This window comes from Saccharopolyspora sp. NPDC050389 (assembly GCF_040655595.1).
Taxonomy (GTDB): domain Bacteria; phylum Actinomycetota; class Actinomycetes; order Mycobacteriales; family Pseudonocardiaceae; genus Saccharopolyspora.
On sequence record NZ_JBFAKG010000002.1, the window covers coordinates 110872 to 168542 of the forward strand.

Below are 57671 nucleotides of genomic sequence, written 5' to 3' on the forward strand. Positions count from 1 at the left end.
ATCAACACGACCATCGCACCAGCATCGACGCGACGACCCCGTTGCCCGGGCACCCGATCCGCGAACCCGCGCGTGTCGGGAAGCTCACCGCGAACGAACGGCCCGTTCACCTCTTCCAACGAGGCGAACAGGCCGTTCGCTTCAAAACGTGGCGCGCCGCGGCCCGAGGCTCAGGCGTCCACCGTGAACAGGGTGTCGCCCGTGACGACCTGGCCGTCCTCGCGGACGTCGGCCAGGGCATCCGGCGCGATGTCCAGCGCGATGACCGGGCAGATCGACGAGTAGCCGTGCGACTCCACCTCGGACGGGTCCCAGGTGACGATGCGCTGGCCGGCCTCGACGAGGTCGCCCTTGGCCACGTGCAGTTCGAAGCCCTCGCCCTTCAGCTTCACCGTGTCGATGCCCAGGTGCACCAGCACCGCGGCGCCGCCGGGCGAGGCGACCACGAAGGCGTGCGGGTGCAGCGTCGCGATCGTGCCGGCCACCGGCGCGACCGCGTCGGCCCGCCCACCGGACGGCTGCACCGCCGCCCCCGGACCCACCATGGCCTGCGAGAAGACCGGGTCGGGAACCTCGCTGAGCGCGGTGGCCAGGCCCGCCACCGGGCTGCCGACCTCGGTGCTCACCGCAGGTCCTCGATGTCCTCGGCCAGCGTGTCCGCCTCCGGACCCACGACGACCTGCACGACGGAGCCCTGCATCATCACGCCGTGCGCCCCGGCGGCCTTCAGCGCCGCCTCGTCGATCTTCGAACCGTCTTCGACCTCGCAGCGGAGCCGCGTGATGCACGGCTCGATCTCCACCACGTTGTCCCCGCCGCCAAGTGCGGCCAGGATTGCCGCGGCCTTGTCCTGAGCCACCCCGTGCTCCCTTCGTCCTCCGACGACGCAGGCGTTGCGCACCGCGTCGCGACGATCTTGCGCCACTCGGTGTCGATGCGGCAACGAATCACGAGCCGTCTTGACACTCGATCGCATGAAAGCGCATTGTTCGCAACCGACTGGTTTAGACCGGACAGTACCAACTCGGCCGGACCGGTGAACAGCATCGGATCCGATCCCCTCGGATCGTCCGGTGCAGTGTGCCCCTCAGGGCACCGGACGTCGATGTCCAGCAAGACCGATGGAGGCAGAGTGGCCGCACGGCGAACCGTGGACGGCAGTTCCCGCCCTGAGGGCGTGACTGACGTGCTGCGTGACGGCCCGACGCCGAAGCACGCCCAGCTGCGGGAGATCCTGCGCGAGCTGGCGAGCGAAGAACTGCTGCCCGGCTCGCCGGTGCCGTCCGAGCGCGACCTCGCGGAGCGCTACGGCGTCTCCCGGCTGACCGTCCGCGAGGCGGTCGGGCAGCTCGTCGCCGAAGGCCTGCTGGTGCGGGTGCGCGGCAAGGGCACCTTCACCACCCGGCCGCGGGTGGATTCCCAACTGCACCTCGCCTCATTCACCGAGGACATGCGCCGCCGCGGCATGCAGCCGGAGACGGTGCTGCTCGACGCGACCGAGGCGATCCCGCCGACGACCACCGCCGAAGCGTTCGGACTCCGGCCCGGCCAGCCCGCGTACTGGCTGTACCGGCTGCGCAAGGCCGACGGTGCGCCGATGGCGGTGGAACGCGGCTGGTACCACGCCGGGCTGCTGCCCGGCCTGCTCGACCACGACCTGTCCGACTCGCTGTACACCCTTCTCGCCCGCAACTACGAGGTGCAACTGGAAAGCGGCACGCAGACCGTGCTCGCCGAAGGCGCCGACGCCGAGACCGCGCGGCTGCTCGGGGTCCGCACCGGCAGCCCGGTCCTGGTGTTCCGCCGGATCTCCACGGCCCAGGGTCGCCCGATCGAGGACATGACTTCCTGGTACCGCGGCGACCTGTACCAGGTGACGATGCAGCTGGACCGCAACCCGAGCGGTTCCGGCCACCACCGCCCGTCCAGGCGGCCCGGCGGGCCGACCGGACGCGAACATCCCGCCAGACGACCCGGTCTCCACGACACAGGAGGTAACCGATGAGTGCCAACGCCACCGCGGCGAAGGGCAACAGAAAGGGTTTCGCCCTGCTGCAACGGCTCGGCCGGAGCCTGATGCTGCCGATCGCGGTCCTGCCCGCCGCCGCGCTGCTTAACCGCCTCGGCCAGGACGACCTGCTCGGCAAGGAGGGACTCGGCGCGACGCTGCACTGGATGCAGCCCGTGGCCGGGGTGATCGGCGCGGCGGGCAACGCGCTGTTCAACTACCTGCCGCTGCTGTTCGCGATCGGTGTAGCGATCGGCTTCGCCAAGAAGTCCGACGGCTCCACGGCGCTGGCCGGCGCGGTCGGCTACCTGGTGCTCTCGGGCGTGCTCTGGGAGATCACCGGCACCGAGGCGGACAAGGCCTTCAACAAGGGCCCGTACGGCGTGCTCGGCGGCATCGTCGCCGGGTTGACGGCGGCCTGGCTGTGGCAGCGCTACCACCGCATCAAGCTGCCCGCCTACCTGGGCTTCTTCGGCGGCCGGCGATTCGTGCCCATCGTCACGGCGTTCGCCATGGTGATCGCCGGCGTGATCATGGGCCTGCTGTTCCCGATCTTCGACACCGCGCTGACCGCCTTCAGCGACGCGGTCACCCAGAACGCGGTGATCGGCGGCGGCATCTACGGCGTGATCAACCGGCTGCTGCTGCCATTCGGCCTGCACCACATCCCGAACAACGTGGTCTGGTTCCTCTTCGGCGACTACCACGGCGAGAAGGGCGACATCGCCCGGTTCTTCGCCGGTGACCCGACCGCGGGCACCTTCATGACCGGCTTCTTCCCGATCTTCATGTTCGCCCTGCCCGCCGCGGCGCTGGCCATCTGGCAGTGCGCGAAGCCGTCGCAGCGCAAGGTCGTCGGCGGCATCATGATCTCGGTGGCTCTCACCTCGTTCCTCACCGGCATCACCGAGCCGCTGGAGTTCGCGTTCATCTTCGTGGCCTGGCCGCTGCTGCTGGTCCACGCGGTGCTCACCGGCACCTCGATGGCGCTGGTCAACGCCCTGGACATCCACACCGGGTTCGGGTTCTCCGCAGGCGCCATCGACTACCTGCTCAACTTCGGCATCTCGCAGAACTCGCTGTGGCTGATCCCGATCGGCCTGGGCTACGCGGTCATCTACTACTTCGTGTTCCGGTTCGTGATCACGAAGTGGAACATGCGCACCCCGGGGCGTGAGGAGGACGACACGGAAAACGCCGAGGTGAGCACGGATAATGCTGGTGAGGAAGCCAAGCCGGGCCCCGATAAGAGCTGATCCCCGGCCAACGTTTCCCCATTCCCCCGACGAACGGAGAACCATGTTCGAGCGACGGGTCACCGTGGCGAGCAAAGTGGGGCTGCACGCGCGGCCGGCGGCACTGGTGGCCAAGGCCGCCGCAGCGCAGCCCGTGAAGATCACGATCCGCAAGGACGACACGGATCCGGTGGAAGCGGGCAGCATCCTGGGCCTGATGACGCTGGGCGCGGGCCACGGCGACGAGGTGGTGCTCGCGGCCGAGGGCGAGGGCGCGGAGGCGGCGCTGGACCACGTCGCCCAGCTGGTCTCCTCGGACCTCGACAACAACTGACCGGAACAACGCGAGCGGCCCCTCCCACCCCGAGGAGGGGCCGTTCGGCTTTCCGCTGGAAAATGCCCGTGCGTATTTTGTGTCGCTATGGCAGCACAAAGCACACACGGGTCCTGACCTGCAGAGATGCCCTGGATCAGAGCGGGAGCGGGAGTTCGCCACCGGTGGCGTCGGCGAGGGCGTCGCGCATGGCCTCGCGGGGCGCCGAGCGCCCGGTGAACTGCTCGACCTGGCCGAACGCCTGGTGCAGCAGCATGTCCAGCCCGGTGGCGATCCGCCCGCCGGCCGCGGTGACCGCGGCGGCCAGTGGCGTCGGCCACGGGTGGTAGACCACGTCCAGCACGCAAGCCGCCTTCGCCAGCTCCGCCGCTTGCGCGTCCAACGCCCCTGCCGGGAGCGTCGACACCACGACGTCCGCCGCTGCCGCGGCGTCCGCGAGCGCGACGCGGTCCAGCCGCTCCACGCGCACCCGCAGCCCGACCCGCTCCGCGGTCTCGGCCGCGTCGCGCGCTCGCGCGGGCTCGCGCACCGCGAGCGTCGCTTCGCTGAGCCCGAGCTCCGCGAAGGCGGCCAGGGTCGCGGCGGCGGTGCCGCCGGCTCCCAGGATCAGCCCGCTGTGGCCGGTGGTGAATCCGCCCGCGCTGCGCAGCGCTCCGACGACTCCGTCGACGTCGGTGCAGTCCGCGGCCCAGCTGCCGTCGGGCCGGTGCACCAGGGTGTTCGCCGCTCCGACCGCCGCGGCCCGCTCGCTGACCTCGCTCGCGACGCCCAGCGCCGCTCGCTTGCCGGGCATGGTGACCGACAGCCCGGCCCATTCCGGGCCCAGCCCGGCGACGAACTCGACGAGCCGGTCGGCGTCGGCCTCCACTCGCTCGTAGGTCCAGTCGTGCAGGCCGAGCGCGGCGTAGGCGGCGCCGTGCAGCACCGGGGACAGCGAGTGCTCGATCGGCGAGCCGAGCACCGCTGCCCGTCGCGGCTCAGAAGGCGCCACGTGCCCGCGCCTCGTCGATGTAGGCCTCGTGCTCCTGCGGCGTGTTGGCGAAGCAGGAGGTGCCGTCCGGGTAGCACTTGACGAAGTACTTCCAGGTGCCGTCGGCGGGCGTCTCCGCCGCCTGGACGGCTTCCTTGCTGACCGCCGAGATCGGCGTCGGCGGCAGGCCGTAGTTCTTGTAGGTGTTGTACACGCCCGGCAGTTCCCGATCCTCCGGCCTGGTCAGCAGCGACGGCTTGTCCAGCGGGTAGTTGATCGTGGAGTCCAGCCCGAGGTGCATCGCCGGCGGCGCGAGCCGGTTGTGGATCACCCGCGAGATCTGCCCGAAGTCCTTGGTGATGCCTTCGCTCTGCACCAAAGATGCGATCTTGAGCAGCTCGTACGGGCTGTAGCGGGTGCCCTCGGCGGCCTTCGGCAATCCCGCGACGTCGAGCGCCGCCGCGGACCGGGTGACCACGTCGCGCAGCACGTTCTCCGCGGTCTCGCCGGGCTTCACGTCGTAGAGGCCGGGCATGATCAGGCCTTCCAGCCGCCGCTTCGGCTCGGCCTTGGAGGCGTCGGCGATCGCCCACTGCGGCACGCCGAGCGAGGCGAGGTCGGCGGTCGCGGCGACCCGGTGCATCTCCTCGGAGGTGATGCAGTTGGGGTTGGCCCCGGCGCAGCTGGCTTCGGCGAGCTTGGTCAGGACGCCCGGGGTGTGCCCGTTGTCGGGTGCCAGCTGGTCCTCCAGCCGCATGCCGGCGCGGATGTCCACCCGGCCGACCTTCGCCGCCGGCGACAGGATGTGCGCCACGGCGGCCTCGCCGGACATCTTGTTGCGCATCAGGTAGTAGCCCGGCTGGATGGTGTTGATCTGCCGGTTGGGCTCGGCGGCCTTGGTGAACGCCTTGGTGCTGGCCACCACGTCCCGCTCGGCGAGGTTGCGGCCGATGGCGCTGACGGTCTCGCCGGACTTGATCTCGACGACGACGTCGCCGGTGCCCTCGCCCTCGTAGTCCTCGTAGGAACCGATCTGCATGAGCTGGCTGCCCGCGTACAGCACGCCGAAGCCGACCAGCACCAGCACGAACAGGCTGGCCAGCGCGGTCACCAGGCGGCGCCGCTTGCGACGGCGGAACCGCTCCGGGTCGGGGGCGCGCCGTTGCCGCTCGTCGGGCTCGTCCGCGAACAATCCGAGATCGTCGGTCACGAAAGGTCCTCTCGTGTCTTCCCCCGACTGTCCAGGAACGCCTGCAAGATCTCCACCGCGGCCGCCTGGTCGACCACGGCCCGCTGCTTCTTCCCCCGCACTCCGCGTTGCGACAGCATCCGGCTGGCCGTCACGGTGGTCAGCCGCTCGTCGGCGAACCGCACCGGCACCGGCGCGATCCGCTCCGCGAGCGCCGCCCCGTAGGCCTGCGCCGTCTCCGCCGCGATTCCGTGCCGGCCCGCCAGCGTCTTGGGCAGGCCGACCACGACTTCCACCACCTCGTGTTCGGCGACGAGCTCGGCCAGCTGCGCGAGATCGGTGTTGCCGTCGGCATCCCGCCGCAGGGTGACCAGCGGGGTCGCCAGCATCGGGGCGGGGTCGCTGAGCGCGACACCGACCCGGACCGCACCCACGTCGACGCCTAGCCGACGTCCCGGTCCGGGGTCCGCCTGCCGGTGTTCGGTCACCCGCCAGCCACCACCTGGTCCAGCGCCGTGCGCAGTGCCGCGATCGCCGCGGTGATGCCGGCCGGGTTCGAGCCGCCGCCCTGCGCCATGTCCGGCTTGCCGCCGCCACGCCCGCCGACCTCGGCCGCGAAGCCGGGCACCAGCTTGCCCGCCGCGATGCCCTTGTCCCGCGCGGCGTCGTTGACGCCGACCACGAAGCTGACCTTGCCCTCGTCGGCGGAGAACAGCGCCACCACGGACGGGCGGGAGCCGAGCCGGCCGCGGATCTCGCCGGCCAGCGCGCGCAGCGCGTTGCCGTCCACGCCGTCCGGCACCTGCTCGGCCACCAGCGTCACGCCGTGCACGTCGGTGCCCTTGTCGGCGAGCTCGCCCGCGGACTGCAGGACCTGCGCGATGCGCAGCTGCTGCAGCTCCTTCTCCGCGCTGCGCAGCCGGGACACGACGCCCTGGATGCGCTCCGGCAGCTCGTCGGCCGGCACCTTGAACTGCTCGGCGAGCTGGCTGACCAGCAGGTGTTCCTTGCTGATGTGGCGCATCGCGTCCATGCCGACCAGCGCTTCGACTCGGTGCACGCCGGAACCCACGGAGGAGTCGGCGACCAGCTTGACCACGCCGAGGCGGGCGATGCTCGGCACGTGGGTGCCACCGCACAGCTCGCGGGAGTAGTCGCCCATGTCGACGACGCGGACCTGGTCGCCGTACTTCTCGCCGAACAGCGCGACGGCGCCGAGCTCCATGGCCCGGTCCATCGTCGTGGTGTAGGCCTGCACCTCGACGTCGCTCTGCAGGTAGTCGTTGACCTCTTCCTCGACTCCGCTGAGGACGGTGGCCGACACCGCCGACGGGGCGGTGAAGTCGAAGCGCATCCGGCCCGGCGAGTTCAGCGAACCGGCCTGCGCGGCGCGCCTGCCGTAGGCGCTGCGCACCGCCGCGTGCACGAGGTGGGTGGCGGAGTGCGACCGCTCGATCGCGTGGCGACGCGCGACGTCGACCGCGGCCTCCAGCGTGGTGTCCAAGCCGAGCTCGCCCTCGACGATCTTGGCGCGGTGGACGAACAGGCCCGGCACCGCGCGCTGCACGTCGTGCACCTCGACGGCCACGCCGGGGCCGACCAGCCGGCCGGTGTCGGCGATCTGGCCACCGCCCTCGGCGTAGAACGGGGTGCGGTCCAGCACCAGCTCGACCTCGGCGCCGGCCGCGGCGGACTTCACCGGCTGCCCGTCCACCAGCAGGCCCAGCACCCGGCTGTGCGACTGCAGGTCGGTGTAGCCGATGAACTCGGTGGTGCCGTGCTGGTCCAGCAGCGTCCGGTAGGTCGACAGGTCGCCGTGCCCGGTCTTGCGCGCCTTGGCGTCCTCCTTGGCCCGGCGGCGCTGCTCGGACATCAGGTTCCGGAAGCCCTGCTCGTCGACGGTCAGGCCCTGCTCGGAGGCCATCTCCAGCGTCAGGTCGATCGGGAAGCCGTAGGTGTCGTGCAGCTGGAAGGCCTGCTCACCGGCCAGCTGCTTGCCGCCGGCCTTCTTGGTGTCGGCCACCGCCAGGTCGAAGATCTTCGAGCCGGCGGTCAGGGTGGTCAGGAAGGCGTCTTCCTCGTTGCGCATCACCGAGTCGATGCGGTCGAACTCGGTGACCAGCTCCGGGTAGCTCGGTGCCATCGCGTCGCGCACGATCTTGCTGAACTCGCCGAGCACCGGCTCCTGCACACCGAGCAGGCGGGTGGAGCGGATGATCCGGCGCAGCAGCCGCCGCAGCACGTAGCCGCGGGCCTCGTTGCCGGGGGTGACGCCGTCGCCGACCAGCATCACGCCGGAGCGGGCGTGGTCGGCGATGACGCGGAAGCGCACGTCGTCCTCGTGGTTCGCGCCGTAGCGGCGGCCGGAGAGCTCCTCGGCCTTGGCGATCACCGGACGGACCAGGTCGGTCTCGTAGACGTTCTCCACGCCCTGCAGCAGGCACGCCACCCGCTCGACGCCCATGCCGGTGTCGATGTTCTTGGTCGGGAGCGTTCCGATCGGCGGGTGCCCCAGCTTCGGCGACTGCTCGCCCCTGATGTCCTGCATGAACACCAGGTTCCAGATCTCGATGTAGCGGTCCTCGTCGGCGACCGGGCCGCCCTCGCGGCCGTACTTCGGGCCGCGGTCGTAGTAGATCTCCGAGCACGGGCCGCCGGGACCGGGCACACCCATGTCCCAGTAGTTGTCCTTGCCGTCGCGGGTCTGGATCCGCTCGGACGGAACGCCGGCGACCTTCTGCCACAGCTGGGCGGACTCGTCGTCCTTCTCGTAGACAGTCACCCACAGCCGCGCCGGGTCGAAGCCGTAGCCGCCGTCGGCCTGGGACTTGGTGAGCAGCTCCCAGGCGTACTCCATGGCGCCTTCTTTGAAGTAGTCGCCGAAGGAGAAGTTGCCTGCCATCTGGAAGAACGTGTTGTGGCGGGTGGTCTTGCCGACCTCGTCGATGTCGCCGGTGCGCACGCACTTCTGGATGCTGGTGGCGCGCGGGTACGGAGCCGGCGCCTCACCCAGGAAGTAGGGCTTGAACTGCACCATTCCGGCGTTGACGAACAGCAGCGTCGGGTCGTCCAGGATCAGCGACGCGCTGGGCACCACGGTGTGGCCGCGGCCGCGGAAGTGCTCGGTGAACCGGTTGTTGATCTCGTGGGTCTGCACGGTGGGTCCTCGGGAACTCGGGTGACGGTGACGGCTTGGGTACCGGCGAGCGGCTGGCGGCGCGAAGCGCCGGCGTCAGCGGCCCGCCCGGCGAGCTCGCCGACCGCTGGCCGCGCCCTCGTCGGCGACCGGGGCGTCGATCCGGCGGAACTGCACCGTGTCGGCGGCGCTACCGCGCTCGACGACGTCGTGCAGCTCCTGCTCCCGCTCCTGCATTCCCGCGCGCACCTCGGCGCCGAACGAGCCGACGGCTCCGGCCAGCTCCCGGACCGCGCCGCCCAGCTGTTCGGCCATGCCGCTCGGCGTCGCCTTCCGGGCGGTCTCGTTGAGCTTGCGCGCCAACGCGACCCCGGCCGCGACGCCGGCGCCGAACCAGAACAGGCGCCTCACTTGCGCCCCCCTTTGCCCTTGCGGCGGAAGTGCCGTCCGGCGGGCTCCTGCCGCCGCTTCCGGCGGGCCCGCAGCGCCTTGCTGACCCCGTAGGAGAACGCCGCCGTCTTCACCAACGGGCCACCAAGTGTAGCCGTGAACAGCGAAGACAACGCCGAGACGTTGCCGCTGATCGTCTTGGCGTTGGCGGTGATGCCGTCGACCCGCTCCAGCTGGGTGTTGACGTGCGTGATGGTCGAGTTCGCGCCGGTGAACAGCGGATCGGAGTTCTCGTGCGCCTTGCGGATCGCGATGGTCGCCTCGTCCAGCGTGCGGCCGAGTTTGATCAGCGGGATCGCCAGCAGCACGACCAGCAGCACGAACGCTCCGGCGGCGATCAGCGCGGCGATCTGCGTGGGCGTCACGTGCCCTCCCGTATGTCCACGTCATTCGGTGGGACCGAGCTCTCGACCCGGTCCGTTGATCGTGCGTCAGGTTACCGGCCCCGATCCTCACTCCCGCACCCGGTCGGCCCCGCCCGCCGGAGGGCGCCGCCGGGCGGCGCACCCGCCCGCAGACACCCCACCTGGGCTCCGATCGGCGAAGCGAGCGGCGCCCTTTGCCAACCAATTTGACCAAGGGCGCCGCGAACCTCGAACCGATCGTGTTATGCGCGGACCGGGTTGGGCGGTTCGTGGCCGGTGAGGACCGCGGCGGCGTTGCGCGCGGCGAGTTCGGCCATCGCGGTTCGCGTTTCGGTGGTCGCCGAGCCCAGGTGCGGCACCACCACGACGTTGTCGAGGTCGAGCAGCGCGGGCTCCACCTCGGGCTCGCGTTCGAAGACGTCGAGGGCCGCGCCGCCGATCCGCTGCTCGTGGAGGGCCTTCGCCAGCGCGCCCTCGTCGACCACCGGGCCGCGGCTGGTGTTGATCAGGAACGCGGTCGGCTTCATGACCGCGAGCGCCGCCTCGTCGATGAGGTGCCGGGTCTGCTCGGTCAGCGGGCAGTGCAGGGACACCACGTCGGCGGTGCGCAGCAGCTCTTCCTTGGTCAGGAAGCGGGCGTCGAGTTCGGCCTCCACGTCGGCGGCGACGCGGCGGCGGCCGGTGTAGGCGATGTTCATCCCGAACGCGCGGGCCCGCCGGGCCACGGCCTGCCCGATGTCGCCGAGCCCGACGATGCCGAGCGTCTTGCCCTGCAGCCCGGTGCCGAGCATGAAGCCGAGGTGGAAGGTCCACGGCCGGCGAGACCGCAGCAGCCGTTCGCCCTCGCCGAGCCGGCGGGTCGACATCAGCAGCAGCCCGAGCGTCAGATCGGCGGTCGCGTCGACGAGCACGCCGGGCGTGTTGGTGACGGTGACGCCGCGCCCGGTCACCGCCGGGACGTCGACGTTGTCGTAGCCGACCGCCACGTTGGCGACCACTTGCAGCTGCGGGCCGGCGGCTTCGACCAGTTCGGCGTCGACCCGGTCGTGCAGCATCGTCACGATCGCGTGCGCGCCGCGCACCGCCTCGCGCAGCTCGGGCGCGGTCAGCGGCCGGTCCTGCGGGCAGACATGCACGTCCCCGACCTCGCGCAGCACGTCCAGCGCGGGCTCCGGAACCACCCGGCTGACCACGATCCGCTTGTCCACAACGACCTCCTCACGACGAGAACCCCGCCGGAATCTACCTGGAGGTCGGCGCGCCACCAGTGCTCAGCCCGACGCCGGGCCACCGGCCCGGCCGGCCGCCAATACGTCCAGTTTGCGCTGCACCCGCGCGGCCTCGTTGTTCCGCTGGTGCTCCTGGTGACGCCGCTGGCCCAGCGCGGCGAACGGATCGCCGAGGTTGTCCAGCAGGATCGCTTCCCCGTAACTGTTGCCGAGATCCCGGAAGATCTCGATCGCGCGGCCGCAGTTCCGCACGGCGTCGAGGTCGCGCCCGGTGTGGTGCGCGATGTATCCGAGACTGCCCAGCGTCCCGGACTCGCCGTCGCGGTCCTGCTGCTGCCGGAACAGCCCAGATCGAGCGGCAGCTGCCGCGGTGCGGGAGGCGACGACGCCGGTGATCACACCGGCCTGCAGCAATTGATCGACGTGCTGGGCGTGGACCGCTTTGCGCACGGCCGTCTTCTCCCGGTTCGGTGGCGCCGCCGGTCTGCCCCATCGTCACCCCGTTCGGCCGCGCCGAACGATCACCGTGGCGCCGTCACAGGATTCGGGGCGTCAGTCGTCGCCGCGGATGATGCCGCGGAGCTTCGGGACGCGGTCGCTGAGCGTGCGCTCCGCGCCGCGGCCGGTCGGCTGGTAGTAGTCGCGGCCCACCAGTTCGCGGGGCGGGTACTGCTGGGTGAGCACGCCTTCCGGCTTGCTGTGCGGGTACTGGTAGCCCTTGGCGTTGCCGAGCTTCTCCGCCCCGGCGTAATGCCCGTCGCGCAGGTGCGGCGGCACCGGGCCCGCCTTGCCCGCCCGGACGTCGCCCAGCGCCTCGTCGATCGCCATGATCACCGCGTTCGACTTCGGCGCGGTGGCGAGGTGGATCGTGGCCTGCGCCAACGCGATCCGCCCCTCGGGCATGCCGATGAACTGCACCGCGTGCGCCGCCGCGACAGCGGTCTGCAGCGCGGTCGGATCGGCCATGCCGATGTCCTCGCTGGCGTGCACGACGAGCCGGCGGGCGATGAACCGCGGGTCCTCCCCCGCCTCCACCATCCGGGCCAGGTAGTGCAGCGCGGCGTCCACATCGGACCCGCGGATGGACTTGATGAACGCGCTCGCCACGTCGTAGTGCTGGTCGCCGCCCCGGTCGTAGAGCACCGCGGCGCGGTTCACGGTGGCCTCGACCGTCGCCAGATCGATCGCGTCCGCGCCGGTCGAGCTCGCCGACTCCGCCGCCGCCTCCAGCGCGGTCAGCGCCCGCCGCGCGTCGCCGCCGGCGAGCGCGACCAGGTGCGCCTCGGCGTCCTCCTCCAGGCGCAACGCCCCGCCCAGGCCACGCTCCTCGCCGACCGCTCGGCGCAGCAGCGTGCGGATGTCGTCTTCCTCCAGGCTGCGCAGCTGCAGCACCAGCGATCGCGACAGCAGCGGGGCCACCACGGAGAAGTGCGGATTCTCCGTGGTGGCCGCCACCAACAGCACGGTGCGGTCCTCGACCGCGCCCAGCAGCGCGTCCTGCTGGGTCTTGGAAAACCGGTGCACCTCGTCGATGAACAGCACCGTCGCCTCACCGGACCGGCCGAGCCGACGACGCGCCTCCTCGATGACCGCGCGCACCTCCTTGACGCCGGACGACAGCGCGGACAGCGCCGCGAACCGGCGGCCGGTGGCCAACGAGACGAGGTTGGCGAGCGTGGTCTTGCCGGTGCCCGGCGGGCCGTAGAGCAGCACCGATGCCGGTGCCGCGCCTTCGACCAGGCGGCGCAGCGGGGCCCCGGCCCCCAGCAGGTGCTGCTGGCCCACGACCTCGTCCAGCGAGCGGGGCCGCATCCGCACCGCCAACGGCGCGTTCTCGGCCAACTTCTCGCCCGCGCGCATCTCGGTGTCGGCGCCGAACAGCCCTTCGTCGAACAAGCCCTCGCTCACACCCCGACGCTACCGGGCACCCCCGACCGCTCGGCCGACCAGGCGGTTGCTCAGCCCACGCGGGCGGGGAGCGCGACCTCGACGGTGCAGTCGCCGCGGCGGCGCTGCGCCGCCCAGTGCTCGACGGCCTGGTGGCAGGCGCGGTCCAGGTGCCGGACCATCGTCAGGTCCAGGTGCACGTGCTTGCCCGTCGGCAGCCCTTCGAGGTGGTCCAGCAGCCGCGGCAGCCGCAGGAACGTCGCGTTGCCCCCCAGTTCGACCCGCACGTGCTCGTCGCCGTGCTCGGCCCGCACCGACAGCCGGGACACCTCGATCGCGGTCTTGACGATGGCGACCGCCAGCCCGGTCAGGGTGCCGATCAGCAGGTCGGTGGCCACGATCATGCCCGCGGTCAGCACCAGCACGAACGCCTCGGAGCGGTGCTCCCGCACCAGCGCGACGACCTGTCGCAGCTCCAGCAGCTTCCAACCGGCCTGGATCAGCAGGGCCGCGAGCACCGCCGTCGGGATGAAGGCGAGCACGCCCGGCAACAACACCACGAACAGCAGAAGCCAGAACCCGTGCAGCACGCGGGAGAGCTTGGTCTTCGCACCGGCCTGCACGTTCGCGGCGCTGCGCACGATGACCGCGGTCATCGGCAACGCCCCGAGCAGACCGCAGAGCGCGTTGCCCGCGCCCTGCGCGACGAGTTCCTTGTTGTACTGCGTCTTCGGGCGGTCGTGCATGCGGTCCACGGCGGCAGCGCTGAACAGGCTTTCCGCCGAGGCGATCAGCGCGAAGGTCAGGATCGAGCCGAGCACGGCGGGCGTCACGAGCTCGCCCCAGGCCTCGGCGGTGGGCATGTTCAGCGCCGCGAGCAGCGAGCCGACCTCGACCTTGTGCACCGGCATCGCGAAGATCACGGCCACCGCGCTGGTCGCCACGACGGCGATCAGCGCACCGGGCACGAGCCGCACCCGGGCGGGCATCTTCTTCCAGCCGCTCATGATCCCCAGCGCCAGCACGGCGAGCACCAGCCCGCTGATGCCCTCCGAGGTGGTCGTCGCGGCGACCAGCAGGTCCGGGATCTCGGCGAACTTCGCCCAGGTGGACTCGGGCTGCGCGAGCCCGCCCACCGGGTAGATCTGGCCGAGGATGAGCACCAGCCCGATGCCGGCGAGCATCCCCTGCACCACCGACGGCGAGATGGCCCGGAACCAGGTGCCGAGCCGGCTCACGCCGAGGACGATCTGCACCACTCCGGCGCCGAGCACGATCACGCCGAGCGCGGCCAGCCCGTGCTGGTCCACCGCCGAGGCCACCAGCACCGTCAGCCCCGCGGCGGGGCCGCTCACCTGCATCGTGCTGCCGGGCAGCAGGCCGACCACGAGCCCACCGACGATGCCGGTGACGATGCCCAGTTCGGCGGGGACGCCGGAGGCGACGGCAACGCCGACGCACAGCGGCACCGCCACCAGGAACACCACCAGCGAGGCCCCCAGATCGGCGCCGAAGGTGGCCTTCGGCCAGCGCGGCGCGCCGAGCCTCCGGCGCGCCGGGCGAGGCGTTTCGAGTCGAGATATCACGATGCCCTCCAGGGCAGGTCGAAAAGCGGGAAACGGGTATCGCGCCGCGCACCTGGCGGTGCGGGCGTCGACCCGGTGGGCGGAAGTTCGGGCCTGCTTTGTAAGCGGCGGCAGCCGCTTGCGGTGTGGGACTCAGCTCGCACCGCCGCGGGTTCTCAGGGGTCTTCTCGCGAGGACAGCCCCGACGTGGTGAATTGGCATTCATGATGTCGGGGATCCCACAGCGAGAAGGCGACGGTAATTCCCGCAGGGGGGCCGCCACCCGCACCGCCAAGCAGGCCGAGTTTGGAAACTGTCGTTAGAGCGGCAGGAAGTCGGTGACTTCCGGCGTCTGCGGGCAGGCGAAGACGAGGCCGGTGTCGATCTCGTAGAACCAGCCGTGCAACCGCAGTTCGCCAGCGTTGATCCGGTCCTGGATGAACGGGTATTCGCGCAGCGTCTGCAGCTGCGCGTGGATGTGCCGCTTGCTCTCGGCGCGGACGCTGGGATCGTCCGGCTCGACGCCGTCCTGGCCGTCCGTGCCGAGCCAGCCCCGCAGCGCAGGCAGTTCCTCCAGGCCGCGCCCGGCCAGGGTCAACGCCGTCACGGCACCGCAGTGCGAGTGCCCGCAGACGATGATCTCCGGCACGCGCAGCTGCAGCACGGCGTACTCGATGGTGGCCATTTCGCTGGACGCCGAGTCCGGCGCGTATTTCGGCACCACATTGCCGGCGGTCCGCAGTTCGAACAGATTGCCCGGTTCTGCGCCGGTGATCTGCGACGGGACCACCCTCGAATCGGAGCAACCGATGAACAGCGCGGCCGGTTTCTGACCTGCGGCGAGCTGCCGGCGGCGGTCAGCGGAAAGCATGCTCGGGTGTCGCCGAGCGTGTCGCACGAAATGTTCGAAGCTCATTGTCGCCTCTCCTGGTCGTCGGCTCGGAATACGTCGCGAGCTGCCGATCAGTGGCGGATGACCTGGAGTGTGGCGGGGGAATGTTTGAGCTTGGCATATGCATGGTGCGGCTTGCTCCCAGCATTCGGGAGCCGCCCAACCTCGGTCTGATTTTCGATGCGGGCGATGCCCTGCAACCCCCGCGGCAACAGCGGGCGGCGATCCTCCCGCCGTTCGAAGGAGCGGCGGTGCAGCGCGATTCCCGGCATCCGTTCGCGCAGCTTCTCGCCGTCCCGGTGCTCGTTGGTCTCGGACTTCGTTTCCGCAGGTCCGGTGCGCAGTTGCGGGCCTGCTTCGGCGCTCAGCGGGCCCAGCACGGCGAGCACGACCGCGAAGAGCAGGAACAACCCCGCCCTCGTGATCTGCCAAGCCTTGCCGCGCACGAATGCCTCCTGTAATAGAGCAGCCGATCCCCATCCGGCGGCATCGACGGTAGCGGGGAGAAGTAGCGAAACGCTGAACTCAAGGTATCCGACAACGGCAGTACCGGCGCAAGTCGCAGATCCGGTCGAACCGGCCGGGAAACAAATGAAGATGTTCTAATACAACTCTGTTCGACCTGGTAATTCACCCGTATGCCGGGTGGACAGGAGGCCCATCACTGCGTTGCGTAAACGATGTTCACTACGCAAAGTATGCGGGATGTGACCAGAATTACCGCATCGAGTTAGCTTGAAACCTGAAATATGTTCGCCCGCGCAACGTGCCGGAAACAAGAAAGCCTAGCGGACCCGATAGTGGTAGCCGTGCGAGGGGATGAAGCCCAGCGCTTCGTAGCACGACCGCGCGCCGGGATTATCCGCCTCCACCTGGAGGAACAGTCGTGTCGCGCCGGCACCGGTCGCCCACCGAGCACCCGCGCGCAGCACCGCGCTGGCGACGCCGCGACGCCGCCAGTCGGGACTCGTGGCCATGCCGTAGATCCCGCACCAATCCGACGAGACGGCGAACGTCCCGACGCCGACCGGGATCCCGTCGTGCAGCGCGATGGCGAACCGCACCGGCTGCGGGATGCGATCCAGGCTCGGCTCCGGCTTGCGGCCCACCGCCTCGGCGGCGACGAGCCAGGAGGGTTGCGGGCCGGGCTCCAGCCGCACCTCGAATTCCTCCGACCCGGAGAGCATCCGCTCGCAGTCGGAGAACATGGCCGACGTGCGGCCGACGACGCGATAGCCCCGACCGGCCAGGAACGCGTCCAGCTCGGCATGCCGATCCAGCGGACTGACCTGCACGACCGGCGTGGTCTCCCGCGCCGCGTAGAACTTCTCCACCCGCTCGACCGCGGCATCGGGATCCGGCACGACCTCCGGCGGCAGCGCCGAGTTCGAGCGCTTGCGGTTCAGCAGCCCGCAGTGCCGCAGCACCCAGCCGTCGGCGCGCTCGATCGTCGAAGCGGGCCAGGTGGCGACGGCGGCCCGCTCGATCTCCGACTCGACGGAACTCACCCGCACCTCCCGATGCATACCATGCAAAAACTCGTATATGCATCCAATCACGGGACGCGCGGGCCCTCAACGGATTTCCGGCAGGCGTGTCTACGCGGTGCGGAACGCCGGGTACGGCTGCAGGTGCAGAGCGCCGGCGCCGAAGCGGTCCACCAGAGCGTCGACCATCCGGTCAGCGAACTCCGCGACGTCGGCCATGTCGGCCTGATCCGCGTCCGAACGCAGGTGCCGCCACCGGTCCACCAGCGCCGTGCTGCGGCGCGGCGAAGGCATGTGCAGGTCGATCGGCCGGTCGGTCTCGCCGGTCCGCGGCAGGAACCACCAGGTCGACACCCACACCCACAGCAGCTGGGCGTTGAACAGCCGGGGCATCAGCACCTCGTCGTCGTCCAGCTCCGGCCAGACCTCGACGATCTCCGAACGCCACGTCGACAACATGCTCTCCGCCAGGTTCTCCGGCAGGGCGTACGAGCACCACGACGACGGGAACGGGTACTGCAGGTAGGCGGCGTCCATCGCGACGTCGCGCACGCAGCCCCACTCGAAGTCCATGAACCGCACGCCGCTGCTGCCGGTCACGAGGCTGTTGTCCGGGCAGATGTCCGACGGGCTGAACGACCGGTACCGGCTCGACTCCAGCAGTTCCGCGGCGCCGGTCAGCCGCTCGACCATGCGCGGCGGGGTGTCCACACCGAGGGTCTGCGACAGCAGCTCCGGCAGCTCGCCGACCGATCGCGTGATGTCGTCGGCGACCGGATCGGTCCACGACTTCGCGCCCAGCCGGCGCATCAGCGCGTCGAAGTCCGCCTCGCACCCGGCCGTGGTGCTGTGCAGGCGGCCCAGCGCCCGCGCCCACGCCAGCAGCGCCCGCTCCGCCACCCGCGGATCGTCGGCGAACAGCACGTCGGCCAACGTGGAACCGCGCCCCAGGTCCTCCAGCACCAGCAGGCGCTCGGCGGCGTCGTGCGCGATGAGTTCGGGGCCGATCCGGGCTTCCGGCGGCAGCGCGGTGGTGAGCTGGCAGCTCGCCGCCTCGTGCGCGAACGGGTCAGAACGGGCTTCCTCCGGGCACTCGCCGTAGTGCTTGACCACGACGGTGCGAGGCAGCTCGAACGGCGATTCGGCGATCCGCACCCGCATCACGACCGAGCGGTCACTGCCGCCGAGGTCCTCCGCATCGGCAAGCCGGACCGCTGCTCCAGTCCGCTTGCTCAGCACGGCTTCCGCGGTCCCGACGGTGTCAGTCGCCTCGGCGCTGACCGGGACGCGAACCTCCGGGGGGCCGGTGGTGATCTCCACGCTCATCGTCTCCAGACACTACCCCCACAACATGAACCTGAAAGGGCATTACCGGTCAAGTGACACACAACCGGTCAACACCCGTAACCGCAGCGTGTTCACCCGGCAGTACCCGATCCCACTACCCGATCCCACTACCCGCTCCCACCCTCGACGATCCGCCGGACGCCAGTCGCCTCCCAGACACTGACGGAACCAAGCTGCGGCGGCGTTGCACGGCGGCGAAGATTGCGCGTCCTCACCGCATTTCCCGCGTCGGCACCCGGTCGGCCAGGCCGGCCCGCCTGCGCCGCAGCACGAGCACCGCGGCCGCCGACACGACGATGCCGACCAGGTTGACCACGAGCTGTGCGACCGAACCGAGGCATTGTGCCCAGTCGCCGAGCGTCGCCGCCACCACCGCGTAGCCGGCGGCCGGCACCGTCGTGACCGAGATGAACACGCCCACCAGCACCGCCGACTTCGCCGAAGTCAGCGACAGCATCCCGGCCGCGCCTGCCAGCAACGACACGACGAGCGACGACCAGCCGACCTGGTACACGAACGCCACCTGGCTGACGGCGGGCAGGCTGAGCCGGTCGATCAGGCCCGTCCACTCGCCGAGCAGCGCGGCCGCCGCGGTCACCAACATGGCCACCGGGAAGCCCACCGCGAGCGCCACCGAAGCCCGCCGCACCAGCAGCCAGCGGCGGGACACCAACCCGACGGCGATGGCGGCCAGCGGCCCGAACTCGGGGCCGACCACCATCGCGCCGACGATCGTCACCGGCGAGTCGGTGACGACGCCGACCGCCGCCAGCACGCACGCGATGGAGAGGAACGTCAGGAACGTGGCGTTCAGCCGGCATTCCTCGCCGGTGCGGGCGATCAGCTCGTCCCAGACCACCGCGTCGTCGCCATCGCCGGGAGCAGCCTCCTCCGCCCGCTCCGCGCGCCGCGACAGCGTGGTACCGGCTTCGGTGATGGTCACCGCGCCGACCGCGGCCAGCTCGGAAGCGCCGATCGCGGCCAGCACGTCGTCGGCGGCCTCCCTGGCCACGTCGAGCTCGACGAGATCACCCGCCGGATCGACCGCTCCGCCGCGCACGACGACCAGATGTGTCGTGCCCGGGTGCGACCGGGCACCGGCGAGCACCCGATCGGTGTACTCGGCCGGACAGATGATCCGCAGGTGCAGCACGTCGTGCCCGCCGCGCTCCGGTCAGCCCTGCTTCTCCACCACTCCGGGCGGGAACACCGAGATGCTCTGGTCGCCGACCTGCGCCGCGGCCTTGGCGTCGATCCCGGCTTCCTTGCGCTGCTCGATGGTGATCGGCGACGGCGCACCGGTCAGCGGGTCGAACCCGCCGCCGCTCTTCGGGAAGGCGATGACGTCGCGCAGCGAGTCGGCGCCGGCGAGCAGCATGCAGATCCGGTCCCAGCCGAAGGCGATGCCGCCGTGCGGCGGCGGGCCGAACTTGAAAGCGTCGAGTAGGAAGCCGAACTTGTCCTGCGCCTGGTCCTGCGAGATGCCGAGCAGCTCGAACACCCGCTCCTGGATCTCGGAGCGGTGGATACGGATCGAGCCGCCGCCGATCTCGTTGCCGTTGCAGACGATGTCGTACGCCCAGGCCAGCGCGTGCTCCGGGTTCTGGTCGAAGTTGTCGATCCAGTCGGCGTTCGGCGAGGTGAAGGGGTGGTGCACCGCCGTCCACCGGCCGCTGCCGACCGCGACGTCGTCGGTCTCGTCCACCGGCTCGAACATCGGCGCGTCCACGACCCATACGAACGACCAGGCGTCGTGGTCGATCAGGCCGCAGCGCTCACCGATCTCCAGCCGCGCCGCGCCGAGCAGGCCGCGGGCCGCCGAACGCGGACCGGCCGCGAAGAACACGCAGTCGCCCGGGGAGGCCCCGACCTTCTTGGCGAGCCCTTCGCGCTCGGTGTCGGACAGGTTCTTCGCAACCGGGCCGGACAGCGTGCCGTCGGCCCCGATGAGCACGTACGCGAGGCCCTTGTGCCCGCGCTGCTTGGCCCACTCCTGCCAGGCGTCGAGCTGCCGCCGCGGCTGGTCGCCGCCGCCGGGCATCACGACCGCACCGACGTAGGGCGCCTGGAACACCCGGAACGTGGTGTCCTTGAAGTACTCGGTCATCTCGGTGAGTTCGAGCCCGAAGCGCAGGTCCGGCTTGTCCGTGCCGTACTTGGCCATCGCGTCGGCGTAGGTCATCCGCGGGATCGGGCGCGGGATCTCGTGGTCGGCCAGCTTGCCCCAAAGCGCGACCAGGAGCGCCTCGCCGAGCTCGATCACGTCGTCCTGCTCGACGAAGCTCATCTCGATGTCGAGCTGCGTGAACTCCGGCTGCCGGTCGGCGCGGAAGTCCTCGTCGCGGTAGCAGCGCGCGATCTGGAAGTACCGCTCCAGGCCGCCGACCATCAGCAGCTGCTTGAACAGCTGCGGCGACTGCGGCAGCGCGTACCAGTTGCCGGGCTGCAGGCGGGCCGGGACGAGGAAGTCCCGGGCGCCCTCCGGCGTCGAGCGGGTCATCGTCGGCGTCTCGACCTCGACGAAGTCGCGGCCGTGCAGCACGTCCCGGGCGATCCGGTTGAGCTCGCTGCGCATCCGCATGATCCGAGCCGGCTCGGCGCGCCGCAGGTCCAGGTAGCGGTGCTTGAGCCGGACCTCCTCGCCGACCTCCAGGTGCTCGTCCAGCGGGAACGGGAGCGGCGCGGCCTCGGAGAGCACCTCGAGCTCGGTGGCGGTCACCTCGATCTCGCCGGTGGCGATCTCCGGGTTCTCGTTGCCCGCCGGGCGGCGGATCACCTCGCCGGTGACCCGGACGCAGAACTCGGCGCGCAGCCGGTGGGCGCGCTCGGCCATCTCGCCTTCGCGGAAGACGACCTGGGCGACGCCCGAGGCGTCGCGGAGATCGATGAAGATGACCCCGCCGTGATCGCGACGGCGCGCCACCCACCCGGCGAGGGTGACGGTCTGCCCGGCATGACCGGCGCGAAGCGATCCGGCCTCGTGCGTGCGCATCACGGGTACTGAGCTCCTTCTTCCGCTGTTCAGCGCTTGACGGCATGGACTGTGTTGCTGTCCCGGTCCTCGCCGCTCCACGATCGGCAGGACGCCTGTCGATCACGGGGTTCAGCAGCTGGGACGCAAGACATTAAGGCTAGCCAACCAACCTCGGAGCGCAGCGCGCAGGTGCCGCGCGTCCGACGCCGGCGCGGAGCGTGACCGCACCTCGCGGCGGCGGCGCCCGCCCCCGAGCCCGCCGCCTGGCCGCACCCCGGGTTCGTCCGTTCGCCGGAGCGACACCAAATGGTCGATACCAATTTCATCGAAGCTGGTCCACAATTCAACTGATTCGAGGCACGGCCGACGATCACGCAGCGACATTGCCAGGCGTCTGCGAAGCGATGAAGGAGTTGATTCCCGCCTTAAGCACACCCGAGTTCCTCCTTTAGTCGTAGACACCTACCGGAACTCGGTCGTTGCGCAACGTAGACCCCACTGATTAGCGTAAGTTCGGAATTCGGCGGACACGAGGAGTAACGATGACCGGCCCGAAAACCGAGGCTCGCCCGGCCACCCACCCGGCCGTCCGCGGCACGCAGCAAGGAGCGAACGCTTTGTCTGCCGAACTCTCCGAGCTGCTCCGAACCGGCCCGTTCGAGGCCGCCCTGCGCACCGCGATCCGGGCCAGTCGACTGAGCCTGGAACGCATCCAGCACCGGCTGCGCTCCCGCGGCACCCCGGTCAGCATCACCGCGCTGAGTTACTGGCAGTCGGGCCGCCGGCGCCCCGAGCGCCCCGACTCGCTGCTCGCCCTGCAGCAGCTGGAGCAGGTGCTCGGCGTGCCGGAGAGCTCGCTGTCGGCCCTGCTGGGCCCGCCGCGCCCGCGCGGCCGCACCCGGCAGGCCCCCGCCGAAGCGCCGCCGCTGAGCGCGCTCTGGTCGGAGAACGAGTCCGCCGCCGAGCTCCTCACCAAGATCGACACCAGCCACGACAGCAAGCTCGCCCGGCTGAGCCACCACGACGTCGTGCACGTCGACCAGCGCGGCGAGCTGCGCAAGATCCGGACCCGCAAGCTGGTCCGGGCCGAGACCAACGGCGTCGACCGCTGGGTGATCATGTTCGACGGCGCCTCGTCCGGCGAAACGCCCCCGATCATCCGGCCGATCCGGTCCTGCCGATTAGGCCAGGTCCTCACCGACCACGCCCGCGACCTGGTGGTGGCGGAGCTGCTGTTCGACCGGGCGCTGGCGCGCGGCGAGACGATGCTGCTGGAGTACGAGATCATCGACCCGCCGACCGGCCCGAACGAGGCCGAGCACAGCTTCTGCCGACTGTTCCGGCTGCCCGTCCGGCAGTACGTGGTGGAGCTGCAGTTCGATCCGGCGCACCCGCCGACCCGGTGCGAGAGCTACGTCGGCGACTCCACCACGCAGGAGGTGGAGCCCCCGAAGCCGTTGACCGTCGACCGGTTCGGCCGCACGCACGCGGTTGCGCTGGACTTCGGCATGGGCGTCTTCGGTGTTCGATGGCAGCCCGAGGAGCAGCTGGGCTCCAGCACCTCTTCGCGCACCACGACGCGTTGACCCGTTCCGGGGAAGCGCCGATCGACCTCCAGTACGGAAGGTAACCGCGAATCGGCGTCGCGCCGACCCGCAACCGAATCACGAACAACATCGTCGGCGCTTTTACAACCCCGAAACGAACGCCGAAGTTTCCGGACTTCGTAGAAATCGTTTTCCTTAGCATTGTCTTATCCCAATCGAAAATGATGTGCATTTCCCGAACCGCCACCCGATCGTCGCCGACCGGGCTCACAACCGGCTGAGCTGACGCACTCTCTCCTCCTCGGCGGCGGACCGGGCGGCACCCGCCCCGACGTCGCGGAACGCCGACGGCCGCGACGAGCCGATGCCATGCCGGCGCTTCGCGTCGGCCACCAGGGCGAGGACCTCCCGAGGGTAGGACTCCGGCACGTACGAACCTTCCCGGTAGAGCCTGGCGTAGCTCGGCACCAGTTCCGGGTGCTCGCGCTGCAACCAGGCCCGGAACCACTCCCGCGCCCCCGGCCGCAGGTGCAGCAGCAACGGCGTCAGATCCGCCACCCCCGCCTTGGCCAGCGCCCGCACCGTCGCGTCGATCTGCTCCGGCGCGTCGCTGAGCCCCGGCAGGATCGGCGCCATCAGCACCGAGCAGCCGATCCCCTCGGCGGCGAACCGGCGCACCACATCCAGCCGCAGCTGCGGCGACGGGCGCCCCGACTCGACGGCCCGCCAGAGCCGCTCGTCGACCGAACCCCACCGAGACCGCCACCGACGCCGGGGCCACCTCGGCGGCCTGCACGATCAGGTCGACGTCCCGCAGGATCAGCGTTCCCTTGGCGAGGATCGAGAACGGGTTGGCCCGATCGCGCAGCTCGGCGAGGATCTCCCGCATCAGCCGGTCGCGCCCCTCGGCGCGCTGGTACGGGTCGGTGTTGGTGCCCATCGCGATCGCCTCGCCGGCCCGGCGCGGGCTGGCCGGCTCCTTGCCCAGCAGGCTTCCGGCGTTGACCTTGACGACGATCTTGCTGTCGAAGTCGTGCGCCGCGTCCAGGTCCAAGTACGTGCGAGTGCGCCTCGCGAAGCAGTACCTGCACGCCAACGCGCAATCGCTGTGCGCCAGGTGCCACGACCACAAGCCCCGGAGCCGAGAACGCCGAGCGCCAGAGGAAGCCCGCGATGAGCGCTTGCGGTCTCAGCTGACCTCGTCAGGCACCGGGGCACTGGTCACACCCCGGTCGGCTTACGTGCTGGCACCGCATGGCGATCAGGTGGATCAGCTCGCGCACTTCCGGCGCGCGGCGGCACGAACTCGCCGCGACGGGTCTGGGTCAGGGCTGGTAACGCGCGGCGATCTTAGTGACCTGGCCGCTCTCATCGAGCCAGATCTTGGCCGACTGGTTGTTCTGCTGGACGAAGTCGTCCAGGGTGATCGGCACTACTCCCAGCCCCTCCGAGTCGAGCTGGGGCGAGTCGATCGGCGCGGCGCCTTCGAACGGGCTGAGCAACTGGACATCCGGAGCGAGTGCGGCCTCTAGACGGGGTCCGCCTGCGCTGATCGGGTGGGGTGCTCCCATGGAGGAGTCGTCCCACTTGCCTTCGACGTAGGAGAGCATCCAGCTCCCGTTGTTCTCGGCGAACTCCAGATCGACGGCAACGTCGACGGTGTGGATGTTCGGGGCCATGACGTCTGCCCCGGCGCCCGTCTCGGAGTTGGCAGTACTCCCGGCACTCGCGGCGCCTGCCGCCGGTCCGGGCGGGGTCGATGTCGACTGCCCGGCTACGGACGTGCACCCGCTCACGAACACCGCCGCGGCCAGCAGTCCGCCGGGGATCAGAACGGCCATACGGCTGATCTTGCGCATTTGTTTCTCCTGCAACCGGGTTGTTTCCGACTCTTCGATCAGACAGACGTGCCGGAGCCGTGGCGGTTGTCAGCGGTCGGCAAAAACGATCACCCACTTCGGTTCCACTGCTCGAACGGGCATCGCGGCTGCCTGGAGGGTCAGGATCGTGGGGAACGGCTGGCCGACCGCGGCCATGAGCCGCATCGCGGCAAGGAGGTCCTCTGGCGCGGAGCCCGCACAGGCCCACAAGGACTGACCGTGTTCACCAACTGGCGCAAGTCCGCCAAGAGCCTGCACAACCCCGAGCAATGCGTCGAAATCGGCACCGCGCCCGGTAAGGCAGGCGTCCGTGACACCAAGAACCGCGACGGTGCCCTACTCACGTTCCCCGCCGTGACATGGGCGGCGTTTCTCTCCCAGGTCAAAGCCGGCAAGTTCGACCGCTGACCAGCTCGTCGACACCGCGTCACAGCAGGGCGAGCTGGCGCTCCCGAGCCCGGTCCGCGTCGGACTGCGGGGGATCATGCTGCTGCGTCCGGAAGTTCTCCGGTCGCTGAGGGTGCGCCAACCCATGCCGACGCTTGGCCTGCTCCACCAGGTGCATGACTTCACGCTGATACGACTTCGGGGCGTACGCGCCGTTGCGGTACAGCCGCTCGTACAACGGGAGCAGTTCGGGCCGCTGACTGCTCAGCCAGCCGTGGTACCACTCGCGCGCACCCGAGCGCAGATGAAGCATCAAGGGCGTCAGACTCGTCGCCCCCGCCTCAGCGATAGCGGCCACCGTACGATCAATCTCGGCCGGCGAGTCGCTGAGTCCGGGCAGAATCGGCGCCATCAAGACCGAGCACCCGATGCCTGCCTCGGTAAACCGTCGCACAACGTCGAGACGCCGCAGCGGCGATGGCGCCCCCGGCTCCACTGCCCGCCACAAAGCCTCATCGACCGAGCCCACCGACACTGCCACCGAGACCTTGGTCCGCTGCGCAGCCTCGGTGATCAGATCCAGGTCTCGGAGGATCAGCGTGCCCTTGGTGAGGATCGAAAACGGGTTCGCGTGATCCCGCAGTGCCGCAAGAATTTCCCTCATCAGCCGATAGCGCCCCTCGGCGCGCTGGTAGGGATCCGTGTTCGTGCCCATCGCAATCGGCTCGCCCGCCCAGCGCGGGCTGGCCAACTCCTTGCGCAACAAAGCCCCGGCGTTGACCTTGACGACGATCTTGCTGTCGAAGTCGTGCCCCGCGTCCAAGTCCAAGTACGTGTGAGTGCGGCGGGCAAAACAATAAATGCAAGCATGGGTGCATCCTCTGTATGGATTCACCGTCCAGCGGAATGGCACCTGCGACTCCCCTGGCACCCGGTTCAGCACCGACTTCGCGTGGATCTCGATCGCGTAGGCCTCCTCGGTGCCCGCTTCGATCGGCACCGGCTCCGGCAGCCGCAGCCCCGCACGCCTGCCGGACCGCACCTGCGGCTCCGGCAGCGCGAGCGGCAGTTCCGGCGCGCTCCCGACCGGCGGCTTGACCCGCTGCTGTTCCCATCGCATGATTCAATTCGAACATAGTTTCGATATGATGTCGAGCGCCGTTTTCGCATGTCCGCCTATCGAGTGGCGCGTGGCCGCGGGCCCGGCCGAACGCCCCGCTTCGGGCCGCGTTGGACGGTCCGCATAATTGCCCGGTGACCGACCGCCGTCCCACCGGAGAGCCTCCCGAGTCCGGAGGCGGCCATCGGGCTCGCCACCGCCGCGCCGCCGACCAGGGCCAACAACCACCTGCCCAACCGGCCGCGGACCAGCCGAAACGCGGCCGCCGCCCGAATCCCGGCCCGCGACCGGACAGCAGCCCCGCCACCGGGCACGGGCACGGCCATGGGCACGGTCACGGTCCCGCCGAACCGGCGTCCAGGCAGGTCAAGCGGGCGCTCGCGATCGCGCTGGTGCCCTTCGCGCTGGCCACCATCGTCGGCTTCCTGCTGCTCTACCCGTTCGACCACCAGCAGCGCACCGGCGCCGACCTCGGCTTCGGCCAGTACCCGGTCAACGCCGTCGTCGTCTCCGCCGCCGCCGGCTCGTGCACCCAGGGCTCGCCCGACGAGGGCGGCTGCGTGGTGCTCGGGGTCCAGATGCAGGACGGCCCGCGGCCCGACCAGACCATCGAGCAGACGGTGCCGACCGATCCCGGCACGCCGCGCTTCGCCGTCGGCGACCACGTGGTGCTCAGCTACGCCGGGGCCAATCCCGACGATCCGACGTCCTACCAGGTCGTCGACTTCCAGCGCGGCGTGCCGCTGCTGGTCCTGGCCCTCGTGTTCGCCGCCGCGGTGATCGTGCTCGGCCGCTGGCAGGGCCTCGCCGCGCTGGTCGCGCTCGGGCTGAGCTTCGTCGTGCTGATCGGGTTCGTGCTGCCCGCCATCCTCGCCGGCGAGGATCCGCTGCTGGTGGCGGTCGTCGGGGCCGGGCTGATCATGTTCGTGGTGCTCTACCTGACGCACGGCTTCTCCGCGCGGACCTCGACCGCGGTGCTCGGCACCCTGCTGAGCCTCGGCCTGATCGGCCTGCTCAGCGTGGTCTTCTCGGCGGCCACCAGCCTGACCGGGCTGGACGAGGACACGTCGAGCCTGATGGGAGTGCTCGGCACGCCGATCGACGCGCGCGGTCTGCTGCTGGCCGGGATCGTGATCGGCGCGCTCGGCGTGCTCGACGACGTGACCGTCACCCAGACCAGCGCGGTGTGGGAGCTGCGCAAGGCCAACCCGACGCTGTCGTGGCGGCAGCTGTACAAGGCTGGGCAGCGGATCGGCCGCGACCACGTGTCGTCGGCGGTGAACACGCTGGTCCTGGCCTATGCGGGCGCGGCCCTGCCGCTGCTGCTGGCATACACGCTCTCCGGCCGGACCTTCGGCGAGGTCGTGAGTTCGCAGGCGGTGGCGCAGGAAGTCGTGCGCACGCTGGTCGGCAGCATCGGCCTGGTCGCCGCGGTGCCGATCACCACGGCGATCGCCGCCGCGGTGGCGGTCCGGGAGCCGGCGAAGGGCATGGGCCGCACCGGGAGCTCGGTCGCGGACCGCGTGGGGCAGGCGGCCGCCACCAGCGCGGAAACCTCGACGGTGCGCCGGCGGCCGCCGCACCGCAGGCCCGGATACTGATTCATCCGGCTACGCAGCCAGGCGTCCGCACGGAACCCGACGCCCCGTTCTGACGCGGTTTCAATGGAAATCAAAGGTCCGACTTCCATTGAGGGTTTTTCATCCTGGTCGGGTACCGCAGCCGCGGCGTCTGACCTGCGCCTGAGTGCGCGCTGTCGCCAAGCGCCGTCAGGCGCTTTCGGGCCCACCCTCGCAACTGGCACCGCCGCGGGTTCACGGAGCCCACCCCTCTGGGGTTCCTCCGGCGAGGACGGCCCTGACGCCGTTGGCATACATAAGTCAGGGCACCCACAGCCAGGCGGGCGCTGTAACTCCCGCAGGGGGGCCGCTACCGGCACCGCCACGCAGAACGAGGTTGGAAAAACCTCATTGAAACCGCGGACCGAACACCGCTGGCCGAGGCGACTCCGCAAGGGGCCGCTGCGCGGAACGAGCCGCTACCCCAGCGCGGCGACGAACCTGGCCACCGCATCGGGATGCAGCCGCTGCGCCATCCGGCCCGGCGGAGCGACGGACGCGAGCCGGTACAGCGGGCGGTCCGGGGCCGCGTCGCCGCGTGCCTCCGCCCGCAACTGGGCCACGATCAGCTGCGAAAGCACCAGCGCCCGGGTGTCGGCGGAGCCGGCGAGCGTGTCCGCCAGCCGGCGCAGCGCGTAGATGCCGAGCTCCCGGCCGCCGGTGCCCGCGTAAAGCGCCAGCGACACGCTGATCGCCTTGCCCTTGGGCGGGCCACCGACCAGCAGGTTGACCGTCCGCGCGCCACGCAGGTCGGTGACGAACAGGTCGAAACGATCCGCGTCCTTCACCTCGACCACGCGGGTGCCCACCGCGCGGACCACCAGCTCGCCGCCGCGCAGCTCGATGGTCTTGCGGGACTCCGCGAAAGCCAGCAGCAGCAACGGGATTCCCACGATCGCCGCGGTGATCGCGAAGCCCGTCGACCCCGCGAACAGGCTCACGATGCCGCCCATCGCGGCCGCGACGATCAGCGCCGCGATCGCGACGTTGCGGGCCCGCGTCCGGACCGTCTTGCGATCCAGCAGATCCAGCGGAACCGTCCCGGCTTCGGTCATCTCGGCTCCGCGACCGCGGCCCGGACCTCGGCCACCAGCGCATCCAGCGCCACCGCGCGCTGTTCGCCGCTGGCCAGCTCCTTCAGCTGCGCGGTGCCGGCCTCGAGGTCCCGCTCGCCGAGCACCAGCGCGAACCGGGCGCCCGAGCGGTCGGCGGCCTTCATCGCTCCCTTGAGGCCCTTGCCGCCGTAGGCCACGTCGACGCGGATCCCGGCCGCTCGCAGCCCGCCCGCGGCCGCCACCAGGCGGCGCTTGGCGGTCTCGCCCATCGGCACGCAGTAGACGTCGCAGCGCGCCTGGTCGCCGACCTGCAGCCCCTCGGCCTGGCAGGCCAGCAGGGTGCGGTCGACGCCGAGCCCGAAGCCGACGCCGGAGTACTCCTGGCCGCCGAGCTCGGCCATCAGGCCGTCGTAGCGGCCGCCGCCGCCGATGCCGGACTGCGAGCCGAGTCCATCGTGGACGAACTCGAAGGTGGTCTTGGTGTAGTAGTCCAGGCCGCGCACCAGGCGGGGGTTCTCCACGAACGCCACGCCGAGGTCGAGCAGGTGCGCCTTGACCTGCTCGTAGTGCTCCTTCGACTCCGCCGAGAGGTGGTCGACCATCAGCGGTGCGGCGGCGACGAGTTCCTGCACCTCCCGCCGCTTGTCGTCGAGCACCCGCAGCGGGTTGAGCTCGGCGCGGCGCCGGGTCTCCTCGTCCAGCGGCAGCCCGCGCAGGAACTCCTGCAGCTTCGCCCGGTAGGTGGGGCGGCAGGTGCTGTCGCCGAGCGAGGTGATCTCGATGCGGTGCCCGCTGAGCCCCAGCCGCCGGTAGCCCTCGTCGGCGATCGCGATGACCTCGGCGTCCAGCGCCGGGTCGTCGACCCCGATCGCCTCCACGCCGACCTGTTGCAGCTGCCGGTACCGCCCGGCCTGCGGCCGCTCGTAGCGGAAGAACGCGCCGCTGTAGTACAGCTTCACCGGCAGCTGGCCGCGGTCCAGGCCGTGCTCGATGACCGAGCGCATCACGCCCGCCGTGCCCTCCGGGCGCAGCGTCACGGATCGGCCGCCGCGGTCGGCGAAGGTGTACATCTCCTTGCTGACGACGTCGGTGGACTCCCCGACGCCGCGGGCGAACAGCGTGGTGTCCTCGAACACCGGCAGCTCGATGTAGCCGTAGCCGGCGCGGCGCGCGGCGTCGGCCAGGGTGTCGCGGACCGCCAGGAAGCCCGCCGACTCCGGCGGGTAGTACTCGGGGATGCCCTTGGGTGCGGTGAACGTGCTCATGAGTGGTGGTTCAGTCCTCGTCAGGAAATGGCGTCGGAAGCCGGCAGGCCCTGCAGGAACGGGTTGCCCGCGCGTTCGCGCCCGATGGTGGTGGTCGGTCCGTGGCCCGGCAGCACGACGGTCTCGTCGTCCAGCGGCAGCACCTTGGTGCTCAGCGACTCGAGCATCCGGCCGTGGTCGCCGCCGGGCAGATCGGTGCGCCCGATGGCGCCGGCGAAGAGGGTGTCGCCGGACAGCAGCAGCCGCCCACCCTCGTCGGTCCCGACGCCGAACAGCACCGATCCGCCGGTATGGCCCGGCGTGTGCGTGACGTCGAAGCGCAGCCCGGCGAGCTCCAGCTCGTCGCCCTCGGCGAGGTCGCGGACGTCGGCGGGCGCGTCCATCACCGGGCCGTCGCCGAACAGCTGCCGCCCGGCCGGGCCGAGCGCGGCGCCCGGGTCGGCGAGCATGAACCGGTCGGCCGGGTGGACGTAGGCGGGCACGTCGTGCGCGGCGCACACCTCACCGGCGGAGAAGACGTGGTCGAAGTGCCCGTGGGTGAGCAGCACCGCGACGGGCGCGAGCCGGTGCTTGCGCAGCTGTTCGTCCAGCGGCGGCATCGCGTCCTGGCCGGGATCCACGACGACGCAGGGCTCGCCTTCCCCGCGCGCGAGCACGTAGCAGTTCGCCTGCAGCGGTCCAACCGGGAACCCGAGGACAAGCACGAAGCGCGACCTTTCGTTGCGGCGGCACCCGATGGGGCGGGTCGGTCCCCCAAGGTTATCGTCCCGCCCACGTGCGCCTTCGCGCGCGGCAGGCACGATGCGCAGGCTCTCAGGAACGGTCCGCGACCCACCCCATAAACTCCCCGCAACAACATCAGGTTCACCGAATCCGGGGAGGGAGCAGGTGCCCAGCAACGAGCAACGTCGTCAGGCGGCCAAGCGGAAGCTCGAACGCCAACTGCAGCGCCGGGCGGAGCAGGCCAAGCGACGCCGGGTGATCACCATCGGAGCGACGATCGTCGTGGTCATCGCGGTCGTGGTGGGCGTCTTCTACTTCACCCGCAGCAGCGACGACACCGCCCAGCAGCAACCGCAGGAGCAACAGCCGACCGGCACGAGCGGGCCGTGCGCGTACGCGGCCTCGGGCGAACAGGCCTCGAAGGCCGTCGGTCTTCCGCCGGATCCAGCACAAACCCCGGCCCAGGGCACCAAGAACGTCACGGTGCAGACGAACCAGGGCACGATTCCGGTGACGCTGGACCGGACCAAGGCTCCGTGCACCGTGCAGAGCTTCGAGCACCTCGTTCAGGCGGGGTACTTCGACGGCACCGACTGCCACCGGCTGACCACCGGAGAGGGCCTGCGGGTGCTGCAGTGCGGCGACCCGACCGGAACCGGCAGCGGCGGCCCCGGGTACTCGATCAAGGACGAGCCTCCGGCCGGACTCGCCCCCGCGCCGAGTCCCTACGACCGCGGTGGTTCGGTGACCTACCCGCGCGGCACCCTGGCGATGGCGAAATCCAGCCAGCCGAACAGCGGGGGCAGCCAGTTCTTCATGGTCTACCAGGATTCCTACCTGCCGCCCGACTACACGGTGTTCGGCAACGTCGGCGAAGAAGGCCTGGCCGTGCTCGACAAGGTCGCCGCCGCGGGAGTTCAGCCGGTCAACGGCGAAGGCGATGGAAGCCCGAACCTGCCGGTGAAGATCGAACGCGCATCCGAAGCCGCGTAACCCTTCGGAAAGCAGGCCCTGCGGAGTTGTCCGCAGGGCCTGCTTTTTTGTGCGTTGATCCGCGCCACCGCTTCGAACGACGCCGGTAGATCGTCGCCGGATGTGGGCGTCAGGCCGCGGAGGTCACGCGGTAGACGTCGTAGACGCCCTCGATGTTGCGGACCGCCTTGAGGACGTGGCCCAGGTGCTTCGGGTCGCCCATCTCGAAGGAGAAGCGGCTCACCGCCACCCGGTCCTTCGACGTGGTCACCGACGCCGACAGGATGTTCACCCGCTCATCGGCCAGCACCTTGGTCACGTCGGAGAGCAGCCGGTGCCGGTCCAGGGCCTCCACCTGGATCGCGACCAGGAACACCGACGACGCCGACGGCGCCCAGTGCACCTCGACCAGCCGCTCGGGCGTGCGGCGCAGGTCGTCGGCGTTGGTGCAGTCCGTGCGGTGCACGCTGACCCAACCGCCGCGGGTCACGAAGCCGAGGATCTCGTCGCCCGGAACCGGCGTGCAGCAGCGCGCCAGCTTCGCCCACACGTCCCCCGCGTCCTTGACCACGACACCGGAGTCGCCGCTGCTGCGGCGCTTGCCGCGCAACGTCGACGGCGTCGACCGCTCCGCGATCTCGTCGGCCGCCTGCTCCGGACCGCCGATGAACGCCACGAGGCGCTGCACCAGGTGCTGCGCCGAGAGCTGCTTCTCCCCCACCGCCGCGTACAGGCCGGTGACGTCCACGTAGTGCAGTTCGCGGGCCACCGCGGCGAGCGTTTCCGCCGACACGAGGCGCTGCACCGGCAGGCCGAGCCGCCGGATCTCCTTGGCGATCAGCTCCTTGCCGGACTCGATCGCCTCCTCGCGGCGCTCCTTGGCGAACCACTGCTTGATCTTCGCCTTGGCCCGCGGCGAGGCCACGAACGACAGCCAGTCGCGGCTCGGGCCGGAGCCCTCCGCCTTGGACGTGAAGATCTCGACGACCTCGCCGTTCTCCAGCTTGCGCTCCAGCGCCACCAGCCGGCCGTTGACGCGGGCGCCGATGCAGCGGTGACCGACCTCGGTGTGCACCGCGTAGGCGAAGTCCACCGGGGTCGAGCCGGACGGCAGCGTGATCACGTCGCCCTTCGGCGTGAAGACGAAGATCTCCCTGGTCGCCAGGTCGTAGCGCAGCGACTCCAGGAACTCGCCGGGATCCGCGGCCTCCCGCTGCCAGTCGAGCAGCTGCCGCATCCACGCCATCTCGTCGACCTCGACGGCCGACTGCCCGCCGCCGTTGCGCCCCTTGGTCTCCTTGTACCGCCAGTGCGCCGCGATGCCGTACTCGGCGGTGCGGTGCATCTCGTGGGTGCGGATCTGCACCTCCAGCGGCTTGCCCTCCGGGCCGATCACCGTGGTGTGCAGCGACTGGTAGACCCCGAACCGGGGCTGCGCGATGTAGTCCTTGAAGCGGCCGGGCATCGGCTGCCACAGCGCGTGCACCACGCCCATCGCGGCGTAGCAGTCGCGGACCTCGTCGACCAGGATCCGCACGCCCACCAGGTCGTGGATGTCGTCGAAGTCGCGGCCTCGCACGATCATCTTCTGGTGGATGGAGTAGTAGTGCTTGGGGCGGCCCTGCACCTTCGCGGCCAGCCGGGCGGCGTCGAGCTGGTGCGACAGCTCGTCGATGACGGTGCGCAGGTAGGTGTCGCGGGACGGCGCGCGGTTGGCCACCAGGCGCACGATCTCGTCGTACTTCTTGGGCTGCAGGATGGCGAACGCCAGGTCCTCCAGCTCCCACTTGATGGTGGCCATGCCCAGCCGGTGCGCCAGCGGCGCCAGCACCTCGAGGGTCTCCCGCGCCTTGCGGGCCTGCTTCTCCGGCGGCAGGAAGCGCATGGTGCGCATGTTGTGCAGCCGGTCGGAGAGCTTGATCACCAGCACCCGCGGGTCGCGGGCCATCGCGATGATCATCTTGCGGATGGTCTCGGCCTCGGCAGCGGCGCCCAGCTTGACCTTGTCCAGCTTGGTGACCCCGTCGACCAGGTGCGCCACCTCGTCGCCGAACTCGGCGCCGAGCTTCTCCAGCGAGTAGTCGGTGTCCTCGACGGTGTCGTGCAGCAGGCCGGCCACCAGGGTCGTGGTGTCCATGCCGAGCTCGGCCAGGATCGTCGCGACGGCCAGCGGATGCGTGATGTACGGGTCACCGGACTTGCGCCGCTGACTGCGGTGCTTCTCCTCGGCGACGTCATAAGCGCGCTGCAGCAGCGCCAGATCGGCCTGCGGGTGCAACTCGCGGTGCACCGTGGCCAACGGCTCCAGCACTTGCTTGACGGAGGCGGCCCGCTGCGCCGTGATCCTCCTGGCCAGTCGGGCCCGGACGCGACGCGTCGCGGAGGCCGCCCGCGGCTCGGCAACCGGGTCGGTTGCCGAAGCAGGAGATTCGACGTGTTGGCTCACCGCACGCTCCCGGGCTCAGGTGTTGCTCTCGTCCCAGGTCCGGGGGACCCGGACACTGAGAATAACGCCATCCGAGCGACGGACCTTCCCAGGTGTGGGTGTGATACGCCCAGCGGTCACCTGACGCAGTCGAAGGACGACGAAACTTCACCCGCACCGATCACCGACGGAAGCGCGCCCGAGCCCCGTGACCAGGGATCGGACGGCGCTCACCTCGACGAATCAGGCCCTCAGCAGGGCCCGGACGGTTTCGCCCATGATCTTGTCGCGGCCTTCGAGGGCGGTGAGTTCGAGCACGACGGCCGCCGCCGCGACGTCGGCACCGGCCTGGCGGACCAAGCGGCACGCCGCGCCCAGGGTGCCGCCGGTGGCCAGGACGTCGTCCACGATCAGAACCCGCTGGCCGGCGCGCAGCGTGTCCGCCGGGAGTTCGAGCGTGGCGCGGCCGTACTCCAGCGTGTAGTCGACCCGGTCCGCCACCACGGGAAGCTTGCCGGGCTTGCGGAGCCCGATCACGCCCGTGCCGAACTCCTGCGCGACCGCCGCGCCGACCAGGAAGCCACGCGCCTCCACGCCGGCCACCACGTCGAACTCGACGTCCCGGCCCAGCGCCGACACCACGGCGTTCAGCCCGGCGCCGTCGGCGAGCAGCGGGCTGATGTCGCGGAACAGGACTCCCGGCTCGGGGAAGTCCGGCACCTCGCGGATCAGCCCGACCGCCTGCCGGAGCGCATGATCGGTCGCATCGGTCACCTGCACGGAAATGGCCGTCTCCTCCACCGCGCTCAACGCCGCCTCTTCCCGGACGGGCGGCCGGCCTTGGCGCCGGGCCGCCCACCGCGCGGGCCCGAGCCCGCAGCGACCGCGTGCTTCGGCTCGGCCGGGGCGTCCTCGCCGACGGCCTTGGCAGCGGCGCGCTCGCGGCGCTGCCGCACCTTCGCCGCGTGCTCGCGGTACTTCGGGTCGCGCATCTTGAAGTCCACCAGCAGCGGCGTGGCCAGGAAGATCGACGACACCACGCCGGCGATCATGCCGACCATCTGCACCAGCGCCAGGTCCTGCAGCACGCCGACGCCGAGCAGCCCGGCGCCCACCACGAGCAGCCCGACCACCGGCAGCAGCGCGATCACCGAGGTGTTGATCGAGCGCATCAGGGTCTGGTTGACCGCCAGGTTCGCGGCCTCGCCGTAGGTGCGGCGGGTCAGCCCGAGCAGGCCGCGGGTGTTCTCCTTGACCTTGTCGAAGACCACCACCGTGTCGTACAGCGAGAACCCGAGAATGGTCAGCAGGCCGATGACCGTGCTCGGCGTGACCTCGAAGCCGATCAGCGAGTAGATGCCCGCGGTGACCACGACGTCGTGCAGCAGCGCGACCAGCGCCGCCACCGCCATCCACTTCTCGAAGTAGAACGCCAGGAAGATCGTCACCAGCACCAGGAACACGCCCAGCGCGATCAGCGCCTGCTGGGTGATCTCACCGCCCCAGGTGCCGCTGACCGCGCTGTCGCTGATCACCTGCTGGCTCGGGCTGCCCTGCACGTCCAGCGGCTGCACCTCGTTGAACAGCGACTGCTTGACGGCGGCCACCTGCTCCGGGGTCAGCGCCGAGGAGCGGATCTGGATGCTCGTGTTGGCTCCGGTGCCGACGATCTGCACCGTCTCGGCCGGGTGGCCCAGCGCGTCCTGGAACGCGTTCTGCACCTGGTCGGTCTGGATCGGGCCCTGCGCGCCGACGGCGGGCAGCTGGAGCTTGGTGCCGCCCTCGAAGTCGATGCCGAGGTTGAAGCCCTTGAACCCGATGGCTCCGAGGCACACGAGCACGAGCAGGCCCAGCGAGATGTACCACCGGGCGCGCTTGCCGATGATGTCGAAGGCCCCGGTGCCGGTGTAGAGGCGGTGGAAGACGCTTTCGCGCCGTGCACCTTCGGTTCCTGGAGTCGTCACCTTCACGCCTCCTTGGCGGTGGTCGCGGCCTTGCGGGCGGCCCGGGTCTGGTCACCGAGCCGTTGCACCGCCCCCAGGCCGGAGACCGAGGGCTTGGACAGGAACTTGTTCTTCGAGGCGACCGCCACCAGCGGGTGCGTGACGAGGAAGACCACGACCAGGTCCAGCACCGTCGACATGCCGAGGGTGAAGGCGAAGCCCTTCACCTGGCCGACGGCGAGCACGTAGAGCACGGCGGCGGCCAGGAAGCTGACCGCGTCGGCGGAGAGGATCGTGCGCCGGGCCCGCGTCCAGGCGCGCGGCACTGCCGAGCGGAAGGTGCGGCCCTCGCGGATCTCGTCCTTGAGCCGTTCGAAGAACACGATGAACGAGTCGGCGGTGATGCCGATCGCGACGATGAAACCGGCGATGCCCGCCAGGTCGAGGGTGAAGCCGACCCAGCGGCCGAGCAGCACCAGCACGCCGTAGACCACGCCGCCGGAGAGCACCAGCGACAGGACGGTCAGGATGCCCAGCAGCCGGTAGTAGAGCAGGCAGTACACCGCGACCAGGATGAGGCCGATGCCACCGGCGATCAGGCCCGCCTCCAGCGAGGCCACGCCGAGGGTCGCGGAGACCGTCTCGGCCTCGGACTGGTCGAAGGCCAGCGGCAGCGAGCCGTACTTGAGGATGTTGGCCAGGTCGGTGGCGCTCTCCTGGTTGAACTGCCCGCTGATGCTGGCGTTGCCGGCGAGCAGGGCCGCCTGGATCTGCGGCGCCGACACGACCTCGGTGTCCAGCACGAACGCGGCCTGCTGGCCGACGTTGGCGGAGGTGAAGTCGGCCCAGACCTTGGCGCCTTCGCTCTTGAAGTCCAGCGACACCGTCCAGCCCGGCTGCCCGCCCTGCGGCTGCGGCGGCACGGCCTGCGAGTTCGCGATCTCCTTGCCGGGCAAGAACACCGGCTCCAGCAGGTACTTCTGCTGGCCCTCGCGGTCGCAGGTCACCAGCGGCAGCTTCGGGTCGTCGTTGCCGCGCAGCGGGTCGTCGGCGGCGCAGTTCAGCGACTGCAGCGCCTGCATCTGGACGTTCTGGTCGGTGCTCTGCCGGAGCGCCTTCGCCTCGTCGATCGCCTTCCGCTGATCGCCCGGGCCCTGCTGCTGCGCGACCTGCGGGGTGGTCCCCGCCGGCGGCTGCGCCGCGGGCACCGCGGTGACGACCTTGCGGAAGTTCAGCTCGGCGGTCTGCCCCAGCTGTTTGGCTTCCTCACCGCCCTCGCCCGGCACGGTGATCACCAGGTTGTTGCCGTCCCGGGTCACCTCGGAACCGCTGATGCCCATGCCGTTGACGCGGGTCTCGATGATCTGCCGCGCCTGGTTCAGCGCCTCGTTGGTGGGCGGCTGACCGTCCGGCGTGCGGGCCGTCAGCGTCACGCGGGTGCCGCCCTGGAGGTCGATCCCGAGCTTCGGCGTCGGCTTGCCATCACCGGTGAAGAACACCAGTGCGTACAGCCCCACGACGATCAGCGCGAAGATCGCCAGATAACGCCCTGGGCGAATCTGCCCGGCCGGAGGTGCCACGGTGCGTCAGTCTCCTGTCCACGGTCCGTATCGGGTGCGCGGTCGGTTCGCGTAGGCGTCGCCTACCGAACTGCGCAAGCTGCGACGAGCGGTTCCGCCCGCTCGACGCCAACCTACAGCCGGGCTCGCCAGGTTCCCCGATCGGCGCGATCTGTTGGCGATCTTCGCCACCACTGGTGGCGGATCGCCGAATTCCTCGGTTCAGTCTGACAGGCCGGGCGCGGGCGCCGGCGATCCGGGTGGCAACCGTGCGTAGATCAACCACTACGCACGGACGCGGGCCCGGAAACCCGGTGCCCGCGTCACGACCTGGCGGCGACGACCCCGCCCGCCGGGCGCCCTACCGGCGCCCGGGGGGAAGGCGTTGCGCCTGGTGTCAGTTGGTCTTCTGCTTCTCGATCGGCTCGGCGATCTCGGCCTTCGACTCCGGAACGCCGGCCTCGGCCGGCGCCTCCTCGGTCTTCTCCGACTCGGTCGACTCGGCCGTCTCGGCGGCCGGGGCGCTGTCGGTGGTGACCTTCTCGCGGACCGCGGCGCGCACCCAGGTGGTGGTCATGCCCGGGGCGAGCTCCAGGTCGATGGAGTCGTCGCTGGTGGCGACGACCTTGCCGAACACGCCGGAGGTGGTCATCACCTTGTCGCCCGGCTCGATCGAGTTCTGCAGCTTCTGCTGCTCGGCCACGGCGCGCTTCTGCTTGCGGGCCTGCAGGAACAGCGGCACCGCCAGCAGGACGATCAGCAGCGGAAGAATCAGGGATTGGAGGTCCATCGTGCTCCGTTCAGCGGACGCTTCGGGGCCCAGCCCTCGCAGTACTGCGCCCGAATTGTTCGGATGTTCTGCCCCAGTGTGCCAGGTCAACTCGGGTCGACGTCCTCTCCCGCTGGGAACCAGGAGAGTCTCCCCGCTCTCGCGCGGGGCGCGGTTCATGCCTGCCGCGCTGCACACCACCCATCCGGCGGTGCCGCCTCGCGCGGTTCGTCACCACCGAGCGGGACGTGAGGAGGATAACGTCACGCCGCAAGCACGGACCAGCGCCCCGACTGCGAGCCGATGGCTGGGCGAGGGACACAGTATCGGCGATTTGTCACTATTGGATCACTCGGCGAAGAGGTCGGACTGCGACTCGCCGGGCGCGTGCGGCGGCGGCGTGAGGCCCACGTGCTGCCACGCGGCGACCGTGGCGACCCGGCCGCGCGGGGTGCGGGCGATCATGCCCGCCCGCACCAGGTAGGGCTCGCAGACCTCCTCCACCGTGCTCGGCTCCTCGCCGACCGCGACCGCCAGCGTCGAAACCCCCACCGGTCCGCCGTGGAACGACTTGATCAGCGCGCCGAGCACGGCCCGGTCCAGCCGGTCCAGGCCCATCTCGTCGACGTCGTAGACCGCCAGCGCGGCGCGCGCGACCTCGCGGGTCACCACTCCGTCGGCACGCACCTCCGCGAAGTCGCGGACGCGCCGCAGCAGCCGGTTGGCGATCCGCGGCGTGCCCCGGGACCGGCGGGCTATCTCGGTCGCCCCGTCGTCGCGCAGGTCCACGCCCAGGATCCCGGCCGAGCGGCGCACCACCACCTCCAGCTCGTCCGCGGAGTAGAACTCCATGTGCGCGGTGAAGCCGAACCGGTCGCGCAGCGGCCCGGTCAGCGCGCCGGACCGGGTGGTGGCCCCGACCAGCGTGAACGGGGCCAGCTCCAGCGGGATGCTGGTCGCTCCCGGCCCCTTGCCGACCACGATGTCGACCCGGTAGTCCTCCATCGCCAGGTAGAGCATCTCCTCGGCGGGCCGGGCGATCCGGTGGATCTCGTCGATGAACAGCACGTCGCCCTCGGCGAGGTTGGACAGCATCGCGGCGAGGTCGCCGGGGCGTTCCAGCGCCGGGCCGGAGGTGACCCGGATCGAGGCGCCCAGCTCCGTCGCCATGATCATCGACAGGCTGGTCTTGCCCAGCCCCGGCGGGCCGGAGAACAGCACGTGGTCGGGCTGTTCGCCGCGCCTGAGCGCGCCGTGCAGGACCAGCTCCAGCTGCTCGCGCACGCGGGACTGACCCACGAACTCGCTCAGCTTGCGCGGGCGCAGCGTCATCTCGACGTCCTGGTCGCCCTGATCCTGCTCCGGCGTCAGTGCGACGCCGTCGCCCGACGGCGGCCAGTCGTCGTTGTCTTCCTGCATCAGGCCGGCCTCACTTCGGGCCCAGGGTGGCCAGCGCCTTGCGCAGCACCGCCGAGGTGTCCAGGTCGCCGTTGCCGGCGGCCAGGACCACCTCGACGCTCTGGTCGGCCTGCTTGGCCGAGAAGCCCAGCCCCACCAGCGCCTCGGAGACCTCGGAGCGCACCCGGCCGCGGTCCACCGTCGCCGCCGGCCCGGCCGCGGCCCCGGCCACCACGCCGACCTTGTCGCGCAGCTCCAGGATCAGCCGCTCGGCGCTCTTCTTGCCGATGCCGGGCACCTGGGTGAGCACCGTCAGGTTGCCGTCGGCCAGCGCGTGGCAGAGCTGCTCGGGCGCGAGCACCGCGAGCGTGGCCAGCGCGAGCCGCGGGCCGACGCCGGAGGCCGTCTGCAGCAGCACGAAGAGGTCGCGGGCTTCGGCGTCGGCGAAGCCGTAGAGCGTCAGCGAGTCCTCGCGCACGATCAGCGAGGTCCACAGCCGCGCTTCCTCGCCGCGGCGCAGGGCGGCCAGCGTCACCGGGGTGGCGTGCACCGCCATGCCCACGCCGCCGACTTCGATCACGGCGTGGTCCAGCCCGACGGACAGCACCGGACCCCTTACCGTGGAGATCATCGGGAAACCCCTCCAAAACCTGTTCATGGGCTCGTTTTGCGCAGGTGGCCGCTTAGCGGAACCTCAGACGCCGCCTCGCGAGACGACGCCTGAGAACCCGCGGGTGGTCACCTTGCGTACGTGGGCTAAGCGGCTTCGCCGCTTCAAAGACAACATCACGATCTTCGGGTGGCTTGTGCGGCGGCCTTCAGCCGGGCGCGGTGGTTCCGGGCGATCTCGGCGGCCTTGGCCTCCGCCTCGGCCAGCCGGGCGGCCATCGGGGCGCGCCAGATGTGGCAGACCGCGAGCGCCAGCGCGTCGGCGGCGTCGGCCGGCTTTGGCGCTTCGACCAGCCCGAGGATCTTGGTGATCATCATGGTGATCTGGCGCTTGTCGGCGCGGCCGGAACCGCTGACGGCGGCCTTGACCTCGCTGGGCGTGTGGAAGGCGACCGGCAGCTTGCGGCGGGCGGCCGCCAGCGCCACGACACCGGAGACCTGCGCGGTGCCCATCACGGTGCGCACGTTGTGCTGGCTGAAGACCCGCTCGATCGCCACCACCTCGGGGCGGTGCGCGTCCATCCACTCCTCCACCACGTCGGCCACCGCCATCAGCCGGCTGGACAGCTCGTCCTCCGGCGGGGTGCGCGCCACGCCCACCGCGACGCAGGCGACCTCGCGGCCGCGACCGCCGTCGACGACGCCGAGCCCGCAGCGGGTCAGCCCGGGGTCGACTCCCAGCACGCGCACGACGCCACCTGCTCTCACCTGATGAACATTCGTTCGAAACCCTATCGAACCGCCGACGCCCGCGACCACACCGACACGCACGCGCCTCACCCGACCGGGTCAGCCTGCGCGCGGTTTCGCCGATCCGGGGCCGCCGCTGGTCAGGGGCCGTCGGTGCCGGGCGTCCAGGATTCCGGGAGGCCGCTGTCGGTGAGGATCGGCTGGTACTCGAGGAAGCCGCCCGGCGCGTCGGGCTGCCACGGGAACTTGCCGCCGTCCGGGCTGGAGGCGATCAGCTGCACCGCCGGGAAGTCCGGCCCGTTGTAGACCAGGAACGCGCTGCCCAGGTACTCCGGGTAGTGCTGCAGCGCGACCTTCTCGAAGGTGACCGGGCAGCCCTGCAGGAAGCCGTCGTAGAGCTGGCCCGGCTGGAACCGCTCGCCGCCGCTGACCCGCTGCACGTAGGTGTTGACCACCGCGTGCGCGACCTCCTTGGGCAGGCCGATCACGACGACCTCGGGCTTGCCGAAGCGCCGCCACGCACCGACCGAGAACGCGTACGCCGCGCCGCGGTCATCGCCCGCCACGTGCATCACCGCGGCCCCGTGCTTGTCCGCGGTGTTGACCATCCACTTGCGCAGAGCCTCATCCGTGTCGACCACGGCGCCATTCTGCCTGCGGAGCAGACCGCTCCCACCGGCACCCGGGGCGTCGGCCACTGTGGACACCGGCGGGAGCGGGCCGAGCACGGCGCGTGTCAGCCGGGCGGGGCTTGGGCGGCTCCGCCCAGCCGAGCACACCGGCGTAAGACGAAGCGACCGGCCCCGCCATCGGGGCCGGTCGCTTCATCGGTCACGAGCGCGATGCGGCCGAACGGCCGCGTCGGCCGGCCTCGGCCGGCACGTGGAATCGGGCGCGGTGGCGACTCCGCCGCTGCGCACCAGCTACGCGTTGACCTCTTCGAGCACCGCGTCCGACACGTCGAAGTTGGCGAAAACGTTCTGCACGTCGTCGCAGTCCTCGAGGGCGTCGATCAGCTTGAAGATCTTGCGGGCCGCGTCGGCGTCGAGCTCGACGTTGACCGAGGCCAGGAAGTTCGCCTCCGCCGAGTCGTACTCGATGCCCGCCGCCTGCAGCGCCTTGCGCACCTCGACCAGGTCGGTCGGGTCGGCGAGGATCTCGTAGCTGTCACCGAGGTCGTTGATCTCCTCGGCGCCAGCTTCCAGCACCGCGGAGAGCACGTCGTCCTCGGTGAGCCCGTTCTTCGGCAGCAGCACGACGCCCTTGCGGTTGAACATGTAGGACACCGAGCCCGCGTCGGCCATCGAGCCGCCGTTGCGGGTCATCGCGGTGCGCACCTCGCCCGCGGCGCGGTTGCGGTTGTCGGTCAGGCACTCCACCAGCACTGCGACGCCGTTGGGGCCGTAGCCCTCGTACATGATCGTCTGCCAGTCGGCGCCGCCGGCCTCTTCACCCGCGCCGCGCTTGCGGGCGCGCTCGATGTTGTCCATCGGGACCGAGCTCTTGCGCGCCTTCTGGATGGCGTCGTACAGGGTCGGGTTGCCCTCGGGATCGCCCCCACCGGTACGAGCGGCAACCTCGATGTTCTTGATCAGCTTCGCGAAGAGCTTGCCGCGCTTGGCGTCGAGGGCGGCCTTCTTGTGCTTGGTGGTGGCCCACTTGGAGTGGCCGCTCATCTCTCCTCCGTCTTTCTACGCCTGCGCCGTGGAACCAAGCCGCGCGCGGACGATCTGTACGAAATAGCGGTGCACGCGCTCGTCCCCGCCGACCAGCTCCGGGTGGAAAGCGGTGGCGAGCACCGGTCCCTGCTGAACCGCGACGATCCTACCGGCGGCCGCATCCCGCCCGGTGGTGTCCGGGTCAACGGCGCCCGTGTCAGGCACTGCGGCCAGCACCTCGACATCTTCACCGACCTTCTCGACCCACGGTGCGCGGATGAACACCGCGTGCACCGGGCCGTCCGGAATGCCGGCGAATTCCAGGTCGGTTTCGAAGGAATCGGCCTGCCTGCCGAAGGCGTTGCGCCGCACGACGACGTCCAGCGCGCCCAGCGGGCGGACCGCCGGCAGTTCCCGGTCCCCTCGACCGTCACTGTCGAGCACCTCGCGGGAGAGCATGATCATCCCCGCGCACGAGCCGTACGCGGGCAGACCCGCCGCGAGGCGTTCGCGCAGCGGCTCGTAGAGCTCGAAGGTGTCGAGCAGGCGGGTCATGGTGGTCGACTCGCCGCCCGGCAGCACGATGCCCTGCACCGCCGCCAGCTCCTCCGCTCGGCGAACCGGCCGGGCGTCGGCCCCGCTGCGCTCCAGCGCGGCCAGGTGCTCGGCGACGCCGCCTTGCAGAGCGAGGACTCCGATCACGGGTTTCGTCACGGTTTCGATTCTCCTGCACTTCCGTCCACAACCGAAGGCCGGGATGCGCGGCCCTCAGGCCCCCGGCAGTCCGACCGCCGCAATTTCAATGGAAATCGAAGGCCCGATTTCCGGCGACCTACCCCGCCAGGCCGGTGAGCCGCAGCAGGGCCGTGGTAGCCGCCGCGGCTGCCACCACCAACACGAACGGCGCCCGCCGCCAGGCCAGCACGCCGCCGACCGCGACGCCCGCGAAGCGGGCCCAGCCGGCGAAGACGCCGGACTCGAACGCGGTGCTGGTGGCGACGAAGGCGCCGAGCAGCACGATCGCGGCGATCGACAGCAGCTGTTCCAACCGCTCGGAGATCTGGATCCGGCCGCGCAGCAGCGGGCCGGCCAGCCGCATGGCGTAGGTGCCGGCGGCCAGCGCGAAGATCACGCCGAGAGTCATCGGGCCTCCTCCCCCGCCAGTCGCTTCGGCAGTGGCAGCGCGGCGGCGAGGCCGACCAGCGCGGCCATCACCGGCAGGCCCTCGGGCAGCACCGGCGTGGTCAGCAAGGCCACGAACGCGCCCACCGCGACCGCCCGCAGGGTCCGGAACTCCCGCAGCGACGGCATGATCAGGGCCAGCAGGGCCGCGGGCATCGCCGCGTCCAGGCCGAAGGCCCCCGGATCGCCGACGCTCTGGCCGAGCAGGCCGCCGAGGAACACCGAGGGGGCCCAGGCGCAGTACAGCGCGATGCCGGTCAGCCAGTACGCGCGCTTCTTCTGCGCCGTGGTGCCCTGCGCCAGCGCGAACGCCACGGATTCGTCCACCATCAGGTGACTGCCGATCAGCCGGCTCGGCCAGCCGCGGCCCAGCAGGCCGCCGACCGCCATGCCGAACGGGAGGTGGCGGGCGTTGAGCATCAGGCCGCCGAGCACCGCGGTGACCGGGGCGGCGCCCGCGGTGACCAGGCCGACCACCATGAATTCCGAGCCGCCGGCGAACACGACCGCGCCCATCAGCGTGATCATCCACAGCGGCACGCCCTTGCTCACCGCGATGGCGCCGAGGGACGCGCCGACGATGGCCATCGCCAGGGCCATCGACAGCACGTCGCGCACCAGCGCATCCCGCCAGAATCCCGCTCGCGTTCGCTCTAACGTACTCACGTTCGCTATCCTGAACACCAAGGGCGTTGTTCGTCAAACCGAATTCAAGGACCGACAGAGCGAACAGGCATGAGTGAGACCGAGAACACGGCGGCCGCGCCGCCGCTGGAGACCATCGCCGCCTCCCTGCGCCGCGAACGCGACCGCACCGGGCTGACCCTCACCGAACTCGCCCGGCGCGCCGGGATCGCGAAATCCACCCTGTCGCAGCTCGAATCCGGCACCGGCAACCCCAGCGTGGAAACGCTCTGGGCGCTGGGCGTGGCGCTGGGCGTGCCGTTCAGCCGCCTCGTCGACCCGCCGACGCCGCAGGTGCGGGTCGTGCGGGCCGGGCAGGTCCCGCTCGTGCGCTCGGAGCAGTCGACCTACGCCGCGGCACTGCTGTCCTCCGGCCGTTCCGGGGCCCGTCGCGATCTCTACGTCCTGGAGCTGGAGCCGGGCGGAGTCCGCCGCGCGGACGCCCACATCCCCGGCTCGGTCGAGCACGTCGTCCTCACCTCGGGACGCCTGCTGGCGGGCCCGGAGGAGAGCCCGGTGGAGCTCGAGGTCGGCGACTACATCTCGTTCTCCGGCGACGTACCCCACGTCTACGAAGCCCTCGAACCGGCCACCAGAGCGGTCCTCGTCATGGAACACGCCTGACCCGAGCCCAGGCGAAGGGCGCCTTCGGGCGAGGCAATCACCCGAAGGCGCCACTCGATCGGGGTTACCAGCCGCGCTGGGCGTAGCGCTGCTGCTCCGAGAGGTCGTCGAGGTTGATGCCGACCATCGCCTCGCCGAGGCCCCGGGAGACCTTCGCGATCACGTCCGGGTCGTCGTAGAACGTCGTCGCCTTGACGATCGCCTCAGCGCGCTTCGCCGGGTCACCGGACTTGAAGATGCCCGAGCCGACGAAGACGCCCTCCGCGCCCAGCTGGCGCATCATCGCCGCGTCCGCCGGGGTCGCGATGCCGCCCGCGGTGAACAGCACGACCGGCAGCTTCCCGGTCCTGGCGATCTCCTGGACCAGCTGCACCGGAGCGCGCAGCTCCTTCGCCGCGACGTAGAGCTCGTCGCCGCCGAGCACCGACAGCCGCCGGATGTCGGCGCGGATCTGCCGCATGTGCCGGGTCGCCTCCACGACGTTGCCGGTGCCGGCCTCGCCCTTGGAGCGGATCATCGCGGCGCCTTCGGAGATCCGCCGCAGCGCCTCGCCGAGGTTGGTCGCGCCGCACACGAACGGCACGGTGTAGGCCCACTTGTCGATGTGGTTGACCTCGTCGGCCGGGGTGAGCACCTCGGATTCGTCGATGTAGTCCACGCCCAACGATTGCAGCACCTGCGCCTCGACGAAGTGGCCGATGCGCGCCTTGGCCATCACCGGGATGGAGACGGCGTCGATGATGCCCTCGATCATGTCCGGATCGGACATCCGGGCCACGCCGCCCTGAACGCGGATGTCGGCGGGCACCCGCTCCAGCGCCATCACCGCGACCGCGCCGGCGGCCTCGGCGATCTTGGCCTGCTCGGGCGTGACCACGTCCATGATCACGCCGCCCTTGAGCATTTCTGCCATTCCGCGCTTGACCCCGTCGGTGCCGGTCTGGGCGGTGCTGGCGGTGTCCTTGGCGTCGACGGTAGTCACCTTCGGCCTTCCTGTTGTCGTGCTCTGCCGCGACCAGGCTATTCCCGAACTGGACCATTTCCACGGTCCACTAACCGCGATTTCCGGTAGTCCACTTGCTCGCCAGTGGGACCGCTCCCGCCGCGGGTGACCACCGGCCTTGCACGACCCGAACGCGAGGTGTGTGATCGGAGACACAGTCGGTCGCCGGGAGCTCGCAGGGAGTACTCATGGGCACAAAACAGAGCGGCACGGTAGGAGGGCCGGCGATCCCGGCCCCCTCAGATCCCGCGAAGATCCGCAACGTCGTGCTGGTCGGCCCGTCGGCCGCCGGCAAGACCACGCTCGTCGAGGCGATGCTGACCGCCACCTCGACGATTCCCCGATCGGGCACGGTCACCGAGGGCACCACGGTGTGCGACCACGAGCCCGCCTCGATCGAGCAACAGCGGTCCATCGGCCTGGCCGTCGCGCCGATGCACCACGGAGACATCAAGATCAACCTGATCGACACGCCCGGCTACGCGGACTTCGTCGGCGAACTGCGCGCCGGGCTGCGCGCGGCGGACGCCGCCCTGTTCGTGGTGTCGGCAACCGAAGGCGTCGACGCCGCGACCCGCGCGATCTGGCAGGAGTGCGCCGCGGTCGGCATGCCGCGCGCGGTGCTCATCGCCCGGCTGGACCAGCCGCGCGCCGACTTCGAAACCGCGCTGCTGAGCTGCCAGGACGCGTTCGGCTCCGGCGTGCTGCCGCTGTACCTGCCGCACTTCGACTCCGACGGCGAGTTCTTCGGGCTGGTCGGCCTGCTCACCGAGCAGATCTACGAGCTCGGCGGCACCGTCGCGGCCGACGCGCAGCTGCGCGAGCAGATCGACCAGCCGCGCGGCGAGCTCATCGAGGCGATCATCGCCGAGAGCGAGGACGAGTCGTTGATGGACCGCTACCTCAACGGCGAGCAGATCGACGAGGACACGCTGATCGCCGACCTGGAGAAGGCCGTGGTGCAGGGCGGCCTGCACCCGGTGCTGCCGGTGTGCGGGCTGACCGGGATCGGCATCCGCGAGGTGCTCGACGGCATCCGGCGCGGCTTCCCGTCGCCGCTGGAGCACCCGCTGCCGGAGTTCACCGACCCGCAGGGCAACAATCCGCACCCGCTCACCCCGGACCCGGCGGGACCGCTCGCGGCCGAGGTGGTGCACACCTCGGTCGACTCGTACGTGGGCCGCGTGTCGTTGGCGCGGGTGTTCTCCGGCACGATGCGCCCGGAGCGCCCGGTGCACGTCTCCGGGCACGGGATGGCCGAGCGCGGGCACCCGGACCACGACGAGGACGAGCGGGTGGCGCACCTCTACTCGCCGCTGGGCGTGAACCTGCGCGAGGTGTCGCACTGCATCGCCGGCGACCTGTGCGCGCTGACCAAGATCGGCTCGGCCGAGACCGGCGACACGCTGTCCGATCCCTCCGATCCGCTGCTGCTCAAGCCGTGGCCGATGCCGGAGCCGCTGCTGCCGATCGCGGTCACCGCGCACACCCGCAGCGACGAGGACGCGCTGGCGCGCAACCTCAACCGGCTGATCGCCGCCGATCCGAGCCTGCGGCTGGACCGCGACAGCGAGACGCACCAGCTGGTGCTGTGGTGCATGGGCGAGGCGCACGCGGAGGTGGTGCTGCAGCGGCTGCGCGAGGGCGGCGCCGAGGTCGACACGGTGCCGGTGCGGGTGCCCCTGCGACAGACCTTCGCCCAGCCCGCCAAGGGCCACGGGCGGCACGTCAAGCAGTCCGGCGGGCACGGCCAGTACGCGGTGTGCGACATCGAGGTGGAGCCGCTGCCGCGCAGTTCCGGCGTCGAGTTCACCGAGCGCGTGGTCGGCGGCGCGGTGCCGCGGCAGTTCATCCCGAGCGTGGAGAAGGGCGTGCGGGCGCAGATCGAGAAGGGCATCAACGAGGGCGCCCCGCTGGTGGACGTGCGGGTCACGCTGGTGGACGGCAAGGCGCACAGCGTCGACTCCTCCGACGCGGCGTTCCAGGCGGCGGGCGCGCAGGCGCTCAAGGCCGCCGCCGAGCAGGCCGGGCTGATCACGCTGGAGCCGGTGGACGAGGTCGCGGTGCGCATTCCCGACGAGCACCTCGGGGCGGTGCTGGGCGACCTGTCCAGCCGGCGCGGCAAGGTCGTCGGCACGGAGCCGGAGGACGCCGGGTGGACCGTGGTGCGCGCGCACGTGCCCGCGAGCGAGCTCGTGCGCTACACGGTGAACGTGCGGTCGCTGAGCTCCGGCAGCGCGACCTTCACCCGGCAGTTCGAAAGCTACGAACCGATGCCGGAGTCCCTCATCCCGCAGAAGTGACCAGGTCGCGCTCGGTCAAGGGCGCTCCTGGTCGTGGTAGGAGGTGTGGACCGCGATCAGGCGTTGGGCGATCGTGATCAGCGACAGGGCCACCAGTAGCCAGACCGCGACGTCCAGCACGTACGGCACGCCCAGGCCGTGCAGGCCGGTGCCGACCAGGACCACGAGGAACCGCTCGGCGCGCTCCGCGAGGCCGCCGTCGGCGCTGAGGCCGTTGGCCTCCGCGCGCGCCTTCACGTAGGAGATCACCTGAGCGCTCACCAGGCAGATCAGCAGGGCCAGGCCGCGCAGGTGGTCGACGTCGACGACCAGCGCCCACCACACCAGCGCGCCGAACAGCGCGCCGTCGACCAGCCGGTCGCAGCTCGCGTCCAGCACGCCGCCGAACCGCGTCGCCTTGCCGCCGGCCCGCGCCATCGCGCCGTCGAGGATGTCGAAGAGCAGGAACACGGCGACCACCACGGTGCCCACGAACAGCTGGCCGCGCGGGAAGAACCACATCGCCGCCCCGGCGCTGGCGATCGTGCCGGCCACCGTGACCGCGTTCGGCGACAGCCCGAGGCGGACCAGCCCCGCGCCGATCGGGTCGGTCAGTCGCGAAATGGAAGCCCGCGCGAAGATGTTGAGCATTGCGTGAAGTGTCAGCCGCCTGTGCACCGAGTGTCGTTTCCTGCAGATTAGTCGCCGGTGATCAGTCGCACGGCAGGTGTGCGAGAACTGTGCGAGAACAACGGCGTGCCGTGATCACGAACACAGTCAGGAATAATTGAACCTTCAAATCTTGTTCTCCCCGGCGAGACTTTCACTCCGTTCTCCCCTGGAGGCAGCATGACCGCAACCGCGCAGATCCCCGGCTACGTCGCGGGCACCTGGGACATCGACACCGTGCACTCGGACATCCAGTTCTCCGTGCGGCACATGGGAGTCGGCAAGTCCCGGGGCCGGTTCGGCGCCTTCCAGGGCGAGATCGTCACCGCGGCCGACCCGCTGGAGTCGACCGTCACCGCCACCATCGACGCCACGTCGATCGACACCGGCAACGCCGACCGTGACGCGCACCTGCGCAACGCCGACTTCCTCGACGTGGAGCAGTTCCCCACCGCGACCTTCCGCTCCACCGGAGTCCGCCAGGACGGCGAGGACTTCGTGATCGACGGCGAGTTCACCCTGCACGGTGTCACCAAGCCCGTGTCGCTGGAGACCGAGCTGGGCGGCTTCGGCGAGGACGGCCTGCTGGGCCTGTCCGCCAAGGTGGTCCTCAACCGCACCGACTTCGGCGTGGGCCCGGCCGGCGGCGCCATGGTCGGCGAGAAGATCACCATCACGCTCGACATCGAGGCCAAGCTCCGCGGCTGAGCAGGCCTGACAAGACCACGACGAGGGCCCGGGGAACACGTCCCCGGGCCCTCGTTTTCGCCCTATTAGGGCAAATCCGCGATTCAGTCCACTCCGGACCAGGCGGCGGCCAGCAGCTGGCGGGTCTCGCCGAGCAGCTGCGGCAGCACCTTCGTGTGGCCGATGACCGGCATGAAGTTCGAGTCGCCGCCCCAGCGGGGCACCACGTGCTGGTGCAGGTGCGCCGCGATGCCCGCCCCCGCCACCGGCCCCTGGTTGAGCCCGATGTTGAACCCGTGCGGCGCGGAAACCCGCCGGATCACCCGCATCGCCCGCTGCGTGTACTCCGCGACCGCCACCGTTTCCGCCGCGCTGAGCTCGGTGTAGTCGGCCACGTGCCGGTACGGCAGCACCATCAGGTGCCCCGGGTTGTACGGGTACAGGTTGAGGATCGCGAAGACCAGCTCGTCGCGCGCGACGATCAGCGTCTCGTCGTCCGGCCGCCCCGATTCGAGCAGCCGGCAGAACGGGCAGCCGTCGCTGTCGTCGCCCTCCGGCTTGTTCTCGCCCTGGATGTAGGCCATCCGGTGCGGGGTCCACAGCCGCTGCAACGCGTCCGGCACCCCGACACCCGACTGCTCGGTCAGCTCCACGCCCTCCGGGCCGCCAACTCCGCTCACGCCCGCTCCGCCTGGAAGTTCTCCGCGGTCGGCGAGGCGTTCTCGCGGCGCCCGATCCAGTCCTCCAGCGCGGCGACCGCGGCGTCCACCGGCACGCCGTTGATCTGAGTGCCGTCGCGGAACCGGAACGACACCGCGTCGGCCTCCACGTCCTTGCCGCCGGCCAGCAGCAGGAACGGCACCTTCTGCGTGGTGTGGGTGCGGATCTTCTTCTGCATGCGGTCGTCGCTGGTGTCGACGTCGATGCGGATCCCCTTGGCGCGCAACGCCTTCGCCACCCGCTGCAGGTGCTCGACGTGCTCGTCGGCGATCGGGATGCCGACCACCTGCAACGGCGCCAGCCAGGCCGGGAAGGCGCCGGCGTAGTGCTCGGTCAGCACGCCGAAGAACCGCTCGATCGAGCCGAACAGCGCGCGGTGGATCTTGATCGGGCGCTGCTTGCTGCCGTCGGGCGCGGTGTACTCCAGGTTGAACAGCTCCGGCAGGTGGTAGTCGACCTGGATGGTCGACATCTGCCAGCTGCGGCCCAGCGCGTCCTTCGCCTGCACGGAGATCTTCGGGCCGTAGAACGCCGCCCCGCCCGGGTCCGGCACCAGCTCCAGGCCGGAGTCCTCGGCGGCGGTGCGCAGCGCCTCGGTGGCCACCGCCCAGCTCTCGTCGCTGCCGACGTACTTCTCGTCGTTGCGGGTGGACAGCTCCAGGTAGAAGTCGTTCAGGCCGTAGTCGCGCAGCAGTTCCAGCACGAAGCCCAGCAGCGACTTCAGCTCGTCCTGCAGCTGGTCCGGGGTGCAGTAGATGTGCGCGTCGTCCTGCGTCATGCCGCGCACGCGGGTCAGCCCGTGCACCACGCCCGACTTCTCGTACCGGTACACCGACCCGAACTCGAACAGCCGCAGCGGTAGCTCCCGGTAGGAACGCCCGCGCGAGCGGTAGATCAGGTTGTGGAACGGGCAGTTCATCGGCTTGAGGTAGTAGTCGACGCCGGGCTTGCGCAGCTCGCCGTCGGCGTCCCGCTCCTCGTCGAGGTGCATCGCCGGGAACATGCCGTCCCGGTACCACTCCAGGTGCCTGGAGGTCTTGAACAGCGTGTCCTTGGTGATGTGCGGGGTGTTGACGAACTCGTAGCCCGCCTGCTCGTGCCGCTTCCGGGAGTAGTCCTCCAGCTCGCGCCGGATGATGCCGCCCTTGGGGTGGAACACCGGCAGCCCGGAGCCGATCTCGTCCGGGAAGGAGAACAGGTCCAGCTCCGCGCCGAGCCGCCGGTGGTCGCGGCGCTCGGCCTCGGCCAGCCACTCCAGGTGCTCGTCGAGCTTCTCCTTGGACTCCCAGGCGGTGCCGTAGATCCGCTGCAGCTGCGGGTTGTTCTGGTCGCCCCGCCAGTACGCGGCGGCCACCCGCATCAGCTTGAACGCCGGGATGAACCGGGTGTGCGGCACGTGCGGCCCGCGGCACAGGTCGCCCCAGACGACCTCGCCGTGCCGGTCGATGTTGTCGTAGACGGTCAGCTCGCCGCCGCCGACCTCCATCACCTCACTGGTGTCCACATCGGACTTGATGTCCACCAGTTCCAGCTTGTACGGCTCGTTCGCCAGCTCTTCCTTGGCGGCCTCGACCGACTCCAGCCGGCGGCGGGAGAACTTCTGCCCGGACTTGATGAGCTGCTTCATGCGCTTCTCCAGCGCCTGCAGGTCTTCCGGGGTGAACGGGCGGTCGACGTCGAAGTCGTAGTAGAAGCCGTCCCGGACCGGCGGGCCGATGCCCAGCTTCGCGTCGGGGAAGAGGTTCTGCACCGCCTGGGCCAGCACGTGCGCCGCGGAGTGCCGGATGACGCTGCGGCCCTCCTCGGTGTCGGCGGCGACCGCCTCCACCTCGACGTCGGCCTCCGGCGCCCACGCGAGGTCGCGCAGGTTGCCGTCGGTGTCGCGGACCACCACGACCGCGTCCGGCCCCTTCGACGGCAGCCCGGCTTCGGCGACCGCCGCGCCCGCAGTAGTGCCCGCCGGAACCTTCACCCGGAGAGCTTGTTGAGCTTGGGAAGGCTGTACGGACACGATCACTCCTAGGCTGGGCCGGCCACGGACCGGCGCGGACACTCTTCAGATACCGATGCTATCGGCCAGTCGCGACCAGTTTTCCGCCGCTCCCCGCAGTGCTCTGAAGAATGCACAGCTCGCATTGCGTGGCGGTGCGGGTAGCGGCCCCCCTGCGGGAGTTACAGAGGCCTTCTCGGCTGTGGGATCCCCGATTTGTGTATGTCCAATACGCGGCATCGGGGCTGTCCTCGCGAGAAAGCCTCTGAGAACCCGCGGCGGTGCAAGTTGCGTGCGTGGCGAAAGAGAAAGCGGCTGCGCCGCTTGCCTGACGCCAAAGTGCGGTTCACGACACGACGGGCCCGTCTGAGCAGGCTGCCTGCAACGTTCAGCGCGTCGCCTCGACGAACTGCTCGATCTCCAGGGCCGAGGCACGTTCCCCGGCGTAGGGGCCCTGGACCTTGCTGACGCCGAGCTCGCGCAGCCGGTCGGCCTGCAGCTCGGTGCGCACGCCCGCGGTGAGCGCCGGCAGTCCCAGCAGCCGCGCGCCCTCTACCGCGGCGACGACCAGGTGCCGGTCCAGTGGATCCGGGCCGTCCGGGTCGGCCAGGCTCGCCAGGTGCGGCCCGTCGATGCGCACCCCGGCCAGCGGCAGGCCGCGCAGTCGGCCCAACCGCGCGTAGTCGTCGCCGAACTCGTAGACCACCAGCTTGATCCCCATGTCGGCGAAGATCTCCAGGGTGTCGACCGGGTCGCCCTGGTGGTCGAACAGGGCGGATTCCGGCAGTCCCAGCGCCAGCGCGCCCGCCGGCAGCCCGGTGCGCTGCAGGATGCCTTGCACGTCGCCGACGAGCTCGGGGTCGCGGCAGTGCCGCACCGACAGGTTCACCGTGGGCACCGGCGCGTCCGCGCCGAGCTGCCGCACCCAGCGCGCCGCGTGCTCGCACGCCTGCTCCAGCGCCCAGCTGCCGAGCCGGACGATCAGCCCGGTCTCCTCGGCCAGCCCGAGGAACTGCTCTTCGCCGAGCTCGCCGAACTCCGCGTGGTCCCAGCGCACGGCGGCGGTGGCGCCCGCCAGCGCGCCGGTGGCCAGGTTCGCGATCGGCTCGTACTCGATGAACAGCTCGTGCTGGTCCATGGCCGCGGGCAGCTCCGCCGAGAGCCTGAACCGGTCGCGCGCCTCGGCGTTGCGTTCGGGGTCGAACAGCACCCACTGCGCGCGGCCGTCGCTCTTGGCGCGGTAGAGGGTGATGTCGGCGTCCCGCAGCAGGGCCTCGGCGTCGGTGCCGGCCACCTCGCGCTCCACGATGCCGACGCTGGCCGAAGCGCGGAGCTCGTGCGCGCCGATCAGCACCGGCCGGGTGATTTCCCGCAGCAGTCGTTCCACGAGCTCGACCACCGGGCCGGCGCCCGCCGAGTCGGGCACCAGCACCACGAACTCGTCGCCGCCCATCCGCGCCGCGACGGCGTCGGCCTCCGTGACCAGAGCTTCCAGGCGTTGCGCGACCTGGCGCAGCAGCCGGTCGCCGATCGGGTGGCCGAGGCTGTCGTTGACCGCCTTGAAGCCGTCGAGGTCGAAGTAGCACAGCCCGACCCGGCGGCCGGGGCGGATCGGTTCCAGCGCGGCGGCCAGGCCCGACTCCAGCTTGGTGCGGTTGGCGAGGCCGGTCAGCGGGTCCCGGACGGCCTGCTGGCGGAAGTACTCCTGGAGCATGTGCCGGTCGGTGATGTCCTCGTAGAGCAGCACGAGGTAGTCCGGTTCGCCGCGGGCGTCGCGGACCAGCGACCCGGACAGCTGGGTCCACACGTGTGAGCCGTTGGGTTCGGTGAAGCGGATGTCCAGGAAGTCCTGGTCGGTGTCGCCGGTGGCCAGCTCGGCCATGGTGTCGGCCAGCTTCACCAGCCACTCCTCGTCGGCCAGCTCGTGCACCGTGCCGCCGACGAGCTCCGCCGCCGGCCGCCGGAAGATCCGCGTCAGCGCCGGGTTGGTCTCCTCGATCATCCCGTCCAGCGTGACGATGGCGACGCCCAGCGCCGAGGCCGTGAACACCGCCCGCGAGCGCGCCTCGCTGGCGCGCAGCGCTTCCTCCGCCGCGTCGCGGGCGTCGGACACGGCGCGCTGGATCACCTCCTGCTCGCTCAGCGTCTGCTCCCGCAGCGCGCGGGCGTATCCGGCGGCCAGCTCTCCGAGCACCTCGGTCAGCCTCGTTGGTTCGGTTTCCCGGATCTTCGGGATCTCGGTGGCGAGGTGCCGCAGCGTGCGCGCCAACGCCGTCGAGTTGGTCAGGTGCGTGCCGACGAGCCGCTCGCCGATGTCGCGCGCGGGCTCCGCTCCGCCGCCGTCGAGCGCGCCCAGCAGATCCTCGAAGCACTTGCTCAGGAAGGCTTCGAGATCGCGGCGGCCCATCGGGACGTAGCTGGTGTGGATGACCTGGCGGGTCCACTCGCGGACCACTTCGTCCGGTTGTGGCTGCCCGACTGCCGGTCCCCCCGTACCTGGCACGCGCGTCACACCTTGCGCGCCACGGCACCGTAGACGATCGACCGCTCCGGGTTCTCCCAAACGTCTTCCTCGGTGTCGGGGCGCCAATCGGGCACGTAGACCACGCCCGGCTCGGCGATCTCGAAGTCGGCGAGCATCCCGGCGACCTCGTCGCGGGTGCGCAGCGTGACCGGGTTGGTGCTGCTCTCGTACAGCTCGACCAGGCCCTGGACGCCTTCCGGATAGTGGTCGCCGGTGACGTGGGAGAAGCCGAGGTAGCTGCCGGCCGGCATCCGCTCGTAGTAGCGGCGGACAACTTCCCGGGGCTTGCTGTCGTCCGGCACGAAGTGCACGAGCGCGACCATCATGACCGCGATGGGCTGGGAGAAGTCGAGCAGCCGCTGGGTCTCCGGAGCGTCCAGGACGTCGTCGACGTCGACCAGGTCGGCTTGCACGATCGTGGCGTTCTCGTTGTCGCCGAGGATCGACCGGCTGTGCGCGACGGCGACCGGCTCGTTGTCGACGTAGACCACGCGGGCCCCGGGGGCGACGGCCTGGGCGATCTCGTGCACGTTGCCCGCGGTGGGGATGCCGGAGCCGATGTCCAGGAACTGCCGCACGCCCTGGTCCAGGCAGTAGCGGACCGCGCGGCGCAGGAACGCGCGATTGTTCACCGCGACCTCCTGCACGTTGGGCACGACCTCCATGACCTTGCGGCCGAGCTCTCGGTCGACGGCGAAGTTGTGCGCGCCGCCTAAGTAGAAGTCGTAGCACCGGGCGGCGCTGGGCTTCTCCAGGTCGACGCCCTCAGGTATCCAGTCCGGCCGCGGCATCCGCGTGACCTCCAGAGCTTGGTCTTCCGGCGCCCCGAACCGCGGCCGTGATCAAGATCATCTGGAACGTTCGAGTTCGACGTCGCCACGACCGGAGCGTTTGATCAAGCGGCGATCTTACTGTCACCCAGGGCGTCTAGTCACGCACTCAGCGTTGCCTCCCGGAAGCCCGCGGAACCGGTATGACCATTGTCACCGTCCGCATCGCGGGATCCGGGGTAAGGGATACCTAAGCTGGAGGGGTCTTGGTGGACGGCCACCGGGCCCAGTCGTGATGGGCCAGTCAGCAAGCGCCGCCATCCGGCCGATCCCCGTTCGGCCAGGAGCGGGCGTAGGAGGAGATGGAATGACTCGCCCACTGCGGGTAGCGATCGTCGGGGCCGGACCGGCCGGCGTGTACGCCGCCGACATCCTGACCAAGTCCGAGACGCCGGTCGAGATCGACCTGCTGGACCGGATGCCAGCGCCCTACGGCCTGATCCGCTACGGCGTGGCCCCCGACCACCCGCGCATCAAGGGCATCGTCAGCGCGCTGCACCGGGTGCTGGAGAAGCCGGAGATCCGGTTCCTCGGGCACATCGACTACGGCGTGGACCTGAAGCTGGACGACCTGCGCCACCACTACGACGCGGTCATCTTCGCCACCGGCGCGGACCAGGACCGGGCGCTGAACATCCCGGGCATCGACCTGCCGCACAGCTTCGGCGCCGCCGACTTCGTCTACTGGTACGACGGCTACCCGGAGGCCCCGCGCGACTGGACGCTGGACGGCGAGAAGGTCGCCGTGATCGGCGCAGGCAACGTGGCGCTGGACGTGGCCCGGGTGCTGGCGAAGCAGGCCGACGACCTGCTGAGCACCGAGATCCCGGACAACGTGCACGCGGGCCTGAAGGACTCCCGGGTCACCGACGTGCACCTGTTCGCCCGGCGCGGCCCGGCGCAGGCCAAGTTCACCCCGCTGGAACTGCGCGAGCTCGACCACCAGGCCGACGTGGAGATCATCGTGCATCCCGAGGGCTTCGAGCTCGACGAGGCCAGCGAGGAGGCGATCCGCACCAACAACCAGGTGAAGACGATCGTCAAGACGCTGCAGGACTGGGCGCTGCGCGACCCGAAGCACGACACCGCGCGACGGCTGCACCTGCACTTCCTGCGGTCCCCGGTCGAGGTGCAGGGCACCGACCGGGTCGAGGGCTTCAAGGTCGAGGTCATGGAGCTCACCGGCGACGGCAACGTGCGCGGCACCGGCGAGTACGAGACCTACCCGGTGCAGCAGGTCTACCGCGCGGTCGGCTACCTGAGCTCGCCGCTGGTGGACATCCCGTTCGACCACGGCACCGGCACGGTGCCCAACGCCGGCGGCCGGGTGCTCGACCTGGACGGCGAGCACATCCCGGGCGTCTACGCGACCGGCTGGATCAAGCGCGGCCCGGTGGGCCTGATCGGCCACACCAAGGGCGACGCGCTGGAGACGATCAACAACCTGCTCGCCGACCTGCCGACGATGCCGCAGGCGGAGGAGCCGGCGGACGACAGCATCCTGCGGCTGCTCGAAGAGCGCGGCGTGGAGTACACGACGTGGGAGGGCTGGGGCCGCCTGGACGCGCACGAGAAGGCGCTGGGCGAAGCCCAGGGCCGCGAGCGCATCAAGGTCGTGCCGCGCGAGGAGATGGTCGAGATCTCGCGCGCCGAGTGATCTTCCGAATCGAAGGGCACCTCTGACCGGCATGGTCGGAGGTGCCCTTCGTCGTTTCGCCGGTGCGCCATT

General features: G+C 70.6%; 55 protein-coding genes (1 of these 55 running past the window's edge). 11 read left to right on the top strand and 44 right to left on the bottom strand.

Annotated elements, in window-relative coordinates; translation table 11 throughout:
• From AB0I53_RS01880 to AB0I53_RS01890, 3 genes are all read right to left on the bottom strand, one after another.
• Positions 1 to 14: the 5' end (the start) of an A24 family peptidase gene (locus tag AB0I53_RS01880; protein WP_358594904.1), read on the bottom strand. Its footprint begins 598 nt before the window's first position; only the first 14 of its 612 coding nucleotides appear in the window; it begins with the start codon at positions 12 to 14; the stop codon falls past the left edge of the window.
• A 156-nt stretch (positions 15 to 170) separates the two neighbouring features.
• Positions 171 to 626 (bottom strand): PTS glucose transporter subunit IIA, encoded by a 456-nt coding sequence (locus tag AB0I53_RS01885; protein WP_358594906.1) that lies wholly within the window; start codon positions 624 to 626, stop codon positions 171 to 173.
• The gene (locus AB0I53_RS01890; protein ID WP_093275268.1) at positions 623 to 859 is read right to left on the bottom strand and encodes a glucose PTS transporter subunit EIIB; all 237 of its coding nucleotides are present in this window, start codon (positions 857 to 859) and stop codon (positions 623 to 625) included. The genes AB0I53_RS01885 and AB0I53_RS01890 overlap by 4 nt, the downstream gene beginning before the upstream one ends.
• A 273-nt stretch (positions 860 to 1132) precedes the next feature.
• On the opposite strand from AB0I53_RS01890, the gene AB0I53_RS01895 reads away from it, so the two are divergent.
• From AB0I53_RS01895 to AB0I53_RS01905, 3 genes are read left to right on the top strand one after another with little or no spacing between them, the layout of a single operon-like run.
• On the top strand, positions 1133 to 2005 hold the full coding sequence (locus AB0I53_RS01895) for a GntR family transcriptional regulator (protein ID WP_358594910.1): 873 nt from the start codon (positions 1133 to 1135) through the stop codon (positions 2003 to 2005).
• Positions 2002 to 3264 carry a PTS transporter subunit EIIC gene (locus AB0I53_RS01900; protein ID WP_358594913.1) on the top strand — a complete coding sequence of 421 codons (1263 nt, stop codon included), beginning with the start codon at positions 2002 to 2004 and terminating at the stop codon, positions 3262 to 3264. Before AB0I53_RS01895 ends, AB0I53_RS01900 begins: the two co-directional genes overlap by 4 nt.
• Positions 3265 to 3307: 43 nt before the next feature.
• Positions 3308 to 3577 carry an HPr family phosphocarrier protein gene (locus AB0I53_RS01905; protein ID WP_358594916.1) on the top strand — a complete coding sequence of 90 codons (270 nt, stop codon included), beginning with the start codon at positions 3308 to 3310 and terminating at the stop codon, positions 3575 to 3577.
• Between the two features lie 136 nt (positions 3578 to 3713).
• Here AB0I53_RS01905 and AB0I53_RS01910 read toward each other — a convergent pair whose 3' ends face one another.
• From AB0I53_RS01910 to aspS, 16 genes are all read right to left on the bottom strand, one after another.
• A complete protein-coding gene (locus AB0I53_RS01910; protein ID WP_358594918.1) occupies positions 3714 to 4568 on the bottom strand; it encodes a shikimate dehydrogenase in 855 nt (284 codons plus the stop codon).
• Positions 4555 to 5757 carry an endolytic transglycosylase MltG gene (gene mltG / locus AB0I53_RS01915; RefSeq protein WP_358594921.1) on the bottom strand — a complete coding sequence of 401 codons (1203 nt, stop codon included), beginning with the start codon at positions 5755 to 5757 and terminating at the stop codon, positions 4555 to 4557. Before mltG ends, AB0I53_RS01910 begins: the two co-directional genes overlap by 14 nt.
• Complete coding sequence (gene ruvX, locus AB0I53_RS01920; protein ID WP_358594924.1) at positions 5754 to 6224, bottom strand: Holliday junction resolvase RuvX; 471 nt, start codon at positions 6222 to 6224, stop codon at positions 5754 to 5756. Before ruvX ends, mltG begins: the two co-directional genes overlap by 4 nt.
• Positions 6221 to 8893 carry an alanine--tRNA ligase gene (gene alaS, locus AB0I53_RS01925; RefSeq protein ID WP_358594927.1) on the bottom strand — a complete coding sequence of 891 codons (2673 nt, stop codon included), beginning with the start codon at positions 8891 to 8893 and terminating at the stop codon, positions 6221 to 6223. Before alaS ends, ruvX begins: the two co-directional genes overlap by 4 nt.
• A 75-nt stretch (positions 8894 to 8968) precedes the next feature.
• Positions 8969 to 9283, bottom strand: a complete 315-nt coding sequence (locus tag AB0I53_RS01930) for a hypothetical protein (RefSeq protein WP_358594930.1) — start codon at positions 9281 to 9283, stop codon at positions 8969 to 8971.
• Entirely contained in the window at positions 9280 to 9687 is a 408-nt protein-coding gene (locus AB0I53_RS01935) for a DUF948 domain-containing protein (protein WP_010311092.1), read from the bottom strand. The genes AB0I53_RS01930 and AB0I53_RS01935 overlap by 4 nt, the downstream gene beginning before the upstream one ends.
• 242 nt (positions 9688 to 9929) lie before the next feature.
• Entirely contained in the window at positions 9930 to 10895 is a 966-nt protein-coding gene (locus AB0I53_RS01940; RefSeq protein ID WP_358594933.1) for a D-glycerate dehydrogenase, read from the bottom strand.
• A 63-nt stretch (positions 10896 to 10958) separates the two neighbouring features.
• Positions 10959 to 11366 (bottom strand): hypothetical protein, encoded by a 408-nt coding sequence (locus tag AB0I53_RS01945; protein WP_358594936.1) that lies wholly within the window; start codon positions 11364 to 11366, stop codon positions 10959 to 10961.
• A gap of 102 nt (positions 11367 to 11468) precedes the next feature.
• On the bottom strand, positions 11469 to 12776 hold the full coding sequence (locus AB0I53_RS01950; RefSeq protein ID WP_358595220.1) for a replication-associated recombination protein A: 1308 nt from the start codon (positions 12774 to 12776) through the stop codon (positions 11469 to 11471).
• A gap of 98 nt (positions 12777 to 12874) precedes the next feature.
• Entirely contained in the window at positions 12875 to 14389 is a 1515-nt protein-coding gene (locus AB0I53_RS01955) for a SulP family inorganic anion transporter (RefSeq protein WP_358594939.1), read from the bottom strand.
• Between the two features lie 298 nt (positions 14390 to 14687).
• Entirely contained in the window at positions 14688 to 15284 is a 597-nt protein-coding gene (locus AB0I53_RS01960) for a carbonic anhydrase (RefSeq protein WP_358594942.1), read from the bottom strand.
• 47 nt (positions 15285 to 15331) lie between these two features.
• Complete coding sequence (locus tag AB0I53_RS01965; protein WP_358594945.1) at positions 15332 to 15706, bottom strand: hypothetical protein; 375 nt, start codon at positions 15704 to 15706, stop codon at positions 15332 to 15334.
• A gap of 339 nt (positions 15707 to 16045) precedes the next feature.
• On the bottom strand, positions 16046 to 16768 hold the full coding sequence (locus AB0I53_RS01970; RefSeq protein WP_358594948.1) for a GNAT family N-acetyltransferase: 723 nt from the start codon (positions 16766 to 16768) through the stop codon (positions 16046 to 16048).
• 90 nt (positions 16769 to 16858) lie between these two features.
• On the bottom strand, positions 16859 to 18073 hold the full coding sequence (locus AB0I53_RS01975) for a hypothetical protein (RefSeq protein WP_358594951.1): 1215 nt from the start codon (positions 18071 to 18073) through the stop codon (positions 16859 to 16861).
• A gap of 232 nt (positions 18074 to 18305) precedes the next feature.
• A complete protein-coding gene (locus tag AB0I53_RS01980; protein ID WP_358594954.1) occupies positions 18306 to 19247 on the bottom strand; it encodes a DUF389 domain-containing protein in 942 nt (313 codons plus the stop codon).
• Positions 19248 to 19268: 21 nt separating this feature from the next.
• On the bottom strand, positions 19269 to 21089 hold the full coding sequence (gene aspS / locus AB0I53_RS01985) for an aspartate--tRNA ligase (RefSeq protein ID WP_358594958.1): 1821 nt from the start codon (positions 21087 to 21089) through the stop codon (positions 19269 to 19271).
• A gap of 521 nt (positions 21090 to 21610) precedes the next feature.
• Between aspS and AB0I53_RS01990 the strand changes: the two genes are divergently transcribed.
• A complete protein-coding gene (locus AB0I53_RS01990; protein WP_358594961.1) occupies positions 21611 to 22654 on the top strand; it encodes a hypothetical protein in 1044 nt (347 codons plus the stop codon).
• Positions 22655 to 22882: 228 nt separating this feature from the next.
• Here AB0I53_RS01990 and AB0I53_RS01995 read toward each other — a convergent pair whose 3' ends face one another.
• Positions 22883 to 23293, bottom strand: coding sequence for a hypothetical protein (locus tag AB0I53_RS01995; protein ID WP_358594964.1), 411 nt, complete (start codon positions 23291 to 23293; stop codon positions 22883 to 22885).
• A 647-nt stretch (positions 23294 to 23940) separates the two neighbouring features.
• On the bottom strand, positions 23941 to 24474 hold the full coding sequence (locus tag AB0I53_RS02000; protein WP_358594967.1) for a hypothetical protein: 534 nt from the start codon (positions 24472 to 24474) through the stop codon (positions 23941 to 23943).
• Here AB0I53_RS02000 and AB0I53_RS02005 point away from each other — a divergent pair, their 5' ends adjacent.
• Positions 24475 to 24903, top strand: a complete 429-nt coding sequence (locus tag AB0I53_RS02005; protein ID WP_358594970.1) for a DUF397 domain-containing protein — start codon at positions 24475 to 24477, stop codon at positions 24901 to 24903.
• Positions 24904 to 24922: 19 nt separating this feature from the next.
• Here the strand turns inward: AB0I53_RS02005 and AB0I53_RS02010 are convergent, their stop codons facing one another.
• Positions 24923 to 26002 carry an Rv2578c family radical SAM protein gene (locus tag AB0I53_RS02010; protein ID WP_358594973.1) on the bottom strand — a complete coding sequence of 360 codons (1080 nt, stop codon included), beginning with the start codon at positions 26000 to 26002 and terminating at the stop codon, positions 24923 to 24925.
• Between the two features lie 134 nt (positions 26003 to 26136).
• On the opposite strand from AB0I53_RS02010, the gene AB0I53_RS02015 reads away from it, so the two are divergent.
• Positions 26137 to 27603, top strand: coding sequence for a YibE/F family protein (locus AB0I53_RS02015; RefSeq protein WP_358594976.1), 1467 nt, complete (start codon positions 26137 to 26139; stop codon positions 27601 to 27603).
• Between the two features lie 437 nt (positions 27604 to 28040).
• On the opposite strand, the gene AB0I53_RS02020 is transcribed toward AB0I53_RS02015, so the two are convergent.
• Genes AB0I53_RS02020 through AB0I53_RS02030 form a run of 3 tightly spaced genes read right to left on the bottom strand, consistent with a single transcriptional unit; the run spans position 28041 to position 30645 of the window.
• On the bottom strand, positions 28041 to 28676 hold the full coding sequence (locus AB0I53_RS02020; protein ID WP_358594979.1) for a hypothetical protein: 636 nt from the start codon (positions 28674 to 28676) through the stop codon (positions 28041 to 28043).
• Entirely contained in the window at positions 28673 to 29941 is a 1269-nt protein-coding gene (gene hisS, locus AB0I53_RS02025; protein ID WP_358594982.1) for a histidine--tRNA ligase, read from the bottom strand. The genes AB0I53_RS02020 and hisS overlap by 4 nt, the downstream gene beginning before the upstream one ends.
• A gap of 20 nt (positions 29942 to 29961) precedes the next feature.
• Complete coding sequence (locus tag AB0I53_RS02030; protein ID WP_358594985.1) at positions 29962 to 30645, bottom strand: MBL fold metallo-hydrolase; 684 nt, start codon at positions 30643 to 30645, stop codon at positions 29962 to 29964.
• A 184-nt stretch (positions 30646 to 30829) separates the two neighbouring features.
• On the opposite strand from AB0I53_RS02030, the gene AB0I53_RS02035 reads away from it, so the two are divergent.
• Positions 30830 to 31657: a peptidylprolyl isomerase gene (locus AB0I53_RS02035; protein ID WP_358594988.1), complete on the top strand. Its 828-nt coding sequence runs from the start codon at positions 30830 to 30832 to the stop codon at positions 31655 to 31657.
• 109 nt (positions 31658 to 31766) lie between these two features.
• Here AB0I53_RS02035 and AB0I53_RS02040 read toward each other — a convergent pair whose 3' ends face one another.
• The 13 genes from AB0I53_RS02040 to AB0I53_RS02100 form a co-directional block, all read right to left on the bottom strand.
• Positions 31767 to 34082 carry a bifunctional (p)ppGpp synthetase/guanosine-3',5'-bis(diphosphate) 3'-pyrophosphohydrolase gene (locus AB0I53_RS02040; RefSeq protein ID WP_358594991.1) on the bottom strand — a complete coding sequence of 772 codons (2316 nt, stop codon included), beginning with the start codon at positions 34080 to 34082 and terminating at the stop codon, positions 31767 to 31769.
• Positions 34083 to 34304: 222 nt separating this feature from the next.
• Positions 34305 to 34862 carry an adenine phosphoribosyltransferase gene (locus tag AB0I53_RS02045; RefSeq protein ID WP_358595223.1) on the bottom strand — a complete coding sequence of 186 codons (558 nt, stop codon included), beginning with the start codon at positions 34860 to 34862 and terminating at the stop codon, positions 34305 to 34307.
• 5 nt (positions 34863 to 34867) lie between these two features.
• Entirely contained in the window at positions 34868 to 36031 is a 1164-nt protein-coding gene (secF, locus tag AB0I53_RS02050) for a protein translocase subunit SecF (protein WP_358594994.1), read from the bottom strand.
• Entirely contained in the window at positions 36028 to 37584 is a 1557-nt protein-coding gene (secD, locus tag AB0I53_RS02055) for a protein translocase subunit SecD (protein ID WP_358594997.1), read from the bottom strand. The genes secF and secD overlap by 4 nt, the downstream gene beginning before the upstream one ends.
• 376 nt (positions 37585 to 37960) lie before the next feature.
• Complete coding sequence (gene yajC, locus AB0I53_RS02060) at positions 37961 to 38353, bottom strand: preprotein translocase subunit YajC (RefSeq protein WP_358595000.1); 393 nt, start codon at positions 38351 to 38353, stop codon at positions 37961 to 37963.
• Between the two features lie 327 nt (positions 38354 to 38680).
• Positions 38681 to 39751: a Holliday junction branch migration DNA helicase RuvB gene (gene ruvB / locus AB0I53_RS02065; RefSeq protein ID WP_358595003.1), complete on the bottom strand. Its 1071-nt coding sequence runs from the start codon at positions 39749 to 39751 to the stop codon at positions 38681 to 38683.
• A 10-nt stretch (positions 39752 to 39761) separates the two neighbouring features.
• The gene (ruvA, locus tag AB0I53_RS02070) at positions 39762 to 40361 is read right to left on the bottom strand and encodes a Holliday junction branch migration protein RuvA (RefSeq protein WP_358595006.1); all 600 of its coding nucleotides are present in this window, start codon (positions 40359 to 40361) and stop codon (positions 39762 to 39764) included.
• 155 nt (positions 40362 to 40516) lie between these two features.
• Complete coding sequence (ruvC, locus tag AB0I53_RS02075) at positions 40517 to 41089, bottom strand: crossover junction endodeoxyribonuclease RuvC (RefSeq protein ID WP_358595008.1); 573 nt, start codon at positions 41087 to 41089, stop codon at positions 40517 to 40519.
• A 140-nt stretch (positions 41090 to 41229) separates the two neighbouring features.
• On the bottom strand, positions 41230 to 41697 hold the full coding sequence (locus tag AB0I53_RS02080) for a DUF4262 domain-containing protein (protein WP_358595226.1): 468 nt from the start codon (positions 41695 to 41697) through the stop codon (positions 41230 to 41232).
• Positions 41698 to 42012: 315 nt separating this feature from the next.
• A complete protein-coding gene (locus AB0I53_RS02085; protein WP_358595011.1) occupies positions 42013 to 42765 on the bottom strand; it encodes a YebC/PmpR family DNA-binding transcriptional regulator in 753 nt (250 codons plus the stop codon).
• Positions 42766 to 42780: 15 nt separating this feature from the next.
• Positions 42781 to 43461, bottom strand: a complete 681-nt coding sequence (pdxT, locus tag AB0I53_RS02090; RefSeq protein WP_358595013.1) for a pyridoxal 5'-phosphate synthase glutaminase subunit PdxT — start codon at positions 43459 to 43461, stop codon at positions 42781 to 42783.
• A gap of 118 nt (positions 43462 to 43579) precedes the next feature.
• Complete coding sequence (locus tag AB0I53_RS02095) at positions 43580 to 43891, bottom strand: AzlD domain-containing protein (RefSeq protein WP_358595016.1); 312 nt, start codon at positions 43889 to 43891, stop codon at positions 43580 to 43582.
• Positions 43888 to 44595, bottom strand: coding sequence for an AzlC family ABC transporter permease (locus AB0I53_RS02100; protein WP_358595019.1), 708 nt, complete (start codon positions 44593 to 44595; stop codon positions 43888 to 43890). The genes AB0I53_RS02095 and AB0I53_RS02100 overlap by 4 nt, the downstream gene beginning before the upstream one ends.
• A 69-nt stretch (positions 44596 to 44664) precedes the next feature.
• Here AB0I53_RS02100 and AB0I53_RS02105 point away from each other — a divergent pair, with 69 nt between their 5' ends.
• The gene (locus AB0I53_RS02105; protein ID WP_358595022.1) at positions 44665 to 45237 is read left to right on the top strand and encodes an XRE family transcriptional regulator; all 573 of its coding nucleotides are present in this window, start codon (positions 44665 to 44667) and stop codon (positions 45235 to 45237) included.
• 64 nt (positions 45238 to 45301) lie between these two features.
• Here AB0I53_RS02105 and pdxS read toward each other — a convergent pair whose 3' ends face one another.
• On the bottom strand, positions 45302 to 46219 hold the full coding sequence (gene pdxS, locus AB0I53_RS02110) for a pyridoxal 5'-phosphate synthase lyase subunit PdxS (protein WP_358595025.1): 918 nt from the start codon (positions 46217 to 46219) through the stop codon (positions 45302 to 45304).
• A 209-nt stretch (positions 46220 to 46428) separates the two neighbouring features.
• Here pdxS and AB0I53_RS02115 point away from each other — a divergent pair, with 209 nt between their 5' ends.
• Entirely contained in the window at positions 46429 to 48543 is a 2115-nt protein-coding gene (locus tag AB0I53_RS02115) for an elongation factor G-like protein EF-G2 (protein WP_358595028.1), read from the top strand.
• A 15-nt stretch (positions 48544 to 48558) separates the two neighbouring features.
• Here AB0I53_RS02115 and pgsA read toward each other — a convergent pair whose 3' ends face one another.
• The gene (pgsA, locus tag AB0I53_RS02120) at positions 48559 to 49173 is read right to left on the bottom strand and encodes a phosphatidylinositol phosphate synthase (protein WP_358595031.1); all 615 of its coding nucleotides are present in this window, start codon (positions 49171 to 49173) and stop codon (positions 48559 to 48561) included.
• A 198-nt stretch (positions 49174 to 49371) separates the two neighbouring features.
• On the opposite strand from pgsA, the gene AB0I53_RS02125 reads away from it, so the two are divergent.
• On the top strand, positions 49372 to 49899 hold the full coding sequence (locus AB0I53_RS02125; protein ID WP_358595034.1) for a YceI family protein: 528 nt from the start codon (positions 49372 to 49374) through the stop codon (positions 49897 to 49899).
• An 83-nt stretch (positions 49900 to 49982) separates the two neighbouring features.
• On the opposite strand, the gene AB0I53_RS02130 is transcribed toward AB0I53_RS02125, so the two are convergent.
• The 4 genes from AB0I53_RS02130 to AB0I53_RS02145 form a co-directional block, all read right to left on the bottom strand.
• A complete protein-coding gene (locus AB0I53_RS02130) occupies positions 49983 to 50558 on the bottom strand; it encodes an HIT domain-containing protein (protein ID WP_358595037.1) in 576 nt (191 codons plus the stop codon).
• A complete protein-coding gene (gene thrS, locus AB0I53_RS02135; RefSeq protein ID WP_358595229.1) occupies positions 50555 to 52570 on the bottom strand; it encodes a threonine--tRNA ligase in 2016 nt (671 codons plus the stop codon). Before thrS ends, AB0I53_RS02130 begins: the two co-directional genes overlap by 4 nt.
• A 406-nt stretch (positions 52571 to 52976) precedes the next feature.
• A complete protein-coding gene (locus AB0I53_RS02140) occupies positions 52977 to 55091 on the bottom strand; it encodes an EAL domain-containing protein (RefSeq protein ID WP_358595039.1) in 2115 nt (704 codons plus the stop codon).
• Positions 55092 to 55096: 5 nt separating this feature from the next.
• Positions 55097 to 55903 carry an SAM-dependent methyltransferase gene (locus AB0I53_RS02145; RefSeq protein ID WP_358595042.1) on the bottom strand — a complete coding sequence of 269 codons (807 nt, stop codon included), beginning with the start codon at positions 55901 to 55903 and terminating at the stop codon, positions 55097 to 55099.
• 346 nt (positions 55904 to 56249) lie between these two features.
• On the opposite strand from AB0I53_RS02145, the gene AB0I53_RS02150 reads away from it, so the two are divergent.
• Positions 56250 to 57599: an FAD-dependent oxidoreductase gene (locus tag AB0I53_RS02150; protein WP_358595045.1), complete on the top strand. Its 1350-nt coding sequence runs from the start codon at positions 56250 to 56252 to the stop codon at positions 57597 to 57599.
• The last annotated feature ends 72 nt before the right edge of the window (positions 57600 to 57671 follow it).

Excerpts from the sequence above, each read along its gene's own strand:
- AB0I53_RS02115 (WP_358595028.1), top strand. The coding sequence starts at position 46,429 with ATGGGCACAAAACAGAGCGGCACGGTAGGAGGGCCGGCGATCCCGGCC.
- AB0I53_RS02020 (WP_358594979.1), bottom strand. The coding sequence starts at position 28,676 with ATGACCGAAGCCGGGACGGTTCCGCTGGATCTGCTGGATCGCAAGACG.
- AB0I53_RS01905 (WP_358594916.1), top strand. The coding sequence starts at position 3,308 with ATGTTCGAGCGACGGGTCACCGTGGCGAGCAAAGTGGGGCTGCACGCG.
- AB0I53_RS02000 (WP_358594967.1), bottom strand. The coding sequence starts at position 24,474 with ATGCGCAAGATCAGCCGTATGGCCGTTCTGATCCCCGGCGGACTGCTG.
- AB0I53_RS01960 (WP_358594942.1), bottom strand. The coding sequence starts at position 15,284 with ATGAGCTTCGAACATTTCGTGCGACACGCTCGGCGACACCCGAGCATG.
- yajC (WP_358595000.1), bottom strand. The coding sequence starts at position 38,353 with ATGGACCTCCAATCCCTGATTCTTCCGCTGCTGATCGTCCTGCTGGCG.
- AB0I53_RS01990 (WP_358594961.1), top strand. The coding sequence starts at position 21,611 with ATGACCGGCCCGAAAACCGAGGCTCGCCCGGCCACCCACCCGGCCGTC.
- pgsA (WP_358595031.1), bottom strand. The coding sequence starts at position 49,173 with ATGCTCAACATCTTCGCGCGGGCTTCCATTTCGCGACTGACCGACCCG.
- AB0I53_RS01950 (WP_358595220.1), bottom strand. The coding sequence starts at position 12,776 with ATGCGCGCGGGCGAGAAGTTGGCCGAGAACGCGCCGTTGGCGGTGCGG.
- AB0I53_RS02145 (WP_358595042.1), bottom strand. The coding sequence starts at position 55,903 with ATGCCGCGGCCGGACTGGATACCTGAGGGCGTCGACCTGGAGAAGCCC.
- AB0I53_RS02095 (WP_358595016.1), bottom strand. The coding sequence starts at position 43,891 with ATGACTCTCGGCGTGATCTTCGCGCTGGCCGCCGGCACCTACGCCATG.
- AB0I53_RS02080 (WP_358595226.1), bottom strand. The coding sequence starts at position 41,697 with ATGGTCAACACCGCGGACAAGCACGGGGCCGCGGTGATGCACGTGGCG.
- AB0I53_RS02010 (WP_358594973.1), bottom strand. The coding sequence starts at position 26,002 with ATGCGATGGGAACAGCAGCGGGTCAAGCCGCCGGTCGGGAGCGCGCCG.
- hisS (WP_358594982.1), bottom strand. The coding sequence starts at position 29,941 with ATGAGCACGTTCACCGCACCCAAGGGCATCCCCGAGTACTACCCGCCG.
- ruvA (WP_358595006.1), bottom strand. The coding sequence starts at position 40,361 with ATGATCTCCACGGTAAGGGGTCCGGTGCTGTCCGTCGGGCTGGACCAC.
- ruvB (WP_358595003.1), bottom strand. The coding sequence starts at position 39,751 with ATGCAGGAAGACAACGACGACTGGCCGCCGTCGGGCGACGGCGTCGCA.
- AB0I53_RS02125 (WP_358595034.1), top strand. The coding sequence starts at position 49,372 with ATGACCGCAACCGCGCAGATCCCCGGCTACGTCGCGGGCACCTGGGAC.
- AB0I53_RS01900 (WP_358594913.1), top strand. The coding sequence starts at position 2,002 with ATGAGTGCCAACGCCACCGCGGCGAAGGGCAACAGAAAGGGTTTCGCC.
- AB0I53_RS01975 (WP_358594951.1), bottom strand. The coding sequence starts at position 18,073 with ATGAGCGTGGAGATCACCACCGGCCCCCCGGAGGTTCGCGTCCCGGTC.
- AB0I53_RS02085 (WP_358595011.1), bottom strand. The coding sequence starts at position 42,765 with ATGAGCGGCCACTCCAAGTGGGCCACCACCAAGCACAAGAAGGCCGCC.
- AB0I53_RS02105 (WP_358595022.1), top strand. The coding sequence starts at position 44,665 with ATGAGTGAGACCGAGAACACGGCGGCCGCGCCGCCGCTGGAGACCATC.
- AB0I53_RS02150 (WP_358595045.1), top strand. The coding sequence starts at position 56,250 with ATGACTCGCCCACTGCGGGTAGCGATCGTCGGGGCCGGACCGGCCGGC.